Raw genomic sequence first — 56514 nt, forward strand, 5'->3', positions numbered from 1 at the left:
CCGGCGTGATGTTCGACACGCCGGACGAAGTGTCGAAGAACGCGCAACGCATCTACGAACAGGCCGTGCGCCTGAAGGCGATGCCGATCGGCAACGTCACGCACATGACCGACGACGAGCGCGTGAAGCTCGCCGCCTGGTTCGAGGGCGGCGCGGCCAAGTAAGCCGCCGTGCGCCGGCCGTCGGTTGCCGGCGCAATCCTCTCCGTTCGCGGGCCCGGCAACGGGCCCGTTTTTTTGCGTGCGCGGAATGCGAGTCGTACGCTAGCCGCGCATCGCGTCGCGCTGCAGCGCGACGAGCGCGCGCGGGCCGTCGTCGAACGGCACGAAGATGTGATCGTGATACGCGGCGGCCATCACGTTGCAGCTGATGCCGGCCTCACCCAATGCCCGCGCGAACGCGGCCGTCAGGCCGACCGCGGCGAGATCCGAATGCACGGTCAGCGTGATCCATGCGGCGCGGAACAGCACGGGCCAGCCGCGACGCGCGGCCGTCGCCTCGTCGACCACGACCGTCACGCCTTCCGCTTCGCGAAAGGTCGCGATCGTTTCGGATAACGATATTTCCGTGGCGGCCGGCAGTGCGACGAATGCGAACGCACCGCGATGCAGTTCGGGCTGCAGCGTGCGCAGCAGTATCGTGAGGTCGTTTTCAGGTTGGCTCATCGGGGGAACGCGTCCGGAACCGGACGTCGGGCGGTGGCGATGCGGGCACGATAGCACGCGACCGGCCGCCTCGACGCCCCTGCAACGTCACGTCCGCGTCAGCGCGACGTCGTCCGCGAGCCGGGCCGCGCGACGCGACGATGCACGGCACGGCACGGCTCGGCGACACGCCCCGATGCGACGCCGTTCGTCGCGCTGCCGCATCGTGCGTACGAGCACGCACGGCTCGTCGCGCCATGACGCGCGCGGCGCGCATAAAAAAACCCGCGCAGGTCGCGCGGGTTGCTTCGACAGGCGGGGCCGAACTGCCGCTCAGGCCGTCACTGCGTCCAGCGCGTCCTCGGTGAGCCACAGCGATTCCAGCAGGTCCTGCTCGTTCAGGTTCAGCCCGTCGCCGCCGCGATCGACGACGATGAAGTCGCTGACGCCGCCCAGCGCGATCAGCGGGTGATGCCACACGCCCTTCGCATAATTGACGCCCTGCCAGCCGCTCGTCACGAATGCGCGGATCTTCGCCGGATCGAGATCGCCGGCCGGCGCGACGACGACGAGATACGGCTGGTCGTTCAACGGCACGAACGCCTGGCTGCCGAGCGGATGGCGCTCGAGCATCTTCACCTCGAACGGCAGCGTGCGCGGCTGGCCGCGGAACAGGTTGACGAGCGTGCGGCCTTCTTCGTCGCTCACGTCGACCTTCGCAAGATCGTGAAAGCGGATCGTCGTGCCGAGATTGATCGGAATCTGCTTCGCGCCTTCGGTTTCGATCACGTCGCCGAACGCCGCGAAGGCTTCCTTGGTCAGCGGTTCGATTGCGAGCGTCTTCATTTGTCGAGCGTCCCCCACAGACGCAGGCGCGATACGCCGCCGTCCGGAATGATGTTCAGGCGCACGTGGGTCACCGGGCCCAGCGATGCGATCTCGGGTTCGAAATAGTGCTGCTTGTCCATCTGCAGCTTCTGTTCGCCGAGCAGCACCGGCCAGAACATCGACTGCGTGATCAGCGAGCTGTCGGTGCCGCCCGACACGTATGCGGCCTGGATCGAGCAGCGATCCGGATAGTTGCCCTTGAAGAACGCGGTGTCGACTTCGATCTTGCGGATCACGCCCGGCTGCGCGAGCGCGATGATCGCCCAGTCGTTGCCCGGCTCGCGGCGACGGCGGGTTTCCCAGCCGTCGCCCATGTTCACGCCGCGGCCCGGCAGCAGCAGGTTCGACGCGACGCCGAAGTGCTGGTTGTTCGCCGCCACCACGTAGCCGCCGTTCTCCATCGCCGCGAGGTCGAACTGCTCGGTCGCGCTGGCGCCGGCCCAGTCGAGCTGCGGCTGGCCGTACACGCGCAGGCGCGCGATGCCGCCGTCCGGATAGATGTTCACGCGCAGGTGCGTGAACGCGCGCGCGTCGCTCGCCGCGACGTAGTGGTGGCTGTTGCCTTGCAGCGTCGTCGACGGCACGATCTCGACCCATTCGGTCGCGTGCGTCGGCGCGCCGTCGGCCACGTACGCGGCCTCGATCGACGCGGCCGGCGGGAAGTTGCCGGTGAAGTGGCTCGTGTCGATGTCGAAGCCCTTGATCACGCCCGGACGCGCGAGCTTGACGATGCACCAGTCGTAGCCCGTCGTGCGCTTGCGGCGCGTCTCCCAGCCGTCCATCCACTTGCCGTGGTCGTCGTACTGGCCGGGAATGAACACGGCCGGCTCGGGGTTCAGCATCCGCTCCTTCGGCGCGAAGAAGTCGTCGCTGGCCTCGAGCGCCTGCGCACCGAGACGCGGGTCGGCGAGGTTCACGTAGCGCCGCGTGAAGTCGGGTGCGTCGGGATCGAGAAGCGGAACAGCCATGATGTTTCCTTGTTTCAGTGATGCGATCAGGCCGCTGCGACGCAGCAGGCCGTCGTGAGGTGTCAGGCGTCGATCAGGTCGTCGAGGCGGAAGCGCGCGATCCGGTAGATCTGGTCGAGGCTCGCGCGCAGTTCCTCGGTGCGCGAATGATTCACGCGCGACTCGAAGTTCGCGATGATGCCGTGCCGGTCATAGCCGCGCACCGCGAGGATGAACGGGAAACCGAACTTCTCGCGATACGTGCGGTTCAGCGTCAGCAGCTTGTCGAACTCTTCCTGCGTGCACTGGTCGAGACCCGCGCCGCTCTGCTCGCGCGTCGACTCGGCCGTCAGCTCGCCGCGCACGGCAGCCTTGCCGGCCAGCTCCGGGTGGGCATTGATCAGTGCGAGCTGGCGGACTTCGCCGCCCGTCTCCACCGCGTTCGACATCGTCTCGTGCAGCGCGTCGATGCTCGCGAACGGCCGCTTGCCCGCCGCGAGCTCGGCCACCCACGGCGAATGTTCGAAGATCCCCGACAGCGCCGCGACGAATGCGCTCGGCGCCATCGTGTTCAGTTGCTCCAACGTGTAACGCATCGCCTTCATGCTTTCCCTTCGTTTCGATGACTGGGCTGGTACGGATGATGTTCGCGCCAATGACGCGCGATATCGACACGCCGCGTCACCCATACGCGATCGTGCTTCTCGATGTGATCGAGGAAACGCTGCAGCCCGCGGAAACGCCCCGGCCGGCCGAGCAGCCGGCAGTGCATGCCGATCGACAGCATCTTCGGCGCGTCGTCGCCCTCCGCGTACAGCACGTCGAACGCGTCACGCAGGTACTCGAAGAAGTGGTCGCCGGTGTTGAAGCCCTGCGGCGTCGCGAAGCGCATGTCGTTCGTATCGAGCGTGTACGGAACGATCAGCTGCGGCGACGTGCTGCCGCCCGACACCTCGACATCCATCCAGAACGGCAGGTCGTCGCCGTAGTTGTCGGAGTCGTACAGGAAGCCACCGTATTCCGCGACGAGGCGGTGCGTGTTCGGGCTGTCGCGGCCGGTGTACCAGCCGAGCGGACGCTCGCCCGTCACGCGCTCGATCGCTTCCATCCCGAGGCGCATGTGCTCGGCCTCGAGCTCGGGCGTCATGCTCTGGTAGTGGATCCAGCGCCAACCGTGGCACGCGATCTCATGGCCGAGCTCGACGAAGGCACGCGCGAGTTCCGGATGACGCTCGATCGCCATGCCGACGCCGAACACCGTCAGCGGCAGCCCGCGCTTCTCGAATTCGCGCAGAATGCGCCACACGCCCGCACGCGAACCGTACTCGTAGATCGACTCCATGCTCATGTGGCGGTCCGGATAGGCGGCCGCGCCGACGATTTCGGACAGGAACTGCTCGGAGCCCGGATCGCCGTGCAGCACGCAATTCTCGCCGCCCTCCTCGTAGTTCAGGACGAATTGCACGGCGACGCGGGCGCGCCCGGGCCAGTTCGCCTGCACGGGATGGCGGCCGTAGCCGATCAGGTCGCGAGGATAGTTGGGATCGAGTGACATGGGTTCGAAGTGCCGCGAAAGCGTGCTGAAATAATGGGTTCGCATCGACCCGCGCGGGTGCCGGAGGCCGGCCGCACGGGCCGATGCGATGACGGCCCAGTGTAGCGAAAAGGTTCATACGCGCCCATACAGCGGCGCAGATAGTGCAGGTCAGACGGCGTGTATGTGCGGTTGCGGCAAAGTCGGGACCGGTTCCGGTGCGGCGCTTCCGCTGCGCGCCCCGGCGGCGGCCGGCGTGGCCGACGAGGCGCCCTCCGGCGGGCTGAAATGCGCGAATTCGCCGTCGTAGCGCTTCGGCAGCGGCCGCGCATAGTCGCCGCGCTTCGCGGTCGCGAGGCGCAGCGCGACGAGCGCCTCGGCCCACTTGACGGCTGCCGTGACACCTTCCACGACCGGCGCGCCGATCTGCTGCTCGATCTCGTGCGCGAATTCGGCCATCCCGGCACAGCCGAGGACGATCGCGTCGGCACCGTCCTCGTCGAGCGCGCGCCGGCATTCGTCGACGATGATCCGCCGCGCGGCCGAACCGGGCCGGTCGAGCTCGAGCACCGCGACGTCGGTCGCCCGCACGTTGCGGCAGAACCGCTTCATCCCGTAGCGCTCGGCGAGATGCCATGCCATCCCGCAAGTGCGCGCGAGCGTCGTGACGACCGAGAAGCCCGGCGCGAGCACGCTCGCCGCGTGCATCGCCGCCTCGGCGATCCCGATCACCGGCCCGCGCGCGAGTTCGCGCGCCGCATACAGGCCCGGATCGCCGAAACACGCGATCACGTACGCATCGCAGCCGTCACGCTCGCCCTGCGCGATCTCGGCGAGCAGCCCGGGCGTCGCGAGCGCTTCGTCGTAATAGCCTTCGATCGACGGCGGCCCCATCGGCGGGCTCACCGCGACGATCTCGGTGCCTGCCGCCGCGACTTCGCGCGCGCAGCGGCCCATCGCGTCGGTCATCCGCTGCGTCGTGTTCGGATTGATCAGCTTGATCTTCATCGCGCGCTCCTCAGGCCTTCGTGCTCGCGAGCAGCCGGTAGAACACGAAGCCGAGCCCCGCGCCGATGAACCACGAGAAGTTCGCGGCGGCCTGCCAGCCCGGCACCATCACGCAGACGACGGCGATCACCGCGGCCGGCAGCAGCGCGGCGAGCGCGCGGCGGTTCACGCCGCCGGTGTACCAGTAGGTGCCGCGCTCCGACATCGTGTACAGGTCGTCGCGCACGAGCCGGCCGCGCTTGACGAGGTAGAAGTCGGCGATCAGCACGCCGTACAGCGGGCCGATGAACGCGCCGAGCACGTCGAGCGTGTAGTGGATCACGGCCGGGTTGTTGAACAGGTTCCACGGCGTGATGAAGATCGACGCGACGGCCGCGAGCATCCCGCCCGCGCGCCAGCTGATCAGCCGCGGCGCGACGTTCGAGAAGTCGAACGCGGGCGACACGAAGTTCGCGACGATGTTGATGCCGATCGTCGCGATCGTGAAGGTCAGCGCGCCGAGGATCACCGCGGTCGGATGGTCGATGCGGCCGACCGTCTCGACGGGATCGGTGATCAGTTCGCCGAACACCGGCAGCGTCGCGGCGGTGGTGATCACCGTGACGAGCGAGAACGCGAGGAAGTTGACCGGCAGCCCCCAGAAGTTGCCGCGCTTCACGTCGCCGAACGAGCGGCAATAGCGCGAGAAGTCGCCGAAATTGAGCATCGGCCCGGAGAAGTACGACACGACGAGCGACACGGCCGTGATCATCACCGGAATCACTTCCGCGCCGTGATACTTGACGCCGCCGAGGTTGAGGCCGATGTTGCGCCAGCCCGCGCGCCACACCATGTAGCCGGCCAGAATGAACATCACGACGTAGACGGCCGGGCCCGCGAAGTCGATGAACTTCTTGATCGTCTCCATCCCGTTCCAGAACACGAGCGCCTGCAGCACCCACAGCAGCATGAAGCCGGCCCAGCCGACCGCCGACAGCCCGAGGAAGCCGTAGCGATGGACGTCCGCGTACGGCAGCCATTGCGGAAAGAACTTCAGCACGACGATCACCAGTGCGCTGGACGCGAGATAGGTCTGGATGCCGTACCACGCGATCGCGATCAGCCCGCGGATCACGGCCGGCACGTTCGCGCCGAGCACGCCGAAGGTCGCGCGGCACGCGACCGGATACGGCACGCCGATCTGCTGGCTCGGCCGCGCGATCAGGTTGCACAGCCGGTTCACGATCGTGATGCCGACGATCAGCGCGATCAGCACCTGCCAGCTCGTCAGCCCGAGCGCGAACAGGCTGCCCGCGAACACGTAGCCGCCGACGCTGTGCACGTCCGACATCCAGAACGCGAAGATGTTGTACGAGCCCCACGTCTGATTCTTTAGTGGTGCCAAATCTTCGTTGTACAAACGTTCGCTGTAACCGTCCGGCAACACGGGGCCGCCGCCCTCGCCGCCTTCTTCCGCCGGATACGCACTGTCGTGCGCCACACTGAACTGAGCCATGACTTCTCCTTGACGCGGCCTGGCAGCCGCTCCACCGTCATCGATATCGCTCCGGATCGTCGTCCGGAGTCGGACTGGCGGCCGGCGGCACGAACCGCCGGCCTGCATTGCTCTCGTCGTGTGGCGCGCGGCCGGGTTCGCGTCGCCGCTCAGGCGCCGCCGAACACTTCGCGCAAATCGACCTGCCCTTGCGCGGGCCGGTCCAGCATCTTCAGTTCGACATGCTGCAGGTGGTGCGCCATCAGCGTCACCGCCCGCTTCGAATCGCCCGCTTCCAGCGCGGTCAGGATCTCGTCATGGTCGTCGCACGAACACGGGCTGCGCCCGTGCGATTCGTACAGCGCCGACATCAGCGTCGAGCGTGCGACGAGCCCGTCGAGGCACTCGCAGAGCGTCGCGTTGCCCGTCAGCGCCGCGAGCGCCGTATGGAATTCGCCCGACAGGCGGATCCACGCCGCGAAGTCGTGCCGCTCGAACGCCTTGCGTTCCTTGTCGATCAGCGCGGCGACGCCCTTCAACCGCTTCGCGCCCGGCCCCGTCGCGAGCCGCTCGACGACGGCCAGCTCGATGATCCGGCGCATCTCGAACACCTCGTGCACATCCTGCAGCGTCGGGCTCGCGACGAACGCACCGCGGTTCGGCTCGAGATCGACCAGCTTGTCGGCGGCGAGCTGCGAAAGTGCCTGGCGGATCGTCCCACGCTTCACGCCGAACACGTCGCAGAGCTGCGCCTCCGTCAGCTTCGCGCCGGGCGCGAGCCGATGCTCGAGGATCGCGGTGCGGATCCGCTCGGCGATCGCTTCGGGACCGGCGGCGCCGGACGGATGGGTAGCGGAGTCGTTCATGTTCTGCATCGTGTGATGGTCCTCATCCTAGGACGGACATAAAGATTGTCAACAATTCTTTTCGGAGAATGCGCACAATCGGTGTGCATCGGCCTGTGCCAGAGCGGTGCGCTGTGCCCGATATCCAGGCACGACAAGCCTCTCGCGTTTGCCCATGGCGGCTCACGGTGTATACCCTCCCGGCCATTTTGTTGACAAAAATGGTGCGCGCCACGACACCAACCCGATCGGCGGCGATGAAAATTTCCGACCGTTAGTTGCACATTTACTTAAAGAAAAAGGCGGGAAACCCCGCCTTTCGATGGTCCCTGCCGGCCTCAGCCGAGATGCGGATAGTCCGACAGCGTGAGCCGGAAACCGTGCGCATTCGCGACGAGCTGCGCCTGCGCGCCGAACGGCAGCGTCAGCAGGTCGGGCACGTGACCGAACTGCAGCCCAGTGACGACCGGAATGCCGATCACCGCGCGCACCTGGTCGATCATCGCCTGCATGTCGTAGCCGTTGTCGTACTCGAACGGCCGCGCGCCCGTGAACTGGCCGAGCACGAGCGCCTGCTGGCGCGCGAGCAGCCCCGACAGGTGCAGCTGGTAGATCATCCGTTCGATCCGGAACGGCTGCTCGTTCACGTCCTCGATGAACAGGATGCCGCCCTCGATGTCGGGCATGTACGGCGTGCCGACGAGCGACGTGAGGATCGCGAGATTGCCGCCCCACAGCGTGCCCGTAACGTTCACGGTCTGCACTTGCGGCGCCTCGGTGACGATCGTCGTGGTCGGCTGCGACAGCGTCCGCCAGAAGTGCTGCATCGTGAAATCGCTCGGCGTTTCCGCGCCGAAGTCGGCCGACAGCATCGGGCCGCCGAAGGTCTTGATGCGCGCCTTCGCGTACAGCGCGAGCTGGATCGCGGTGAAGTCGCTGTGGCCGACGAGCGCGATCGGCTGGTCGCGCAGCCGACGCTCGAGCCCGCGATAGTCGAGCCCGTGCAGGATGCGCGCGGCGCCGTAGCCGCCGCGCACCGCGAGCGCGATATCCGGCAGCGCGCGCTCCGGATCCGCGAGACGGTTCAGGTCGCCGGCCCGCTCGCCGTCGGTGCCGCCGAAGCGCTGAAAGCGACGCTGCGTCGCCTCGATGTTCTCGATGCGCTGCTGCGCGCCGCTCAAGCGCTCGAGCGCGCGGTTGATCGCATCGGGGTCGTGCGGATAACCGGACGGCGCCAGCAGGCGGATGGTGTAGGACGCGGCGGGCTGGAAGGACATGGCGAAAGATATCGGGATCGTCAAACCTGCTTAGAGGGTCCGAACCGTCTCCGGTTCACGGAACTGCGCGGCCCGCCCGCTCCGGGCGACGGGCACGGCGGGCGCGCTATGACGCGCCGGATGCGGCGTCGCGGGCGAGTCGTGCCTCCCGCAGCGCGCGACGGCGCTCCGCGAAGAACGATTTCAGCGCGGCGCCGCACTCGTCGGCGAGCACGCCGCCGGTCACGTCGGTATGGTGATTGAGCTGCGGATTCGCGAACGCGTCGATCACGCTGCCGCACGCGCCCGTCTTCGGGTCGGCGGCGCCGTAGACGACCCGCGCGATGCGCGCGTGCATGATCGCGCCCGCGCACATCAGGCACGGCTCGAGCGTCACGTACAGCTCGCAGCCGGGCATTCGGTAATTCTGCAGATGCTGCGCGGCCATGCGCAGCGCGGCCATTTCCGCGTGGGCCGACGGGTCGTGCCCGCCGATCGGATGGTTGAAGCCGCGTGCGATCACTTCGTCGCCGCGCACGAGCACCGCGCCGACCGGCACTTCGCCGGCCGCGCGCGCCTCTTCGGCGGCAGCCTGCGCGAGCCGCATGAAATGCAGGTCGCGCGCCGACACCGGCGCGGCTTCGGGAACGGGAGCATCGGGAACGACAGCCGGTCCGGCTGCCGCGTCGGGCAGCGCGTCGGCGCTCACATCGGCCCCGCTTCGGCGGGCGCGTCGTCGAGCCCGCGCTCGCACAGACGTTCCGCGATGCGCCGGCAATAGTCGCGCGGCATCACCATCGGGCCGCCGCGCAGCGATTCGAGCGCCATGTCGAGGGCGAGGATCTTCGCCTGCAGCCGGCAGCGCGCGGCGCGGTCGCTGACCGCCTGCAGTTCGTCCTGCAGGTTGCGCAGCGCGCGCAGTTGCTCGACGGCCGGCGGCACGAAGCCCGCATTCTTCAGGATACGGTTGGCCACCCGCACCTCCTCGGGTACGAGCAGGTCGTCATCCAGCGCCTGCGGCGCGCCGGTACCCGGCAAATCGTCGAACTCGCCCCGCGCGGCGGCGGCGGCAATGCGTTGTTCGACCAGTGCGTCAAGCAATCTCATCAGTCAATCGGAACAAATGCGGCAGCCGAATTCTAGCAGGGTGACGTGCGTATGACAGGCCCTTCGAACGCATGCTCGATATTGTGTTTTTTAGGGGCCGAATCGGCGCGCATGCGTGCCGATCGCCGCGACTTGCCGCTGTGCTGCGCCGCAGCAGGCTCCGCGCGGATTCGGCGCCGTTTGCTCGGGCCGTGTCGCGCCCTATTTTTTTATTTTCGCGCGGGTCGCCGCCGCCCCGCTTTTCCGGAATCGGAAAGTCGAAATCAGAAATAGTTGGTTGGGACGCGCGAGCGCGCTCACTACACTCGAGCCATCTTGTCATAACAAGTTGACCGATGACCCCACCCAACGTCGTGCCGCTGTCGGCGGCGCCGCTCTACGTGCAGATCAAGGACACGCTGCGCACGCGCATCCTCGACGGCACCTATGCACCACACAGCCGGATGCCGTCCGAGCACGAACTCTGCGCGATGTTCGACGTGAGTCGCATCACGGTGCGCCAGGCACTCGGCGACCTGCAGAAGGAAGGCCTGCTGTTCAAGCTGCACGGCAAGGGCACGTTCGTGTCGAAGCCGAAGGCGTTCCAGAACGTGACGTCGCTGCAGGGCTTCGCCGAGGCGATGTCGTCGATGGGCTACGAGATCGTCAACCAGCTGCGCAGCTTTCGCACCGTGAAGGCCGATCGGCACCTCGCGACGAAGCTGAACGTGCCCGAAGGCGCGCCGCTCATCGAGATCCACCGCGTGCGGCTGCTGAACCGCGAGCCGGTGTCGCTCGAGCAGACGTGGGTGCCCGAGGCGCTCGGCAAGCGGCTCGCCGGCGCCGATCTCGCGACCCGCGACATCTTCCTGATCCTCGAGAACGACTGCGGCGTGCCGCTCGGCCACGCCGACGTGTCGATCGACGCGATCCTCGCCGACGATGAAATCGTCGACGCGCTGCGCGTCGAGGAAAGCAGCCCCGTGCTGCGGATCGAGCGCCTGACGCACGACGCGTCGGGCACGCCGATCGACTACGAACACCTGTACTTCCGCGGCGACGCCTTCCAGTACCGGCTGCGCATCGACCGGCAGAAGACCCGCCAACCTGCAAGGAATCCTCAATGAATACCCATGTACTCGAATACGACATCGTCGTGGTCGGCGGCGGCACGGCCGGCCCGATGGCGGCGATCAAGGCGAAGGAGCGCGACCCGTCGCTGCGCGTGCTGCTGCTGGAGAAGGCCAATGTGAAGCGCAGCGGCGCGATCTCGATGGGGATGGACGGGCTGAACAACGCGGTGATCCCGGGCCACGCGACACCCGAGCAGTACACGCGCGAGATCACGATCGCCAACGACGGGATCGTCGATCAGGAAGCCGTGTACGCGTATGCGACGCACAGCTTTGCGACGATCGAGCAGCTCGACCGCTGGGGCGTGAAGTTCGAGAAGGACGGCACCGGTGACTACGCGGTGAAGAAGGTCCACCACATGGGTTCGTACGTGCTGCCGATGCCGGAAGGCCACGACATCAAGAAGGTGCTGTACCGGCAGCTGAAGCGCGCGCGCATCGCGATCACGAACCGGACCGTCGCGACGCGCGTGCTGACCGACGCGCAGGGCCGCGCGAGCGGCGTGCTCGGCTTCGACTGCCGCACGGCCGAGTTCCACGTGATCCGCGCGAAGGCCGTGATCCTGTGCTGCGGCGCGGCCGGCCGGCTCGGCCTGCCGGCGTCCGGCTACCTGATGGGCACCTACGAGAACCCGACCAATGCGGGCGACGGCTACGCGATGGCGTACCACGCGGGCGCGGCGCTCGCGAACCTCGAGTGCTTCCAGATCAATCCGCTGATCAAGGACTACAACGGCCCGGCCTGCGCATACGTGACGGGCCCGCTCGGCGGCTTCACCGCGAACGGCAAGGGCGAGCGCTTCATCGAGTGCGACTACTGGAGCGGCCAGATGATGTGGGAGTTCTACCAGGAACTGCAAAGCGGCAACGGCCCGGTGTTCCTGAAGCTCGACCATCTCGCGGAAGAAACGATCCAGACCATCGAGCAGATCCTGCACACCAACGAGCGGCCGAGCCGCGGCCGCTTTCACGCGGGGCGCGGCACCGACTACCGGCGCCAGATGGTCGAGATGCACATCTCCGAGATCGGCTTCTGCAGCGGCCACAGCGCATCCGGCGTCTACGTGAACGCCCGCGCGGAAACGACCGTGCCGGGGCTCTACGCGGCCGGCGACATGGCGGCGGTCCCGCACAACTACATGCTCGGCGCATTCACCTACGGCTGGTTCGCCGGACAGAACGCGGCCGACTACGTGGCCGGCCGCGCTCACGCGCCGGTGGACGACGAACAGGTCGCCGCCGAACGCGCCCGCGTGCTTGCGCCGCTCACGCGCGAGCGCGGCCTCGCGCCGGCGCAGGTCGAATACAAGCTGCGCCGCATGGTGAACGATTACCTGCAACCGCCGAAGGTGACGCGCAAGATGGAGATCGGGCTGCAACGTTTTGACGGCATTACTGAGGATATCGAAGAAATCAAGGCGAGCCACCCGCATGAACTGATGCGCGCGGCCGAAGTGCGCGCGATCCGCGACTGCGCCGAAATGGCCGCGCGCGCGTCGCTGTTCCGCACCGAGAGCCGCTGGGGGCTGTACCACCATCGCGTCGACTTTCCGCATCGCAACGATGCCGAGTGGTTCTGCCACACGTGGCTGCGCAAGGGTGCCGACGGCACGATGCGCAGCGAGAAACGACCGGTCGAACCCTACGTCGTGCCGCTCGCCGACGACGAACGCAGCGCCTACGCGCACCTGCGCATCCGCGAACCGGCCGCACACGCGGCCGCCCTCTGACTCCGAGGAGCCTTACCGTGCCCCATACCCCGCACGACATCTTCCTGCGCAGCAGCGCGCCCGTGACGATCGACGAGGACCGCTGCATCGCCGACAAGGGCTGCACCGTCTGCGTCGACGTGTGCCCGCTCGACCTGCTCGCAATCGACGTGACCAAGGGCAAGGCCTACATGCAGTTCGACGAATGCTGGTACTGCATGCCGTGCGAACGCGACTGCCCGACCGGCGCGGTCAAGGTCGACATTCCGTACCTGTTGCGCTGACCTGGCGCGCCGCTTCCCCACTACCGGACTCACGACACATGAAACCTGCTTCCGACCATGCCGCGCTCGTCGCGCGCGTTGCCGCACCCGATGCATCGGTGCGCCGGATCGCGCTGCTCGAACTCGCCGATCTCGAGGATCCCGATCTCGTGCCGATCTTCGTAGCCGCGCTGCGCGACGATCCGTCCGCCGACGTGCGCGGCGAAGCCGCGCGTGTGCTCGCCGCCTGGGAGCAGCCCGACGTCGTCGACGCGCTGTGCCGCGCGCTGCTCGATCCGGACGACGACGTGCGCGCGACCGCCGCACACAGCCTGTCCGAACTGAAGGACGTCGCATCCGGCGCCGCGCTGTGCCGCTGGGTCGAGCACGCCGAACCGTTCGTGCGCGGCGCCGTGCTGCGCGCGCTGCGTGAACTGCGCGACCCCGACGCGTTCGCGCCGGCGCTGCGCGCACTCGACGCGCCGGCGTCGGCCGTGCGCGCCGAGGCCGTCGCCGTGCTCGGCTGGCTCAAGGACGCCCGCGCGCTGGCGCCGCTCGCACGCATCGCCACGACCGACACGCATGCGGACGTACGGCGTATCGCGGTCGGCGCGGTCGGATTCGCGGCGTCCGCCGACACGGCCGTCGTCACCGCCTTGCTGGCGGCGCTGCGCGACGCCGAATGGCAGGTCCGCGAGGAAGCGGCCGCGACGCTCGGCAAGCTGCGTGTCGCGGCCGCGCGCGCACCGCTCGTCGCCTCGCTCGACGACGATTACTGGCAAGTGCGCTTGCGTGCGGTGCGCGCACTCGGGCAATTGCGCGACGCCGCCGCGGCGCAGGCCGTCGCCGCGCTGCTGTCGCACGCGATCAGCAACCTGCGCAAGGAGGCCGCGCTCGCGCTCGGCGAACTGCGCGATCCCGCGACGCTGCCCGCGCTGCACGACGCGCTCGACGATCGCGATCCCGAAGTACGCAAGGCCGTGCGGATCGCGATCGCTCAGATCGGGGAAGATGCACGATGACGCCGCCGACCGAGATCCTGCTCGATCATGCGGCCCGCGCATTGACGCTGTGCTGGCCGGACGCCGACACGCAGCGCATCGGCTATGCGCGCTTGCGCAGCGCTTGCCCATGCGCCGCATGCCGGAAGATCCGACTCGATGGCGGGCAGGTCGACGCGCCACCCGACCTGACGCTGGACGGCGTGGAAGCGGCCGGTTACGGCATCCGCCTGCTGTTCGGCGACGGTCACGCGCGCGGCATCTATCCGTGGCCGTTTCTGGCGGAACTCGGCGCAGACGAGACGGATGCGGGCGTCGCAGCGCCCGACGTGCCCGCATCCGGCCATCCCGCGAACTGACCGTCGGCGAAGCTCGATCTGGCCGTCGACGAGCACGATCGTCCGGTCGGCTTCATGCTGCTCGACGGCAGTCACATGGAAGCGCTGTTCGTCGATCCCGCGCACCACGGCGCGGGTGTCGGGCGGCGGCTGGTCGAAGCGGCCCTCGGACGCCATCCCGACCTGTCGACAGACGTCAACGAGCAGAACGAAGCGGCGGCGGGATTCTACGAACGGCTCGGATTCGAGCGCTGCGGACGATCGGCGCGCGATGGACAAGGGCGCCCTTATCCGCTGATTCACCTTCGTTATCGTAGTGGCGGGCAAGACTGAGCAGGATCGGGACAGCGCGTGACATCGCCTTTGCGCTGCATCGAAAGCCGCGCTTTCCACCGACGCTACAACGGAGCACCCGCCCGCCTTCTACTCTGCGATACGCGAGCCATCCGTGCAGCACGGGCATCGCACCGCTACGCGCGTCGGCGTGGCAGGATGCGCTCGGCGACCGCGAACGCACGCTGCATGAAGTGGTTGAACCGCTCCGCATCGCGCCGCAGTCCGGCCTGCTGGCCGCCGATCAGACACAGGTGCGCGATCTGCCCGACGATCTCGGCTTCGCCCGGCATGCGAACCCACCGACGGGACATCTCGAGCGCGAATGCGAGACGCGTGGCATCGACGCGCTGCTGGAATTCCGCGACCAGCGCGTCCTGCAATGCCCAGGCGCGGATCGCCACTTCGCGCCCCGGTCGCTTCTCCGCCGCGATGCGCAGGTAACGCATCAGCGTGTCGCCCGCGCCGTGGCCGTCCGCCGCGTAGGCGAGCATGCGTGCCGTGTAGTCGTCCTCCCACGCGGTCAGCAACGTCCTGACGAAATCCTCCCGATTCCGGAAGTGGTGATAGAACGAGCCGCGGGTCACGTTCAGCCGTCGTGCGAGACGCTCGGCCGAAATCCCCGCATACCCTTCCCCGTCGAGGACATCGAAGCCCGCGGCGATCCAGTCGTTTCGAGTCAGTGTGCGCATCGGTATCGCCATACAGGCTGTGTATGGCGCGGCATGGGCAGATAGGCTGCGAACTCTATCACGGCCGCCACCGCTTCCGGCAAGGCGCCACGACTCACGGAGTTCACGTTGAAAGACATCGCTCTCGTCGCATTCGACCAGTTCACCGACATCGACCTGTTCCTGATGTGGGACATCCTCGGCCGCAACACCGCGGACTGGCGTGTCCGGATTCTCGGCGCGCAGCCGCTGCTGCGTTCCGCGCATGGTCTGGCCATCCCCGTGCACGGCCCGCTCGAGGAAGTCAATCGCGCCGACGCCGTGCTGTTCTCGAGCGGCAGGCTGGGCATCCCGGCCGCGCTCGCGAGCCCGGATTTCCTGCCGTCGTTCGATCTCGATCCGGCGCGCCAATACATCGGATCGATCTGCGCGGGCGCCTTCGTCCTGGAGCGGCTCGGGCTTTTGCCGGACCGTCGCGCAACGACGCACCCCGACGCGCGACACGGGCTGACGGATCGCGGGCTGCATGTGCCGGACCAGCCGCTCGTGTGCCACGGCAATGTTGCGACGGCGGGCGGCTGCGTGGCGGCGCTCTATCTGACGGGATGGCTCGTGGAATCGATGTTCGATGCGGACAAGCGGCGCGAGACGTTGCTGCCGGTCCTGCCCGCCGGACAACGGGAACTCTACGAGGACATCATCGAATTCAGCATTCGACAAGGACAGGGGCAGACTTCGGGCTCGATCAGGATGATCGATGCCGGCGGTCGTCGGCTGCTCTAGCGCGCGACATGCAGACGCGTCGCTTGTAGTGGCCGGGCTGTCCCGCACCTCGGTGCCCGGACCTGGCATGCAGCCAAGGAAAACACTGCGCGCCGGCGACCATCGAATCACGGCCGCCAACCGCACAAACGACAACGCCCGGCAGGTTCCCCTGCCGGGCGTTGCGCATCATCCGATGCCGCTATCGGTCATCGAGGCACGCCTCGACGCCGACGCTCACTCCCACTCGATCGTCGCCGGCGGCTTGCCCGAGATGTCGTACACCACGCGGTTGATCCCGCGCACCTCGTTGATGATCCGGTTCGACGCACGGCCGAGCAGCGCGTACGGCAGGTGCGCCCAGTGCGCGGTCATGAAGTCGGTGGTCTGCACCGCGCGCAGCGACGTCACGTAGTCGTACGTGCGGCCATCGCCCATCACGCCGACCGACTTCACCGGCAGGAACACCGCGAACGCCTGGCTCGTCAGGTCGTACCAGGTCTTGCCGACGTCGGCCTCGCCACACAGGCCCGCTGCCGCGTCCTGCGCGGTGGCGGTCGTGCCGCGCAACTCCTCGATGAAGATCGCATCCGCGCGACGCAGCAGGTCCGCGTATTCGCGCTTCACTTCGCCGAGAATCCGCACGCCGAGGCCCGGGCCCGGGAACGGATGGCGGTACACCATCTCCGGCGGCAGGCCAAGCGCGACGCCGAGTTCGCGCACTTCGTCCTTGAACAGGTCGCGCAGCGGCTCGAGCAGCTTCAGGCCGAGCGTTTCCGGCAGGCCGCCGACGTTGTGGTGGCTCTTGATCGTCGTCGCCTTCTTGGTCTTCGTGCCGCCCGATTCGACCACGTCCGGATAGATCGTGCCCTGTGCGAGCCACTTCGCCTTCGACAGCTTCTTCGCCTCGGCCTGGAACACCTCGACGAACTCGCGGCCGATGATCTTGCGCTTCGCTTCCGGATCGGTCACGCCGGCCAGGTGGCCGAGGAACTGCTCGGATGCGTCGACGTGCACGACCTTCGCATGCAGGCGGCCCTCGAACATGTCGAGCACCATCTTGCCTTCGTTCAGGCGCAGCAGGCCGTGGTCGACGAACACGCAGGTCAGCTGGTCGCCGATCGCGCGGTGGATCAGCGCGGCCGCGACGCTCGAATCGACGCCGCCCGACAGGCCGAGAATCACTTCCTCGTCACCGACCTGCTCGCGAATCTTCGCGACGGCTTCCTCGATGTGGTTCTTCATGATCCAGTCGGGCTTCGCGCCGGCGATCTGCAGCACGAAGCGTTCGATGATCTGGCGGCCCTTCACCGTGTGCGTGACTTCCGGGTGGAACTGCACCGCGTAGTAGCCTCGCGCCTCGTCGGCCATGCCGGCGATCGGGCAGCTCGGCGTCGACGCCATCAGCGCGAAGCCCGGCGGCAGCTCGGCAACCTTGTCGCCGTGGCTCATCCAGACCTTCAGCATCCCGTGGCCTTCGTCCGTCTTGAAATCCTCGATGCCGTCGAGCAGGCGCGTATGGCCGTGCGCGCGCATTTCCGCATAGCCGAATTCGCGATGGTCGCTCCACTCGACCTTGCCGCCGAGCTGCACGGCCATCGTCTGCATGCCGTAGCAAATGCCGAGCACCGGCACGCCGAGATCCCACACGGCCTGCGGCGCGCGCAGCTGGTGGTCTTCGTACGTGCTCGCGTGGCTGCCCGACAGGATCACCGCCTTCGGCGCGAACTCGCGGACGAAGTCGTCGGACACGTCGTTCGGGTGGATTTCGCAGTAGACGTGCGCTTCGCGCACGCGGCGCGCGATCAGTTGGGTGACTTGCGAACCGAAGTCGAGAATCAGGATTTTGTCGTGCATGGCTGCGGACGGGATGAAGAGAATAAGAAAAGCAGCGCACGAAGCGCTGCGTCAAAAGCATGGACAGCGGCGTCGGGCGGCAGGCGGCTCGCGCGACGCATCGCCGGTCAATCCTGCAACGGCGGGCGGGCGTCGAATGCGACGCTGCCTGACGCGCGGTCGGATGCGGCCGACGTGGTGGCCGCGGCCGGCGCCGAGGGCGCCGCCGGACGGCTGACGACCGGTTCGACCCGCTGCCGCGGCGCGGAGGCCACCGCTGATTCGGCCGGGCGCTTCGCGTCCCGGGTGTCGGGCGCCTGCGCCCGTTCCACCCTTTCCGCCTTCTCGCGCCGCCGCACGGTCGATGCCAGCCGCACGCCACCGAGGCCCAGCAAGATCAGCGCGACCCCGGCCATCGCCGACAACACGCGGCCAGCGGCCGCGAGTGCGGGACCGTTGCCGGTGCCGAACGACCACACGACCGCCAGCACGCCGATCAGCCAGTTCACATGGCCGACCGCACGTGCGACGGGCGCCGTGAGATCACCGTTGAGCGCCGCATGAAACGCGAGCCACGCGAGGCCGAGCAGCGCGATGCCGAACGCCTGGCCGAGCATCGCCGGCTGGATGTTCGCCAGCTGCAGCGCGTTGAACAGCGCCTGCCAGGGCGTCAGCACGAACAGCACGCCGAACGCCAGCAGCAGCACGGCATCGACGATCAGCACGGCTCGCAGCAGCGGTTTCATCGGCGATCAGTCCACGTGGTAGTTCGGTGCTTCCTTCGTGATCTGCACGTCGTGCACGTGCGACTCGCGCATGCCCGCCGCGGTGATCTGGACGAATTCGGCCTTGTCGTGCAGTTCGTCGATCGTGCGGCAACCGCAGTAGCCCATGCTCGCGCGCACGCCGCCGACCAGCTGGAACAGGATCGCGTTGACCGAACCCTTGTACGCGACGCGGCCCTCGATGCCTTCCGGCACGAGCTTGTCGATGTTCGCCGAGTTGTCCTGGAAGTAGCGGTCCGCCGCGCCGTCCTTCATCGCGCCGACCGAACCCATGCCGCGGTACGACTTGTACTGGCGGCCCTGGTACAGGAACACGTCACCCGGCGCCTCTTCGGTACCCGCGAACATGCTGCCCATCATCACCGCGTTCGCGCCGGCCGCGAGGGCCTTCGACACGTCGCCCGAGAAACGCACGCCGCCGTCGGCGATGCACGGCACGCCGGTGCCCTTCAGCGCTTCCGCGACGTTCGCGATCGCGCTGATCTGCGGCACGCCGACGCCCGCGACGATCCGCGTCGTGCAGATCGAGCCCGGGCCGATACCGACCTTGACCGCGTCCGCGCCGTATTCGACGAGCGCCTTCGCGGCGGCGGCCGTCGCGATGTTGCCGCCGATCACCTCGACGTGCGGGAAGTTCTGCTTGACCCAGCGCACGCGCTCGAGCACGCCCTTGCTGTGGCCGTGCGCGGTATCGACGACGATCACGTCGACGCCGGCCTGCACCAGCAGCTCGACGCGCTCTTCGTTGTCCGGGCCGACGCCGACCGCCGCGCCTGCGCGCAGCTTGCCGTGTTCGTCCTTGCACGCATCCGGGTGTTCGGTCTGCTTCGTGATGTCCTTCACGGTCATCAGGCCGCGCAGTTCGAACGCGTCGTTGACGACCAGCACGCGCTCGAGGCGGTGGCTGTGCATCAGCGCCTTCGCTTCGGCGAGCGGCGTGCCTTCCTTGACGGTGACGAGACGCTCGCGCGGCGTCATGATCGACTTGACCGGTTCGTCGAGGCGCGATTCGAAACGCAGGTCGCGGTTCGTGACGATGCCGACGAGCTGCGGGCCTTCGACGACCGGGAAGCCCGAGATGCCATGCTGACGCGACAGCGCGATCACGTCGCGCACCTTCATCTGCGGCGGAACCGTGATCGGGTCGCGCACGACGCCCGATTCGAAACGCTTGACCTTCGCGACTTCGCGAGCCTGCTCGGCCGGCGTGAGGTTCTTGTGGACGATGCCCACACCACCCTGCTGCGCCATCGCGATCGCGAGGCGACCTTCGGTGACCGTGTCCATCGCGGCGGACACGAGCGGCATGTTCAGGGAGATGTTGCGGGTCAGCTTGGTCTTCAGGCTGGTGTCGCGCGGGAGAACGTCGGAAAAGGCGGGAACGAGGAGCACATCATCGAAAGTGAGTGCTTTTTGGATCAGACGCATGGCAAATCCTATGGGCGCAAAAGCGAATTATACGCGAAGCGCTGCGAATTTTCACAACACGAACAACGGGTTAGCCGCCTTCAGGCGCCCGGGGGCCGAATCGTTCGGATCGCCGTTCGGTTCGTTTTCGATCGCCTTTCGTTTCACCCCCGCATCGGCCCATTCGCGCAGCCGGCCGGAATCGGGCCGATCGCCCGCCGTTGCCGCACGACGCCGGACCTGCCGACGGCGCCTGCGCCGGCCCCGTTCGACGCGCGCCGGCAGCCCCGGGCGCCGCTAGGCCAGCCCGGCCGCGGCCCACGCGATCATCGCCGCGCCGGCGCCGATCGCGACCCCGCCGACGATCCGCGCGACGCGAACGCCGGCCGGCGCCAGCCGCTCGGCGGCGACCGCCACGGTCACGACGGCCATCACGCGCAGGTCCATCATGCCGGCCGCCAGTGCGACGGCCATCAGGTTCCCGCAGCAGGCACCGCACCGTAGCGCGGTACGCACGCCGTACCGCCACGCGACCGCAGCCCGGGCTGCCGCCCGCGGCGCGCATGCGTCGTCCGGCGCATGCCGGCAGCAAGCGAGCCGGCGCGCCTTCCAGCCGGAAAACTGCAGCACGCCCGCGCCGAGCACGATCGCGCCAGCCGCGAACGGCACCGTGGCGGCGAGCGCGGGCAGCCGCGCGGCGGCCGCCGCCCATGCAGTGCCGACCGGAAACACCAGCGCGCCGAGCGCCATCCACACGGAGAAATACGCGGTGCCCGCGACCGCGACGAACCATGCCGCACGCGCGTCGTCCGCCGCGCCGAGACGTTGCCGACATCGCCAGAGCACCGGCGCCAGCACCGGCAGCATCATCGTCACCGTCATCGCGCCCCACATCCCGGCGAATGCGGCGAACGCGCGCCCAGCCTGCCATCCGCACGGCCTGAGCCACCCGGCCGACAGCGTCCAGCCGCCGGCCATCGGCATGCCGCCCATCGCGTCCATCGATGCGTGCTGCGCGAGCGTCGCCCAGATCGCGGCGGCCCATACCGCGACGAGCGCGGCGCCGAACACCCGCCGGCCGCCGCCCGCGGCAGCAGCAACAGCCCGTTTCGTCGCCGTGCTCATCGCCCGCTCCCGCGGCTCGCCGGGCCGCGCTCAACCGCGTGCGTACTCGTCATGACGGCGCCACCACACGCCCGTCTCGTTGCGCCCGAGCGGCGCGCGATCGAGCCACTGGTACATCCCCCACAGCCCGTCGAGCCCGCGCGCGTACGTCGAATACGTGTGATAGACGATGCCGTCCTCGCGTACGAACGCGCTCATCCCCGGCCGGTCGCGCGCGTACGTCGCGGCGTCGGTGCCGCACGTCGCCGCGAACTGGGCGAGCGCGGCGGGCGGCGGGTCCATGTCCATCGCGTGGGCGGCGCGCGCATAGTTGTATTCGACGTCGCCGGCGCGCTGCTGCGCTTCGGTGAACGACACGTTGAAGTCAAAGTTGAACTCGCCGCCGTCCGACGACGCCCACGGAAAGTGCCAGCCCATCCGCTGCCGGTATGCCAGCAGCTTCGCAAGCGGCGCGCGCGACACCGCCGCGAGCGTCACGTCGTGGTTCGCGAGGTGGACCGCGAAACCGTCGAAGCCGTCGGCGAGCGCCGAGCACGACGGGCAGCCGGCCTTGTAGTCGGGGCCGAACATGAAGTGATAGACGAGCAGTTGCGAGCGGCCGCCGAACAGATCGTCGAGCGTCGCCGGGCCGCGTTCGGTGTCGAACCGGTAGGCCTTGTCGACGCGCACCCACGGCAGCGCCTGGCGCCGCCGCGCGAGTTCGTCGCCCTGCCGGGTCAGCGCCTTTTCCGCATCGAGCAGCGCGCGGCGCGCAGCCAGCCATTCGTCGCGCGTTCCGGTGAGATGGTTCGTCATTACGGGTTCCTCCTTTCGATGGATATCCGGGCACGGCGCATCTGCCGTGTGCGTGGTGCTAGATTAGGACCGGGCGTCGAACCGGAGGGAGTGACAACTGTGTCGGGATTCGGATGGATTCGCTGATCACGGCCGCCGCGCGGGCGCTCGCGGCGGGCGACCCGCTCGGCGCGCTGAACCGCGTCGCGTTGCGCGACGACGCACCGGCGCTCGCGTTGCGCGGAATCGCGATGGCCCAGCTCGGCGATTTCGAGCGCGCACGCGCGCTCGTGCGCAGCGCGGCTCGCGCGTTCGGCGCGAAGGAAGCCGTCGCGCGGGCGCGCTGCGTCGTCGCGGAGGCCGAGATCGCGCTGGCGTCACGCGACCTCGGCTGGCCGTCGCGCGCCCTCGACGCCGCCTGCGCGACGCTCGACGCACACGGCGACCGCACGAACGCCGCGCATGCGCGCTATCTCGGCGTGCGCCGGCTGCTGCTGATCGGGCACGTCGGGGATGCCGAACAGCGGCTCGCGAGCCTCGATCCCGCACCGCTGCCCGCCGCATCGCGCGCAGCTCATGAACTGATCGCGGCCGGCATCGCGATGCGCCGCATCCGCCCGCACGCGGCGCGCCTGGCGCTCGCCCGTGCGCGCGCGGCCGCACGGGACGCCGGCATCGCCGCGCTGACGGCCGAAGTCGACACGGCCGCCCGCATGCTCGATACGCCGGCCGCGCGACTCATCGCGCGCGGTGCGTCGCGGCTCGTGCTGCTCGACGAGGTCGAGGCGCTGCTGGCATCGAACGCGCTGGTCGTCGATGCATGCCGCCACGCGGTGCGCGACGCGCGCACGACCGTGTCGCTCGCACGCCGCCCGGTGCTGTTCGTGCTCGCCCGCGCACTGGGCGAGGCGTGGCCCGGCGACGTGTCGAGAAACACGCTCGTCGCCGCGGCGTTTCGCGCGAGACATGCGGACGAATCGCATCGCGCCCGCCTGCGCGTCGAGATCGGCCGCTTGCGCGCGGTGCTGCGGCCGCTCGCGAACATCACTGCGACGCCGAGCGGCTTCGCGCTCGAACCGCTCGGCCCGCACGAGGCCGTCGTGCTCGCGCGTCCGGTCGACGACCGCCACGCGGCCGTGCTCGCGCTGCTCGCGGACGGCGAGGCGTGGTCGAGCTCCGCGCTGGCGCTCGCACTCGGCGTGAACCCGCGCACCGTGCAGCGCGCGCTCGATGCGCTCGCCGAAGCGGACAAGGTGCAGGCGGTCGGCCGCGGTCGCGCGCGCCGCTGGATGACGCCGCCGCTGCCCGGATTCGCGACGACCTTGTTACTCCCCGCGCCGCTGCCGGGCGACTAGGATGGGGATACCAACGACGAGGTGACAAACATGAAACGCTCCACCGCAGACATCCTCCGCGAATACGGCCCGTTTCCGGGCGTCGACGGCGTACACGGCGTCACGTTCGACGGGCGGCACGTGTGGTTCGCGTCCGGCGACAAGCTGAACGCGCTCGACCCGGAACGCGGCACGACCGTGCGCGCACTCGACGTCGCCGCGCACGCAGGCACCGCGTTCGACGGGCGCCACCTGTTCCAGATCGTCGAGGACCGTATCGAGAAGATCGATCCCGACTCCGGCCGCGTGCTCGCGACGATCCCCGCGCCCGGCGGCGGCGCCGATTCGGGGCTGGCCTGGGCGGAAGGCACGCTGTGGGTCGGCCAGTACCGCGAACGCAAGATTCATCAGGTGGATCCGCAATCGGGCGCCGTGCTGCGCACGATCGAATCGAACCGCTTCGTCACCGGCGTGACGTGGGTCGACGGCGAGCTGTGGCACGGCACCTGGGAAGCGGACGAGAGCGCGTTGCGGCGGATCGACCCGCGCACCGGGCAAGTGCTCGAACAGGTCGACATGCCGCCCGGCGTCGGCGTGTCGGGGCTGGAGTCCGACGGCCGCGACCTCTTCTACTGCGGCGGCGGCAACAGCGGCAAGCTGCGCACCGTGCGCCGCCCCGCGCGTGCAGCCGCGGCGGGCGACAGTGCTGCGGCGGCCGAGCCGGTCGAGCGCTGATCGGTTGATCGTCGAAGGGCAACGCGACCCACCGCAGCCCCCGGTCAAACAGGACCGGGTCGCGGCGGCGCTTGCAGCCGATCCTTCCCACGTCCCGCTCCCGAGTGCAGGAATGAACAAGACGCGGTCGCGCCGCCGTCGTTAAGATGCGCGCTCGTCAGTCTTTCGTTCGGAGCAGTCGATGCAGCGCGGTGTGGTGTATGGCGTCCTCGCGGGCGCGTTGTGGGGCATGGTCTTTCTCGTGCCGCGGCTGATGACCGACTTCTCGCCGCTGCTGCTGAGCGCGGGCCGCTATGCGATGTACGGCCTCGTGTCGCTGGCGGCGGCCCTGCCGGCCGCCCGCTCGCTGCTCGCCCGGCTGACCCGCGAGGACCTCGTCGCGCTCGCGAAGCTCGCGCTGATCGGCAACGTTGCGTACTACATGCTGCTGTCCGGTGCCGTGCACCTGATCGGCATCGCACCCAGCTCGCTGATCGTCGGCGTGCTGCCCGTGACCGTCACGCTCGCGGGCGTCGGCGACCACGGCGCGATGCCGCTGCGGCGCCTCGCCGCCCCGCTCGCGCTGGTGATCGCCGGCATCGTCTGCATCAACGTCGACCTCTTCACGTCGGAAGCCGCGCAGGCGACGACGCTCGGCCAGAAGCTCGCGGGCATCGCGTGCGCAAGCGGCGCGCTCGCGAGCTGGACCTGGTACGCGGTCGCGAACACGCGCTACCTGCAGCGCCACCCTCATTTCGGCGGCAACGAGTGGTCGGTGCTGTGGGGTGTCGTGACGGGGCTGATCGGCGGCCTCTGCTGGCTCGCGATCCTCGCGCTGCCGGCCGGCACGGTGCAGGCCGCCGTTCCGGCATCGCGCTGGCACCTGTTCTGGCTGCTGAACCTCGTGCTTGCGATCGGCGCGTCGTGGCTCGGCAACGGACTGTGGAACGCGGCGTCGAAGCGGCTGCCGCTCACGCTGTCCGGCCAGCTGATCGTGTTCGAAACCGTGTTCGCGATGCTCTATGCGTTCGTCTACGATCAGCGGATGCCGCGCGTACTCGAGATCGTGGCGCTCGCCCTGCTGCTGGCGGGCGTCTACGGGTCGGTGCGCCGGCACAACGACACGCATGCGGGCGGCAACATGCCCGGCAGCGCGGCCGTGAACGCGAACGTCACGGCGCACTGAGCGCCGCCGCGCCTGGTCTGACGAATCGGAACGGAGAAGATGCAGCAACGCCGACGCGACGCGTCAGCGCGCGTCCTTGTGCATCCACTTGCGGCCCTCGACGGAGCCCTCGCGGCGGGTCTTGTCGACGCGCCGCTGACGCGCGAGCTTCGGATCGACGATCAACGGGCGGTAGATCTCGACGCGGTCGTGGTCGGCGAGCGGCGCGTCGAGCGGCGCGAGCTTGCCGAATATGCCGGTTTTCGTGTGCGCGAGGTCGATTTCCGGGTGCAGCGCGAGCACGCCGCTCGCGTCGATCGCCGCGCGCACGGTCGCGCCTTCGGGCAGCGACACCGGAATCAGCGTCTGGCGATCCGGCAGCGCGTAGCAGACTTCGATCGACAGCATCGCGTCACCCCTTCCCGTAGCGCTGGTCGGCGCGCTTGACGAACGAATCGACGAACGTGTTCGCGATATGGCTGAACACCGGCCCGATGATCTTCTCGAGCAGGATGCTCGAGAACTCGTAGTGCAGCGCGAATTCGATCTTGCATGCATCGGCGCGCAGCGGGATGAAGCGCCACGAGCCCGTGAACTTCCGGAACGGGCCGTCCGCGAACTCCATGTCGATCCGCGTCGGGCGCTGCTGCGTGTTGCGCGTCGCGAAATGCTGCTTGATGCCCTTGAAGTTGATGTCGATGCGCGCTTCCATCCCGCTGTCGTCCTGACGGCGAATCTCGACGCCACCGCACCAGGGCAGGAAATTGGGGTAATCGGCCACGTCGGTGACGAGGTCGAACATCTGTTCCGCCGAATGACGGATCAATACGGTTTTCTGGACATCTGCCATAAATCGCGCGGCATCGCTCGAGGTGAGAACGCAAGCCGGGCGATTCCCGCCCTGCTTTGCTAAAATCGTGATTTTAAACGAGTTGGCCCGATCCTTTCATGAGCATCATCGACAACAGGAAAGCGCACTTCGATTATCACATCGAGGAACGCTACGAGGCGGGGCTCGTGCTCGAGGGCTGGGAAGTCAAGGCGCTGCGCGCCGGGCGCGGCCAGATCAAGGAAGGCTACGTCGTGGTGAAGAACGCCGAGATCTTCCTGATCGGCACCCACATCAGCCCGCTGCCCGAAGCCTCGACGCACATCAAGCCCGATCCGGTCCGCACGCGCAAGCTGCTGCTGCACCGTGACGAAATCAAGAAACTGATCGGCAAGGTCGAGCAGCGTGGCTACACGCTCGTGCCGCTGAACTTCCACTACAAGGGCGGTCGCGTGAAATGCGACATCGCGCTCGCGAAGGGCAAGAAGCTGCACGACAAGCGCGAAACCGAGAAGAAGCGCGACTGGGAACGCGAAAAGGCGCGCATCATGCGCGCCGGCACCTGACGCTCGGGAAAGCCAGCCTCGCAAACGACACGGCCCGCTCGAAGCGGGCCGTGTCGTTTGCGATGCGAAGCGCATGAGCGGCTGCCGGACCGCCGCTCGCGTTCCGGGACGAACCGCTGCGCAGCCTGCGCTGCTGACATGCGGGCGCGATCGCGCCCGAGGTCGCGCGACGATTCGCCGCATGCCGGGCACATAACGAGCACATGACCGGCACATACCGGGCACACGACGGGCACACGAGCGGCGCACACCCGGCGACGCTCGCGGCGATCGCCGGCACGCGTAACCCGCGCGTGCCGCTCAGCCCCGCCCGCTCGCCGCCGGTGCCGCGTTCTTGACGATCGTCAGCGCCGACGCGATCGCGGTGCCGAGATCCGACAAGTTCGCCGGCACGATCAGCGTATTGCCCTGTTTCGCGAGGTTCGAGAACGCGCCGACGTACTGCTCGGCGACCTTCAGGTTCACGGCATCCATCCCGCCCTGCGACTGGATCGCGTTCGCGATCTTCTGGATCGCCTGCGCGTTCGCCTCGGCCACCGCGAGAATCGCGGCCGCCTCGCCCTGCGCCTGGTTGATCGCGGCCTGCCGCTCGCCTTCCGACTTCTGGATCGCCGCTTCGCGCGCGCCCGACGCGAGGTTGATCTGCTCCTGCTTGCGGCCTTCGGAAGCAGCGATCAGCGCGCGCTTTTCCCGCTCCGCGGTGATCTGCGCCTGCATCGCATGGAGGATCTCCTTCGGCGGCGTCAGGTCCTTGATCTCGTAGCGCAGCACCTTCACCCCCCAGTTCGCGGCGGCCTGGTCGAGCGCCGACACGATGTTGTGGTTGATGAAGTCGCGCTCCTCGAAGGTCTTGTCGAGTTCGAGCTTGCCGACCACCGAGCGCAGCGTCGTCTGCGCGAGCTGCGTGATCGCGAGCACGAAGTTGCTCGACCCGTACGACGCCTTCATCGGATCGGTCACCTGGAAGTACAGCACGCCGTCGACCTGCAGCTGCGTGTTGTCGCGCGTGATGCAGACCTGGCTCGGCACGTCGAGCGGGATTTCCTTCAGCACGTGCCTGTAGGCGATCCGGTCGACGAACGGCAGCACGATATTGAGACCGGGCGACAGCGTCGCGTGATAGCGCCCGAAGCGTTCGAGCACCCACGCATGCTGCTGCGGCACGATCTTCACCGTCTTCGACACGATCACGATGGCGATGACGAGCAGGACGACCCAGATGATCAGCGAATCCATGAAATATTCCCTCCTTGTTGTATCAGTGGACGATCAGCCCGCGGGTTTCGCGATGACGACGAGACTGTTGCCGCGCACGGCACGCACCTGATACACGCGTGCATCGTCGCGCTCGCCGGCCGCGAGTTCGACGTCCCAGTCGGCGCCGCGATACTGCACGCGCGCGCGGCGGTCGTGCCACGCGTCGACCGTGACGGTCGCGCCGATATCGAGATTGACGTCCGGATTCGTCGACGTGTCGCGCTTCTGCTTGCGCCCGAGCCCCGAGCGGCGCAGCACGATCATCGCGACGATCGCGACCACGGCGGCCGCACCGAACTGCACGTGCGGCGCGAAACCGGCGAGCTGCAGCAGCGCGCCCGCGAGAAAGCCGAGCGCGATCATCAGCAGATAGAACGTGCCGGTCAGCAATTCGGCGACGACCAGCACGCCGACTCCGACCCACCAGAACAGATGTCCCGACATCATTGTGGTCTCCCGAAAAACGTCCCCGCTGCTCACTATATTCGCTGCGCGCCCGCCCGTGGGTCGCGGTCGACACGCATGACGCAACGCGGCGCGTACCGACGAAAAAAAACACCCCGGCGCTTACCGGGGTGTTTATAACACGAACCTTGCATTTTGCCTTCAACGCAAGCGCGGCGTACCGCGCTTGCGCCGAATAAGCGTTACCGACCGTTACTTCCGGTTGGCGAGCGCCTGCCACGTATCGATGATCGTGTCCGGGTTCAGCGAGATCGACACGATGCCTTCGTCGGTCAGCCATTGCGCGAAGTCCGGGTGATCGGACGGGCCCTGGCCGCAGATACCGACGTACTTGCCCATCTTGCGGCAGGTATCGATCGCACGCTTGAGCAGGAACTTGACGGCCGGGTCGCGTTCGTCGAAGTCGACGGCCAGCAGTTCCATGCCCGAGTCACGGTCGAGGCCGAGCGTGAGCTGCGTGAGGTCGTTCGAACCGATCGAGAAACCGTCGAAGTGCTCGAGGAACTCTTCTGCGAGGATCGCGTTGGTCGGGACTTCACACATCATCACGAGGCGCAGGCCGTTTTCACCGCGCTTCAGGCCGAACTTCTCGAGCAGGCCGACGACACGCTCCGCCTGCTTCACGGTACGCACGAACGGCACCATGATCTCGACGTTGGTCAGGCCCATCTCGTCGCGCACGCGCTTCAGTGCACGGCATTCCATCTCGAACGCCTGCGCGAAGTCTTCGGCGATGTAACGCGACGCGCCGCGGAAGCCCAGCATCGGGTTTTCCTCGTCCGGCTCGTAGCGCGAACCGCCGATCAGCTTCTTGTACTCGTTCGACTTGAAGTCGGACAGACGCACGATCACGGGCTTCGGATAGAACGCCGCGGCGATCGTCGCGACGCCTTCCGTCAGCTTGTCGACGTAGAACTGGCGCGGCGACGCGTGACCGCGCGCGACGCTCTCGACCGCCTTCTTCAGGTCCTGGTCGATGTTCGGGTACTCGAGGATCGCCTTCGGGTGCACGCCGATGTTGTTGTTGATGATGAACTCGAGACGTGCGAGGCCAACACCACCGTTCGGCAGTTGCGAGAAGTCGAACGCGAGCTGCGGGTTGCCGACGTTCATCATGATCTTGACCGGGATTTCCGGCAGTTCGCCGCGCTGCACTTCCGTGACTTCCGTCTCGAGCAGCCCGTCGTAGATCTTGCCTTCGTCGCCTTCCGCGCACGACACCGTGACGAGCGCGCCGTCCTTCAGCACGTCGGTCGCGTCGCCGCAGCCGACGACTGCCGGCACGCCGAGCTCACGCGCGATGATCGCCGCGTGGCAGGTGCGGCCGCCACGGTTCGTGACGATCGCCGCCGCACGCTTCATCACCGGCTCCCAGTTCGGGTCGGTCATGTCCGCCACCAGCACGTCGCCCGGCTGCACGCGTTCCATTTCCGACGGGTCCTGGATCACGCGCACGGGGCCCGCGCCGATCTTCTGGCCGATCGCGCGGCCCGTTGCCAGCACCTGCGACTGGCCCTTCAGCTTGAAGCGCTGCTCGGCCTTGCCGCTCGCCTGGCTCTTCACCGTTTCCGGACGCGCCTGCAGGATGAAGATCTTGCCGTCGCGGCCGTCCTTGCCCCACTCGATGTCCATCGGACGCTGGTAGTGCTTCTCGATGATGACCGCGTACTTCGCGAGTTCGATCACGTCTTCGTCGGTGATCGAGTAGCGGTTGCGCTGCTCGTGCGGCACGTCGACCGTCTTCACGCGGCCCGGCTCGCCCGGCTGCGTGAATTCCATCTTGATCAGCTTCGAGCCGATCGAGCGGCGGATGATCGGGTACTTGTCCTGTGCGAGCGTCGTCTTGAACACGTAGAACTCGTCCGGGTTCACGGCGCCCTGCACGACGGTTTCGCCCAGGCCGTAGCTCGACGTGATGAACACGGCGTCCTTGAAGCCCGATTCGGTGTCGATCGTGAACATCACGCCGGCCGCGCCGACGTCCGAGCGGACCATGCGCTGCACACCGGCCGACAGCGCGACTTCAGCGTGCGTGAAACCCTTGTGCACGCGATACGAGATCGCGCGGTCGTTGTACAGCGACGCGAACACGTGCTTCATGCGGTCGAGCACGTCGTCGATGCCGACGACGTTGAGGTACGACTCCTGCTGGCCGGCGAACGACGCGTCGGGCAGGTCTTCCGCGGTCGCGGACGAACGCACGGCGAACGACAGCTCGCCCGGCGAGCCGTTCTTCAGGATTTCGAACTGTGCGCGGATTTCCTCCTCGAGACGTGCCTGCAGCGGCGCGTCGACGATCCACTTGCGGATTTCGGCACCGGCTTCGGCGAGCGCCTTCACGTCGTCGATGTCGAGCGACTCGAGACGCTTGGCGATGCGATCGGTCAGATCGTTGTGCTTGAGGAAATCGCGGAATGCGAGCGCGGTCGTGGCGAAACCGGTGGGTACGCGAACGCCTGCTTCGGAAAGCTGGCTGATCATCTCGCCGAGCGACGCATTCTTGCCGCCCACGATCTCCACATCGGTCATCCGCAACTGCTCGAACGGGATTACATACGCCTGGTCCTTTGCGACGTTTGCTGCGTTAGTCATACAAGCCCCTAAGTGTGAAAAAAATGCTCGATTGCGCAAGTGGGCTCGGACGCGGGCGCTTGCAAAAAGGCGCGGCGCGTCTTGCGCAACCTGTTGGAGAAACAATCGCAGGCGGGAAATCTTCCGACCCGATTTGCAAAAATCCCGGCAGAAGGGCGATATATTCAGACGAATCGCCGAACTTGCCGGGAGTTCTGGAACGTTCGCGGCAAGTCTGGCGTGCCGTTCGCACCCCGCCCCCGCAATTGCTTATCCAACAGGTTGCCGCTATTCTACCGTGCCGGCTGCCGGATGTGGCGCGACCTTGTCACTGTGCCTGGAGGCGGACCTCCAGCCGCCCGCGCAACCGCCCTTCACGCTCGACGCCCAGATTCATGCTGCCTACCGTTTTCATCGTCTCCGACGGCACCGGGATCACTGCCGAAACCTTCGCGCACTCGATCCTCTCCCAGTTCGACCAGAAATTCCGGCTCGTGCGCGTGCCGTTCGTCGACTCGCTCGACAAGGCCTTTTCGACCGTCGAGAAGATCAACGAAGCCGCAGTGCACGACGGCCGCCGCGCGATCGTGTTCACGACGCTCGTCGACAGCGAGTCGAACGACATCGTCAAGCGCTCGAACGCGCTCGTGCTGGACATGTTCCAGCGCTTCGTCGAGCCGCTCGAGCAGGAACTGGAGCTGAAGTCGAGCCACGCGATGGGCCGCGGCCACCAGAACGCCGACACCGAGGAATACAAGACGCGGATCGAGGCGATCAACTTCTCGCTCGCGCACGACGACGGCCAGTCGAACCGCAACCTGTCGGAAGCCGACGTGATCCTGGTCGGCGTGTCGCGCAGCGGCAAGACGCCGACGAGCCTGTATCTCGCGATGCAGTACGGCGTGAAGGCCGCCAACTATCCGCTGATTCCGGAAGACTTCGAGCGCGGCAAGCTGCCGTCGGCGCTGTCGCCGCATCGCGACAAGCTGTTCGGGCTGTCGATCGATCCGCAGCGCCTGTCGGAGATCCGCAACGAGCGCCGCCCCGGCAGCAAGTACGCGGCGCCCGAGAATTGCCGCTACGAGATCAACGAGGCCGAGGCGATGATGCGCCGCGAAGGGATCAAGTGGCTGTCGTCGACGCACAAGTCGATCGAGGAGATCGCGACGACGATCCTGCAGGAAATCCGCCTCGACCGGCAGTCGTACTGACGACCGGCGCGCGGGCGGCCGCCGGGCCGCCGTCGCCAGAAGCAACAAGGCCGCGTCGAACGCGGCCTTGTTTCGTGGTGCGGGATACCGCGCGGCCAACGCCGCGCGTCACGTCATCAAGTCATGCGCGACGCTGCTGCCGCACCTGCTCGAACAGGCACACCGCCGCCGCAGCCGCCACATTCAGCGACTCCATGCCGCCCGGCTGCGGGATCGTCACGCGATGCGTGGCCACGTCGCGCCAGAACGCCGACACGCCGGCGCCCTCGTTGCCGAACACCCATGCGACGGGACCGGCCAGGTCGCAGTCGTAGATCGCCTGCGCGCCGTGCGAATCGGTCAGCGCGACCGGCACGTCGAGGCGTTCGGCGAGCGCGCCGGCCTCGACATCCTCGTGGATCGACAGCAGGAAGTGCGCGCCCATTCCCGAGCGCAGCACCTTCGACGACCACGCATAGGCGGTGCCCGGCGCGCAGAACACGTGCCGCACACCGGCCGCGGCCGCGCTGCGCAGGATCGAGCCGACGTTGCCGGCGTCCTGCACGCCGTCGAGCACGACCGACGTGTGCGTGACACGCTCCGGCAGCGGCTGCGCGGGACGATCGACGAGCAGCAGGAAACCGACGCCGCTCACCACGTTCGACAGTTGTCCGAACAGCGCATCGGGCAGCGTGACGACCCGCTGCACGTCGACGCGCGCGATGATCGCCTGCGCTTCGTCGTGCGCGAGCGCGCCTTCGGTGGCGACGCACAGCTCGGGTATCGCGCCCGTATCGAGATACGCGCTGGCGAGGTGAAAACCTTCGAGCAGCGCCTGGCCGCCGCGGCGCTGCTGGGACGTCGAACCCGCAAGCGCCTTCAGGCGCTTGTACAGCGGGTTGTCGCGGGAAGTAATGCTTTTCATCGAATCAGGTCGAGTGCCGCGCGCACGGGTGCGAACGAGCGCCGATGCGCTTCGCACGGGCCGTGCTCGCGCAGCGCGGCGAGATGTTTCTCGGTGCCGTAGCCCGCATGCACGTTGAACCCGTACACCGGGAAGCGTTCGTGCAGCTCGACGAGCATGCGGTCACGCGCGACCTTCGCGAGGATCGACGCGGCCGAGATGCTCGGCACGAGCGCGTCTCCGCTGACGATCGCCTCGGCACGCACCATCAGCGTCGGGCAGCGGTTGCCGTCGATCTGCGCGAGCGTCGGCAGCACCGACAGGCCTTCGACGGCCCGCTTCATCGCGAGCATCGTCGCGTGCAGGATGTTGAGCGTGTCGATCTCGTCGACGCTGGCCGACGCGACGCAATACGCACGCGAGCGCGCGACGATCAGGTCGTACAGCGCGTCGCGCTTTTTCGCGGACAGCGCCTTCGAATCGTCGAGCCCGTCGATCGGCTGCGCGGGATCGAGGATCACCGCGGCGGCGACCACCGGCCCCGCGAGCGGGCCGCGGCCCGCTTCGTCGACGCCGCAGACGATCTCGTCGGGCCGGCTGAAGTCGAAGCCGCCCTGCACGTCGGTCGACGCGCGGCGGCGTGGTGCACGAGCTGCCGTCATGCGCGCCCCTTGCGTTGCTCGAGTACGCGCACGACCGCTTCGGCCGCCTTCGCGGCCGTGTTCTGCCGCAGCGAGAGATGCATTTCGGTAAACACTTCGGTCAGCGTGCGGCGGTTCGCGTCGTCGCGCAGCTGCGTGAGCGTCGCATCGGCGAGCGCCTCGGGCGTCGCGAAATGCTGCAGCAGCTCGGGCACGACGAAGCGCCCCGCCAGGATGTTCGGCAAGCCGACGTACGGCAGATAGCCCTGCCGGCGCATGATCTGTCCGGTCAGCCAGGGCACCTTGTACGAGATCACCATCGGCTTTTTCAGCAGCGCGGCTTCCAGCGTGACGGTGCCGCTCTTCACGAGGATCGCGTCGGCGGCCGTCATCGCAACCTGCGAGCGGCCGTCGGTGATCGTCAGCGCGAGTTGCGGATGGGCGTCGACGAGCGGCTGCAGCAGTTCGCGCAGCGCGGGCGTCGCCGCCGGCATCACGAACCGCACGCCGGGCTCGCGCTGCTGCATCAGCGCCATCGCGGCGAAGAACGTCGGGCCGATCAGCCCGATCTCCGAGCGCCGGCTGCCCGGCAGCACCGCGATCACGGGGCCCTCGGCCGGCAGGCCGAGCGCGATGCGCGCGCCGTGCGTGTCGGGCTCGAGCGGAATCTCGTCGGCCAGCGGGTGGCCGACATACGTCGACGCGACGCCTGCCTTGTCGAGGATCGCCGGTTCGAACGGGAACAGGCACAGCATGTGGTCGACGGACTTCGCGATCTTCTTGATCCGGCCGCCGCGCCACGCCCAGATCGACGGGCACACGAAGTGGATCGACGGGATGCCCGCGTCGCGCGCGGCCTGCTCCACGCTGAAGTTGAAATCGGGCGCGTCGACGCCGATGAAGGCGTCGGGCCGCTCCGCGAGCAGCTGGCGCTTCAGCTCGCCGCGAATCCGCAGGATCTCGGGAATCTGGCCCAGCGCCTCGACGTAGCCGCGCACCGTCAGCTTGTCCATCTGCCAGTGCGAGTCGAAGCCGTGCGCGAGCATCCGCTGCCCGCCGATCCCGTAGTAGCGGGTCGATGCGGGCAGCCGCGCCTGAAGCCCGCCGAGCAGCGACGCCGCGAGCAGGTCGCCCGACGGCTCGCCGGCCACCATCGCGAGCCGGAGCTGATTGGTCGGGAGCGACATCGCTTAGCGGATGATGCCGCGTTGGGACGCGTCGATGAACTCGACGAGCGCGGTGACCGCTGCGTCGCCTTCGCCGCCCGCGGCCGCCAGCTCGCGCAACTGCACCTTCGCTTCCTCGAGCGACAGGCCGTTCTTGTACAGCAGGCGGTACGCGCTGCGCAGCGCCGAGATCGCGTCGGGCGAGAAACCGCGCCGGCGCAGGCCTTCGACGTTGATGCCGTGCGGCTCGGCCTTGTTGCCGGCCGCGATCACGAACGGCGGCACGTCCTGCACGAGCGCCGAGGCGCCGCCCAGCATCGAGTGCGCGCCGATGCGCACGAACTGGTGCACACCGGACATCCCGCCGACGATCGCAAAGTCGCCGATCTCGACGTGACCGGCCATCTGCGCGTTGCTCGACAGGATCACGTTGTTGCCGACGCGGCAGTCATGGCCGATGTGCACATAGGCCATGATCCAGTTGTCGTCGCCGAGCGTCGTCACGCCGACGTCCTGCACGGTGCCGGTGTGGATCGTCGTGAATTCGCGGATCGTGTTGCGGTTGCCGATCACGAGCTTCGTCGGCTCGTCCTTGTACTTCATGTCCTGCGGACGGCCGCCCACCGACGCGTAATGGCCGATGCGGTTGTCCTCGCCGAGCGTCGTGTGACCTTCGATCACGCTGTGCGAGCCGATCGTCGTGCGCGCGCCGATCGTGACGTGCGGCCCGACGATCGCGTACGGCCCGATCTCGACGGACTCGTCGATCTGTGCGCCCGGTTCGACGATCGCGGTAGGATGAATCCTGGTCATGCGCCGTTGCCTCTCGATGTGATGTGTCGCGTTGCCCGCGTTACGTTACCCATGCGTGCCGCGTCGCTCAGGGCGCCGCGTCGGCCGTCTTGACCGTGCACATCAGTTCGGCTTCCGCCGCCACCTTGCCGTCCACTTCCGCCACTGCCTTGAACTTCCAGATGCCGCGGATGTAACGTTCGAACGTCACGTTCAGAATCAGCTGGTCGCCCGGTTCGACCACGCGCTTGAAGCGCGCGCCGTCGATCCCGACGAAGTAGTACAGCGTGTTTTCCGGATCCTTCGGCTGCTCTTCCGAGAACGTCAGCAGCGCGGCCGCCTGAGCGAGCGCCTCGAGGATCAGCACTCCCGGCATCACCGGCCGCTTCGGGAAGTGCCCCTGGAAGAACGGCTCGTTGATCGACACGTTCTTCAGCGCTTTGATCCCCTTGTGCGGCTCGAGTTCGAGCACGCGATCGACGAGCAGAATCGGATAGCGATGCGGCAGCAGCGTGAGGATCTTGTGGATGTCGAGATTGATTTTTTCAGTGCTCATGATGGTTCGTCTCACGCAGAGGCTGCGCGGTGGTGATGCAAAGGCTGAAGCGGGCCGCCGTGCGGCCCAGTCTGGCAAACCGGGCCGGATGCGCTGGCCGTGCCCGGTTCGTGGTCTCGCATGGTGTCGGTCAGGCGTGCGTGCCGCCCTGGGCGGCCAGCGCGGTTTCGAGCGCCTTGATGCGGTCGCGCAGCTTGTCGAGGTTGCGCACGAGCGCGGCGCTCCGGTTCCATTCGCCGTGGTCGACGGCCGGGAACGCGCTCGTGTAGATGCCGGCCTTCGGCAGCGACTTCGACACGCCCGAATTCGCCGTGATGATGACATAGTCGCCGAGCGTCACGTGGCCGGCGATCCCCGCCGCGCCGCCGATCATGCAGTGGCGGCCGATCGTCGTGCTGCCCGCGATGCCCGCCTTGCCGGCGATCACCGTGTAGGCGCCGATCCGGCAGTTGTGGGCGATCTGCACCTGGTTGTCGATCTTCACGCATTCTTCGATGACGGTGTCCGCCATCGCGCCGCGGTCGATCGTCGTGTTCGCGCCGATCTCGACGTCCGGGCCGATCGACACGCCGCCGACCTGCGGGATCTTGACCCAGCTGCCGGTGCGCGCGTCGCCGTCGCCGACGAAATCCGGCGCGAAACCGAAGCCGTCGGAACCGATCACGGCACCCGCGTGGATGATCGCGCGCGGGCCGATCTTGCAGCCGTGGTACACCGACGCGTTCGGATACAGGTGCGAGCCGGCGCCGATCGTCGTGCCGCGGCCGACGAACACGTTCGCGTCGAGTTGCACGTCGTCTTCGATCACCGCGCCGGCCTCGACCGTCACGTGCGGGCCGATCACCGCGGTCGCGGCGACCTGCGCGGCCGGATCGATCGTCGCGCTCGGATGCACGCCGGCCGCGCGCGGCGGCGTGGCGAGATCGATGAACATCTGCGCGACGCGCGCGAAGTACGCGTACGGATTCGGCGTCACGATGAAGTTGCGGCCGCTCGCGGCCGCGCCCAGCTTTTCGAGATCCTTCGGCGCGATCAGCACCGCGCCGGCGCGGGTCGTCTCGACCTGCGACAGGTACTTCGGGTTCGCGAGAAACGCGAGTTGCTGAGGGCCTGCCTGGTCGAGCGGCGCGAGGCCGCCCACCTTGCACCGGGCGTCGCCGGCGATCTCGCCGCCGAACCGCGTTACGAGTGCCTCAAGCGTCAATGCCATTCGTCGTCTGCTCCGTTCAGTTCGTCGAGCCGGACGCGAGCGCCTTGAGCACCTTGTCGGTGATGTCGATGCGCGGGCTGACGTACACGGCTTCCTGCACGATCAGGTCGTAATTCTGCTGCTCGGCGATCTGCTTGATGACCTTGTTCGCACGCTCCAGCACGGCCGCGAGCTCCTCGTTGCGGCGCTGGTTCAGGTCTTCGCGAAACTCGCGCTGCTTGCGCTGGAAGTCGGTGTCGAGCTGCGCGAGATCGCGCTGCTTCTGCGCGCGATCGGCCGCCGACAGCGACGCACCGTTCTTGTCCAGCGAATCGGACATCGACTTCAGGCGCGCCGCGAGGTCCTGCAGATCCTTGTCGCGCTTCGCGAACTCGGCTTCGAGCTTCGTCTGCGCCGCCTTGGCGGGCGCCGACTCGCGCAGGATCCGATCCGAATTGACCGCCGCGATGCGGGCGACGTCCTGAGCATGCGCCGTCGCCGCGCCCAAGGCCAGCGCAACGGTCAGCGCACACATCACTCGTTTCGAAAACTTACCGGTTAGCAAAATTACCCTCTCGTTACTGTTGTCATGCGTTCGATCAGAACGCCGTCCCGATCTGGAACTGGAATTTCTGGTACTGGTCGCCTTCGTGCTTCTGCAGCGGGAAGCCGAGGCTCAGCTTCAGCGGGCCGATCGGCGAGATCCACGCGAGACCCACACCGTAGCCGTAACGCAGGCCGTTCGCGCCGGTACTCGTGCCGCCCGGCGCGTTGCCCCACACGTTACCGCCGTCGAGGAACGTGAACACGCGCAGCGTGCGGTCGTAGCCGGTGCCCGGCAGCGGGAACGTCAGCTCGATGTTGCCGACCACCATCTTCGAACCGCCGATCGGGTCGTTCGTCTTCGTGTCGCGCGGGCCCAGCGAGCTCGGCTCGTAGCCACGCACGGAGCCGATACCGCCCGCGTAGTAGTTCTTGAAGATCGGGTACGGGTTGCCGATGCCGTTACCGTAGCCGCCTTGCAGGTTCAGGCCCAGGATGAAGCCGCGCGAGAACGAATAGTAGTACTGCGCCTGCAGGTCGGCCTTGTAGTACTGGATCTTGCCGACCGGCACGCCGTATTCGACGTTCGCCTGCGTGAAGTAGCCGCGGCTCGGGATCAGCGCGCTGTCACGCGCGTCGCGCGACCATGCCACCGTCAGCGGCACCGTGTTCGACACGCGGCCGAACTCGTTCACGTAATCCTGGTAGCTCTGCGGCGTGTTCGAGTCGACGTCGAGACGGTTCTGCTCGAAGCCCGCGCCGAAGTAGACGGTGTCGACTTCCGAGAACGGAATGCCGAACTTCAGGTTGCCGCCCGCGCTGATGATCCGGAAGCTCGAGCTCGTCGAGTAGTAAAGCGGCTGGTACGTGCGGTAGTAGACGTCGGTGATCCGCTTGATGCCGTCGACCGTGAAGTACGGGTCGACCTGCGTGACGGTCAGCGTGCGGTAGCTCTTCGCGGTGTTGACGTTCACCGACAGGCTCGTGCCCGAGCCGAACACGTTGTCCTGCGACACGCCGGCCGACAGCACCACCTTGTCCGTCGACGAGAAGCCCGCGCCCAGCGTGATCGCGCCGGTCGGCTTTTCGTCGACCTTCACGTTCACGTCGACCTGGTCGTTCGTGCCTTCGACCGGCACCGTCGTCACGTCGACGTTGGTGAAATAGCCGAGACGGTTCACGCGGTCCTTCGACAGCGCGAGGCGGTTCGAATCGAACCACGAGCTTTCGAGCTGGCGCATTTCGCGGCGCACGACTTCGTCGCGCGTGCGCGTGTTGCCGACCACGTTGATGCGGCGCACGTACACGCGGCGGCTCGGATCGACGACGAGGTTCAGGTTCACCTTGTGGTTCGCCTGGTCGATGTCCGGCTGCGCGTTGACGGTCGCGAATGCGTAGCCGTATTCACCGAGCTTGTCGACGATCGACTTCGTCGTTTGCTGCAGCTTTTCGGCCGAGAAGCGATCGCCCGGCTTGATCTTGATCAGCTTGTTCAGTTCGGCTTCGCGATCGAGCAGGTTGCCCGACAGCTTGATGCCCGACACCGTGTACGGCTCGCCTTCGTGCAGCGTGACCGTCAGGTACATGTCCTTCTTGTCGGGCGAGATCGACACCTGCGTCGATTCGATGTTGAACTCGAGGTAGCCGCGGTTCAGGTAGTACGAGCGCACGGCCTCGAGGTCGCCCGTGAGCTTTTCCTTCGAGTACAGGTCGTTCTTCGTGTACCAGGAGAACCAGTTCGGCGTCGACAGCTGCATTTCGTCGCGCAGCGTGCTGGTGCTGAACGCCTTGTTGCCGATGAAGTTGATCTGGCGGATCTTCGCGCTCGGGCCTTCGGCGACCGCGAACAGGATCGACACGCGGTTCGCGTCGACCGGCGTGATCGTCGTCTTGACCTCGGCCGCATAGAAGCCGCGCGTCAGGTACTGACGCTTGAGCTCCTGCTCCGCCTTGTCGACGAGCGCCTTGTCGTAGTAGCGGCCGTCGGCCAGACCCACCGCGCGCAGAGCCTTCGTCAGGTTGTCCTTGTCGAATTCCTTCGTGCCGGTGAAGTCGATCGACGCGATGGCCGGACGCTCCTGCACCTGCACGATCACGACGTTGCCCTGGGTGGCGATGCGCACGTCGTTGAAGAAGCCCGTCGCGTACAGCGCGCGGATTGCTTCGGATGCCTTGTCGTCGGTGAAGGTATCGCCCTGCTTGATCGGCAGGTAGGCGAACACCGAACCGGCTTCGACGCGCTGCAACCCCTCGATCTTGATGTCTTGCACCACGAACGGTGCCGCTGCATGCGCCGCGAGGCCGTGCGCGGCGAGCGCGGCCGCTGCAACTGTCTTAGGTACAAAGCGATGAGGTTTGAACAACGTGCATCCCCAATATTTAGCTGCATCAAATCAGGCGGCGGCCGACTGGCCGCCGCCTGACGCTTCAGAAATGGATTAACCGAGCCAGGTCGTTGAACAGCGCGATCGCCGACAACGCGACGATGCAGATCAACCCGGCTCTTTGCAGAATCAGCTGCCAGCGCTCCGATACGGCTTTCCCGGTCGCGGCTTCAACCAGATAATATAACAGATGCCCCCCGTCCAAAACGGGAATCGGCAGCAAGTTCAGCACCCCGAGGCTAATGCTGACAAGGGCGAGGAACGACAGGAAGGCCGACGGACCGAGCCGCGCGCTCTTGCCCGCGTAGTCCGCAATCGTCACCGGGCCGGACAGGTTCTTCAGCGAAGCATCGCCCGTGATCATCCGCCCGAACATCCTCAGCGAGTAAACGGCGATGTCCCACGTGCGGTGCGCGCCGAGGCGCAGACTCTCGATCGGCCCGTAGCGGACGTCGACCGACGGCGTGTGCATCGACAGCGCCGCGCCGATGCGGCCGACCTGCTGCCCCGTTTCGTCGTCGCGCTGCGCCTGCGGCACGATCGACACCGTCCGGGAGGCACCGCCGCGCTCGATCTGCAGTTCGACCGCCTGGCCCGCATGGTGCTTCACCGCGTCGATGAAGCGCGTGGCGCCGCCGATGGGCTTGCCGTCGAGCGCGAGCAGCTTGTCGCCGGCCTTCAGGCCCGCCTGCTCGGCCGCGCTGCCGGGCTGCACCGACGCCACCGACAGCGCGCCGCCGCCGGTCTCGAAGCCCAGGTGCAGCATGAAATCGTCGTCGAGCGCGCTTTCGGGAACATTGCGCAGGTCGACGCGGAAGTCGAACGTCGCCGCGCCGCCGTCGCGCGCGCCGAGCACGACCTCGCGATGATCGAACGCGGCCGCCAGCAGCTTCCAGCGCAGGTCCGACCACGAGCGCACCGGCACGGCGTCGCCGCCCTGCGCGTCGCCTACGCGCACGTCGCGGATCGATACGATCGTCTCGCTGCCGTCGAAGCCCGCGCGGGCGGCCGCCGTGCCGGCGGCCGGCGGCGCGAGCACCGCGGCCGGCTCGGTCACGCCGGTTGCGAATACGGCGGAAAACAGGACGATTGCCAACAGGAAGTTCGCGATCGGGCCGGCGGCGACGATCGCGATGCGCTTGAACACCGATTGCCGGTTGAACGCCTGGCCGAGCTCCTCGGGTTTGACGCCCGCCCCCGGCTCGCGCTCGTCGAGCATCTTCACGTAGCCGCCGAGCGGCAGCGCGGAGAGCGTCCATTCGGTGCCCGTCTTGCGGCTGACCCAGCGCGCGACGGGCTGGCCGAAGCCGATCGAGAAACGCAGCACCTTCACGCCGCACCAGCGCGCGACGCGATAATGTCCGTACTCATGCACGACGACCAGCACCCCGATCGCCACCGCAAACGCGATCAGTTCGACCAGCACGTTCATGAGCACCTCATTCAGACAGTGCGCTCCACGCGTGGCGCAGGCGCTTTCGCAATGATCTCGGCAGCGAGGCGGCGTGCCTCGGCATCCGCCGCAAGGACGTCGTCGAGCCCGTTCGGGTTGCGGTTCGGCAGTGCGTTGAGCACCGCGTCGACCGTCGCCGCGATCGCCATGAAGCCGATCCGGCGCTCGAGAAACGCTTCGACCGCGATTTCGTTCGCCGCGTTCAACGCGGCGCTCGCGATGCCGCCCTCCTCGAGCGCCTTCAGCGCGAGCGCGAGGCACGGGAAGCGCGTGTAGTCGGGCTTCTCGAACGACAGCTGGGCGATCTGCGCGAGGTCGAGCTGCTCGACACCGGCGTCGACGCGCTCCGGGAACGCCAGCGCGTGCGCGATCGGCGTACGCATGTCGGGGTTGCCGAGCTGCGCGAGCACCGAGCCGTCGCGGTACGACACGAGCGAATGGATCACGCTCTGCGGGTGGATCAGCACGTCGATCCGGTCGCCCGGCAGGCCGAAGATCCAGTGCGCCTCGATCACTTCGAGGCCCTTGTTCATCATCGTCGCGGAATCGACGGAAATCTTGCGGCCCATCACCCAGTTCGGATGCTTGCAGGCCTCGTCCGGCGTCACGTCGACGAGCGTGGCCGGCTCGCGCGTGCGGAACGGGCCGCCCGACGCGGTCAGGATGATCTTCGAGATCCCGCCGTGCTCGTTCGCGTCGCGCGGCATGCACTGGAAGATCGCGTTGTGTTCGCTGTCGACCGGCAGCAGGATCGCGCCATGGTCGCGCACGGCGTCCATGAAGATCGCGCCCGACATCACGAGCGATTCCTTGTTCGCGAGCAGGATGCGCTTGCCGGCGCGCGCGGCCGCCAGGCTCGGCGCGAGGCCGGCCGCGCCGACGATCGCCGCGACGACCGTGTCGCAGCCGTCGCTGTTCGACACGTCGACGAGCGCCTGCGGCCCGTACAGCACCGTGGTCTTGTTGCCCGCCGCGCGCAGCTTCGCCTCGACGTGCGCTGCCGTGTTCGCATCGCCGACCACCGCGACTTCGGGTGCGAAGCGCAGGCACTGCTCGACGAGCTTGTCGCCATTGCGGTGCGCGGTCAACGCATAGACCGAGAAACGCTCGGGATGGCGGGCGACCACGTCAAGCGTGCTGTCTCCGATCGAGCCCGTGGAACCGAGCAGTGTCAGACGTTTTTGCATAACAGAAATAGTGGTTTAACCAAGCAGCAGCATTGCGAGCGGCAGCACCGGCAGCAGCGCGTCGACGCGGTCGAGCACGCCGCCGTGACCGGGCAGCAGACCGCTCGAATCCTTCACGCCCGCCTGACGCTTGAGCAGCGACTCGAACAGGTCGCCGATCACGCTGTACGCAACCAGCAGCGTCAGCGCGGCCCACGCGCCGGGCATCCCGTAGCGCGTCGCGAATGCGGAAAACAGGGTCGGCTCGAACCAGTGCGCGGCCATCGCGGCTCCCGCGACGACCATCACGGCGAGCCAGCCGCCGATCGCGCCTTCCCAAGTCTTCCCGGGACTGATCGTAACGGCCAGTTTACGCTTTCCGAAGGCCTTGCCCGCGAAATATGCACCAATATCGGCCAGCCACACGACCAGCAGCAGCGAGAGCACGAACGGAACGCCCTGCGCACGCGCCGCGACGACCGCGTGCCAGCAGGCCGCGAACACCACGAGCCCGGCCGCGAGCAGGAACGGCCGCCACACGCCGCCCGCGAGTTCCGGCTTGCGCCGCAGCGAGAACGGGCCGACCAGCAGCCAGAACACGCCGGCCGCCATGAAAAGGGGACGGGACGAAGCGGCCTCGACGCCGAGCGGCGCGGTCGCCGCGAGCGCCAGCGCGGCGACGATCGCATAAACGACCGAACCGGCCGCGCCGAGCTTCAGCAGGCGCGCCCATTCCCACGCGGCGAACACGAGCACGACGCCGATCAGCGCGCCGAAGGCCGCGAGCGGCGCGAACAGCGTCACCGGCAGCAACACGGCCAGCATCACGACCGCCGTGATCACACGGGTCTTCAGCATGAAAGGGAATCGGCGTTCTGCGATTGCGGTTCGAGCTGCGCGCTGGTGCGCCCGAAACGGCGCTCGCGCTCGGTATACGACGCGATCGCGTCGGCCAGCGCCGCGCCGTCGAAATCCGGCCAGTATTTGTCGGTGAAATAGAATTCGGCGTACGCGAGCTGCCACAGCAGGAAATTGCTGACGCGCTGCTCGCCGCCGGTGCGGATGAAGAGATCGGGCTCCGGCGCATAGGCCATCGCCAGGTGCGGCGCGAACGCGTCTTCGGTCACCTCGACCTCTCGGCCCTCGCGCACGGCCTGCTCGACGAGTTTCTTCGTCGCCTGCAGGATGTCCCAGCGGCCGCCGTAGTTCGCGGCGATCGTCAAGGTCAGGCGGGTGTTGCGCGCCGTCTTGGTTTCGGCGCGGCGGATCAGTTCGCGGATGCGCGGCTCGAAACGCTCGAGATCGCCCACGACGCGCAGGCGGATCCCGTTCGCATGCAGCTTGCCGATCTCGCGCTCGAGCGCGGTGATGAACAGCCGCATCAGGAACGACACTTCGTCGTTCGGCCGGCGCCAGTTCTCCGAACTGAACGCGAACAGCGTCAGGTATTCGACGCCGGCGCGCGCGCAGCCTTCGACCACCGACCGCACGGCGTCGACGCCGCGGGTGTGCCCCGCGACGCGCGGCAAGCGGCGTTCGGTCGCCCAACGGCCGTTGCCGTCCATGATGATCGCGATATGACGCGGCACGGCGCCGACGTCAGGCACGCGAACGGTAGAGCTGGTATAGGTCATGGCCGTTGAGACAGTTGCGGGAAGAAGGCGGCGCGCGAGGACGGTCGTCAGACCGTCATGATCTCGGCTTCCTTGCTCTGCACGAGCTTGTCGACTTCGGCGACGTGCTTGTCGGTCAGCTTCTGCACGTCGTCGCTCGCACGGCGCTCGTCGTCTTCCGAGATTTCCTTGTCCTTCACGAGCTTCTTGAGCGCTTCGTTCGCGTCGCGGCGCAGGTTGCGGATCGCGACCTTGGCCGTTTCGCCTTCGCTCTTGACCACCTTGGTCAGCTCGCGGCGGCGCTCTTCCGTCAGCGCGGGCATCGGCACGCGGATCAGGTCGCCGGCCGTGGCCGGGTTCAGGCCCAGATCGGCTTCGCGGATGGCCTTCTCGACCTTCGCGACCATGTTCTTTTCCCACGGCTGCACGCCGATCGTGCGTGCGTCGACGAGCGTCAGGTTCGCAACCTGCGAGATCGGCACCATCGAACCGTAGTAGTCGACCTGCACGTGATCGAGCAGACCGGTATGCGCACGGCCCGTACGGATCTTCGCCAGATCGTTCTTGAACGCTTCGATCGAGCGCTGCATCTTCTGCTCTACGCCCTTCTTGACATCAGCGACACTCATTTCAACCTCCGAACCTTCCAACCTTCAATGAACGCGGGCCGCGCCCGGTGCGCCACGCACCACGGCCGGCGACCCGCGCCGCTTGCCCGCATCCGCGGGAGTTTACACGTGGACGAGCGTACCTTCGTCCTCGCCCAGCACGATGCGCTTGAGCGCGCCCGGCTTGTTGATCGAAAACACGCGGATCGGCAGCTTCTGGTCGCGGCACAGCGCGAAGGCCGTCGCGTCCATCACCTGCAGATTGCGGCTGATCGCCTCGTCGAAGCTGATCGTCGTGTAGCGCGTGGCCGACGGATCCTTCTTCGGATCGGCAGAATATACGCCATCGACCTTGGTCGCCTTCAAAACGACCTCGGCGCCCACTTCCGAACCGCGCAGCGCAGCGGCCGTGTCCGTCGTGAAGAACGGGTTGCCCGTGCCAGCCGCGAAGATCACGACCTTGCCTTCCTCGAGCTGGCGGATCGCGCGCGGCCGGATGTACGGCTCGACCACCTGATCCATGCGCAGCGCGGACTGCACGCGCGCGACGATGCCGGCGTGGCGCATCGCGTCCTGCAGCGCCAGCGCGTTCATCATCGTCGCCAGCATCCCCATGTAGTCGGCCGTCGCGCGGTCCATGCCGGCCGCACCGCCCGCGACACCGCGGAAAATGTTACCGCCGCCGATCACGACCGCGAGTTGCGTACCGAGACCCACGACTTCGGCGATATCCGCCACCATCCGTTCGATCGTCGCGCGATTGATGCCGAAGGCATCGTCGCCCATCAGCGCTTCGCCGGAGAGTTTGAGGAGGACGCGTTTATAGGCATTGGACATAGGGGCTTCCGAGCGACGAGAGGATGACAACCACGAACTGTAGGGGCGAAATACTGATTCGGGCAAGCGCCGGCGACCGGACCGGGTTTCCCGGCCGGCCGGCGGCGCCGCCGGCCGCGGCGGAGCGGACGCCCGCCGCGGATACTGCCTGACTGCTTACTGCTGCTTTGCTGCTGCGACTTGCGCGGCCACTTCGGCGGCGAAGTCGTCCTGGCGCTTCTCGATGCCTTCGCCGACGACGAACAGCGCGAACTTCTGCACGGTCGCGTTCGCTGCCTTCAGCATCTGCTCGATCGTCTGCTTGTCGTTCTTCACGAACGTCTGGTTCAGCAGCGACACTTCCTTCAGGTACTTCTGGACGCTGCCGTCGACCATCTTCGCGACGATTTCAGCCGGCTTGCCCGATTCGGCAGCCTTCTGCTCGGCGACGCGGCGTTCCGTCTCGATCAGTTCCGCCGGCACGTCGGCCGACGACAGGGCGACCGGCTTCATCGCGGCGATGTGCATCGCGACGTCCTTGCCGACCTGCTCTTCCGCACCCGTGTACTCGACGATCACGCCGATACGCGCGCCGTGCAGGTACGTTGCGATCTTGTTCGCGGTTTCGAAACGGACGAAACGGCGGATCGAGACGTTCTCGCCGATCTTGCCGATCAGGGCCAGGCGGACTGCGTCGACCGTCGAACCGTCGAGCGGCAGTGCCGACAGCGCTGCCACGTCGGCCGGGTTTTGCGTCGCGACGAGTTCTGCAACCGTCTTCGAGAATGCGAGGAAGTCGTCGTTCTTCGCGACGAAGTCGGTTTCGCAGTTCAGCTCGACCAGCGCGCCCGCGTTGCCGCCGACGAACGATGCGACGACGCCTTCTGCCGTCACGCGCGATGCCGCCTTGCTCGCCTTGTTGCCGAGCTTGACGCGCAGCAGCTCTTCAGCCTTGGCCAGGTCGCCGTCGGCTTCCGTCAGCGCCTTCTTGCACTCCATCATCGGTGCGTCGGTCTTTGCGCGCAGTTCTGCCACCATGCTTGCGGTAATTGCCGCCATCATTCGCTCCTTGAGTCTGTATTCACAACGCCGCCCGCTTGGACGCGAACGGCCGAAAATCGTTTCCGGACCCGCGCCGATTCGGCGCGATCAGGTCCGGCGCACAAGCTTAAAAAAAGGGGGCCTGTTGAGAGCCCCCTTTTTGCGCCGGCTCGGGGCCAGTTACGCGTTTTCCTCGACGTACTCGTCGTCGCCACGCGCTGCCTGGACCACTTCGTTGACCGCGTTCGCACGGCCTTCCAGGATCGCGTCGGCCACGCCTTCAGCGTACAGCGCGACTGCCTTGCTCGAGTCGTCGTTGCCCGGGATCACGTAGTCCACACCTTCCGGCGAGTGGTTCGTGTCGACCACGGCGATGACCGGCACGCCCAGCTTGTTCGCTTCCGTGACGGCGATCTTGTGGTAGCCGACGTCGACGACGAAGATTGCGTCCGGAATGCCGCCCATGTCCTTCACGCCGCCGATCGACTTCTGCAGCTTGGCGATTTCGCGTTCGAACAGCAGCGCTTCCTTCTTGCTCATCTTCTCGAGCTCGCCTGCCTCGACTGCCGCTTCCATGTCCTTCAGGCGCTTGATCGATACCTTCAGCGTCTTGAAGTTGGTCATCATGCCGCCGAGCCAGCGTGCGTTGACGTACGGCATGCCCGCACGTTGCGCTTCCTGGGCGATCGTGTCACGCGACTGGCGCTTCGTGCCGACGAACAGGATCGTGCCGCGGTTCGCTGCCAGCTGGCGCACGTACTTCTGTGCGTCCGTGAACATCGGCAGCGTCTTTTCGAGGTTGATGATGTGAATCTTGTTGCGGTGACCGAAAATGAACGGGGCCATCTTCGGGTTCCAGAAGCGCGTCTGGTGACCGAAGTGGACACCCGCTTCCAGCATTTGGCGCATCGTGACTGCCATGTAAATTCTCCACGAGGGTTGGGTCTTAAGCCGGCTGCCGTACCGCCGCGCGTTCCGCGCGGCCGGCACCCTGGTTGCGCCGGCTTGCGATTCGGCACGTGCGAAACTGCCCGTGCCGCAAGCCTTTCATCCTGATGCCGTCGCGATACCACCCCACACCGGGGCATGTTCGGCATTTGGATGTCGACTTAGCCAAAGAGTATAGCACGCCGATTTGTCGGCTCTCAAGTCGCCCGCCACTTTCGCCTGCCGCGGGGCAGCCGGCCGGACAATCCGCGAAAACCCGCACCGGCACCGCCGGCAGGGGCTGCGAGGCCCGCCATAAGGTGCGATAATCCGTCAATTCACCGCATTCCAGGCATACCTCGATGGCTATTACGCTCAAAAACGAACACGACATCGCCGAGATGCGCGTCGCCTGCCGTCTCGCGAGCGAAGTGCTCGACTTCATCACGCCGCACGTCGTCGCGGGCATCACGACCGCCGAACTCGACCGGCTCTGTCACGAATTCATGCTCAACGAGCAGGGCACGATCCCCGCGCCGCTGAACTACCAGCCGCCCGGCTATCCGCCGTACCCGAAGGCCACCTGCATCTCGGTCAACGACGTGATCTGCCACGGCATCCCCGGCGAGAAGGTGATCAAGAACGGCGACGCGCTGAACATCGACATCACCGTGATCAAGAACGGCTACTTCGGCGACACCAGCCGGATGTTCATCGTCGGCGAAGGCTCGATCCTCGCGAAGCGCCTCGTGCAGACCACCTACGAGTGCATGTGGCTCGGCATCGACCAGGTCAAGCCCGGCGCGCACCTCGGCGACATCGGCTACGCGATCCAGAAGCACGCCGAAGCACAGGGCTACAGCGTCGTGCGCGAATACTGCGGCCACGGCATCGGCACGGTGTTCCACGAGGATCCGCAGGTCGTCCACTACGGGCGCCCGGGCACCGGCATCGAGCTGAAGGCCGGGATGATCTTCACGATCGAGCCGATGATCAACGCCGGCAAGCGCGACATCCGCACGATGCCCGACCAGTGGACGGTCAAGACGCGCGATCGCAGCCTGTCCGCGCAATGGGAGCACACGGTGCTCGTCACCGAAACCGGCTACGAGGTGCTGACCGTGTCCGCCGGCACGCCGGCACGCCCGGTGTTCGCGCAACCGGCCGCCGCGGTCTGAGCGCCGTCGCGCCCGCCCCGCCCACCCCTCACCTGCTGACCTGAACGGCCGCCCATGAGCGCTCACGCCGCCCCCTCGCCCGCAGCGCTGTCGCGGCGCGCCGAATTCAAGGCCGCCAAGGCCGACCTGCTCGAGCGCTTTCGCAGCGCGACGAACGTCACATCGCTGATGCACGCGCTGTCGAGACTCACCGACGATGCGCTCAAGCGCGTGTGGGACGACTGCGGGCTGCCCGCGACGCTCGCGCTCGTCGCCGTCGGCGGCTACGGGCGCGGCGAGCTCGCGCCCCACTCCGACGTCGACATCCTGGTGCTGCTGCCCGATGCGCACGACCCGGCGCTCGACGCGCGGATCGAGCGCTTCATCGGGATGGCGTGGGATCTCGGCCTCGAGATCGGCAGCAGCGTGCGCACGGTCGAGCAATGCATCGAGGAGGCGTCTCAGGACGTCACCGTGCAGACCTCGCTGCTCGAGGCGCGCCGCATCGTCGGCAGCACCGCGCTGTTCGAGCGCTTCACCGTGCGGTATCACGAGGCGCTCGACGCGCGCGCCTTCTTCACCGCGAAGGTGCTCGAGATGCGCCAGCGCCACGCGAAGTTCCAGGACACGCCGTACAGCCTCGAGCCGAACGTGAAGGAGAGCCCCGGCGGGCTGCGCGACCTGCAGACGATCCTGTGGATCGCGCGCGCGGCCGGCTTCGGCAGCAGCTGGCGCGAGCTCGACACGCGCGGCCTCATCACCGATCGCGAAGCGCGCGAGCTGCGCCGCAACGAAGGATTCCTGAAGACGCTGCGCGCGCGCCTGCACGTGATCGCCGGACGCCGCCAGGACATGCTCGTGTTCGACCTGCAGACGCAGGCCGCCGAGAGCTTCGGCTACCGGCCGACGCAGGCCAAGCGCGCGAGCGAGCAGCTGATGCGCCGCTACTACTGGGCCGCGAAAGCGGTCACGCAGCTGGCGACGATCCTGATCCAGAACATCGAGGCGCAGCTGTTCCCCGCGACGAGCGGCATCACGCGCGTGCTGTCGCCCGATCGCTTCGTCGAGAAGCAGGGCATGCTCGAGATCGTCGACGACGGCGTGTTCGAACGCCATCCCGACGCGATCCTCGAGGCGTTCCTGCTGTACGAGGCGACCCGCGGCGTGAAGGGCCTGTCCGCCCGCACGCTGCGCGCGCTCTACAACTCGCGCGAGATCATGAACCACACGTGGCGGCGCGATCCGCAGAACCGCCGCACGTTCATGCAGATCCTGCAGCAGCCCGAAGGCATCACGCATGCGTTCCGGCTGATGAACCAGACGAGCGTGCTCGGCCGCTACCTGCTGAATTTCCGCCGCATCGTCGGCCAGATGCAGCACGACCTGTACCACGTGTACACGGTCGACCAGCACATCCTGATGGTGTTGCGCAACATCCGCCGCTTCGCCGTGGCCGAGCATGCGCACGAGTACCCGTTCTGCAGCCAGCTGATCGGCAACTTCGAGCGCCCGTGGGTGCTGTACGTCGCTGCACTGTTCCACGACATCGCGAAAGGCCGCGGCGGCGACCACTCGACGCTCGGGATGGCCGACGCGCGGCGCTTCTGCCGCGAGCACGGGATCACCGGCGACGACGCGTCGCTGATCGTGTGGCTCGTCCAGCATCACCTGACGATGAGCCAGGTCGCGCAGAAGCAGGACACGAGCGACCCAGAAGTCATCAAGCGCTTCGCCGAAGTCGTCGGCAACGAGCGCTACCTCACCGCACTCTACCTGCTGACCGTCGCCGATATCCGCGGCACGAGCCCGAAGGTGTGGAACACTTGGAAGGGCAAGCTGCTCGAGGACCTGTACCGCATCACGCTCGCGGTGCTCGGCGGAGCGAACCCCGACGCGCATTCGGAACTGAAGTCGCGGCAGGAGCAGGCGCTCGCGCTGCTGCGCCTAGAGACCGTGCCCGACGACGCGCACCGCGCGCTGTGGGACCAGCTCGACGTCGGCTTCTTCCTGCGTCACGACGCGGCCGACATCGCATGGCAGACGCGCGTGCTGTACCGGCACGTGAACGCCGAAACCGCGATCGTGCGCGCGCGGCCGTCGCCGATCGGCGACGCGCTGCAGGTGCTCGTGTACGTGAAGGATCGCCCCGACCTGTTCGCGGGCATCTGCGCGTACTTCGACCGCAACGGGCTGTCGGTGCTCGATGCACGTGTCAGCACGACGCGGCACGGCTATGCGCTCGACAACTTCATCGTCACGCAGACCGAACGCGACGTGCGCTACCGCGACATCGCGAATCTCGTCGAACAGCAACTCGCGGCGCGCCTGGCCGAAACCGCGTCGCTGCCGGAGCCGTCCAAGGGCCGCCTGTCGCGGTTGTCGCGGACGTTTCCGATCACGCCGCGCGTCGACCTCCGGGCCGACGAGCGCGGCCAGTACTACATCCTGTCCGTGTCCGCCAACGACCGGCCGGGCCTTCTCTATTCGATCGCGCGCGTCCTGGCCGAGCATCAGGTCGGCGTCCACGCGGCGCGGATCAATACGCTCGGCGAACGCGTCGAGGACATCTTCCTGCTCGACGGTGCCGGCCTGTCCGACAACCGCCTGCAGATCCAGCTCGAAACCGAATTGCTGCGCGCGATCGCAGTCTGAATGAATCCCAGCGTTTATGCGCACCAAATTAACCGTCAAGAATCCGAAGCCGGCGTCGCCGACCCGCGCCCCTGTCCGCTCCGGCAGCCTCGTCGCCCGCAAGGCGGTGCGCCCCGCCGCGCTACCCGCAGGCGACAAGCCGGCGCGCCCGAAGAAGGCCGCCCCGGCCGCCGCCGGCGAACGCTCGTTCAAGCCGCGCAGCGCGGCAGGCGCCGAGCGCCCGGGCGCGGATCGCGCACCGGCCAAGCGTGCGCCGCGTGAGGGCGGTGCCGAACGCGACACGCGCGCGCCGTATCGCGACAACGCATCCGGCGAAGGCGCAAAGCGCAGTTTCGGCGACCGTCGCACGTCGTCCGATCGTCCGCCCCGTCGTGACGACGATGCACGTCCGCGTCGCGCGGGTGGCGAAGGCGGCCCGCGTGCGCCCTATCGCGACAACGCATCCGCCGAAGGCGCAAAGCGCAGTTTCGGCGACCGTCGCACGTCGTCGGATCGTCCGCCGCGCCGTGATGACGATGCACGTCCGCGTCGCGCGGGTGGCGAAGGTGGCCCGCGTGCGCCGTATCGCGACAACGCATCCGGCGAAGGGGCGAAGCGCAGTTTCGGCGACCGTCGCACGTCGTCGGATCGCCCGCCCCGTCGTGACGACGATGCACGTCCGCGTCGCGCGGGTGGCGAAGGCGGCGCACGTGCGCCGTATCGCGACAACGCATCCGGCGAAGGCGCAAAACGCAGTTTCGGCGACCGTCGCACGTCGTCGGATCGCCCGCCGCGTCGCGACGACGATGCACGTCCGCGTCGCGCGGGTGGCGAAGGCGGCGCACGTGCGCCCTATCGCGACAACGCATCCGGCGAAGGCGCAAAACGCAGCTTCGGCGACCGTCGCACGTCGTCCGATCGCCCGCCGCGTCGTGATGACGACGCCCGCCCGCGCCGCGCAGGCGCCGATGAAGGCAAACGCCCGTCCTATCGCGACAAGGCATCCGGCGAAGGCGCGAAGCGCAGCTTCGGCGAACGCCCGACGCGCCCCGCACGCGACGGCGAACGCCGCTCGTTCGGTGCGGTCAAGACCGCGCAACCGGTCAAGCGCGCGGCGGCCGACGTCGACCACGGCGACGAAACCGGCCTGATGCGCCTGTCGAAGCGCATGTCCGAACTCGGCCTGTGCTCGCGCCGCGAAGCCGACGAATGGATCGAAAAGGGCTGGGTGCTCGTCGACGGCGAACGCATCGACACGCTCGGCACCAAGGTCCGCCCGGACCAGAAGATCGAGATCGACGAGCGCGCGAGCGCCGCGCAGGCCGCGCAGGTGACGATCCTGCTGCACAAGCCGGTCGGCTATGTGTCGGGTCAGGCGGAAGACGGCTATGAGCCGGCATCGGTGCTGATCACGCGCGCCAACCAGTGGAGCGGCGACCGCTCGCCGCTGCGCTTCTCGCCGCAGCACCTGCACGCGCTCGCGCCGGCCGGCCGGCTCGACATCGACTCCACCGGCCTGCTCGTACTGACGCAGAATGGCGTGATCGCGAAGCAGCTGATCGGCGAGCAGTCGGACATCGACAAGGAGTATCTGGTGCGCGTGCGCTTCGGCGAACGGCTGATCGACATCGACCAGCACTTCCCCGCGGAATCGCTCGCGAAGCTGCGCCACGGTCTCGAACTCGACGGCGTCCCGCTGAAGCCGGCGATGGTCAGTTGGCAGAACGGCGAACAGCTGCGTTTCGTGCTGCGTGAAGGCAAGAAGCGCCAGATCCGCCGCATGTGCGAACTGGTCGGTCTCGAAGTGATCGGCCTGAAGCGCGTGCGGATGGGCCGCGTGATGCTCGGCGCGCTGCCGCAGGGGCAATGGCGCTACCTGTCGGCCGACGAGTCGTTCTGACAGCGGGCACGCGCTGCGTGCCGCACCATGAAACAAGCCCGCGCAAGCGGGCTTTTTCGTGTCCGGTACGAAACCACGCGCAACACGGCGCGCGCAGCCGCATCAAGGTCAGTCGTCGGCTGCCAGATCGAGCCCCGGGAACAGCACCTCGGTGAAGCCGAAGCGCGTGAAGTCGGTGATCCGCATCGGATACAGCTTGCCGATCAGGTGATCGTATTCGTGCTGGACGACCCGCGCATGGAAGCCTTCCGCGACACGGTCGAGCTTCGCGCCGAACTGGTCGAAGCCGCTGTAACGCACCTTCGCGTAGCGGCTGACGACGCCGCGCATGCCCGGCACCGACAGGCAGCCTTCCCAGCCCTCTTCCATGTCCGGCGGCATGTACTCGAGCTTCGGGTTGATCAGCACGGTCTCGGGCACCGGCGGTGCGTCCGGATAACGGTTGTTGCTGCCGAAGCCGAAGATGATGATCTGCAGCCCGACGCCGATCTGCGGCGCGGCAAGCCCCGCGCCGTTCGCGTGATGCATCGTCTCGAACATGTCCGCGACGATCTCGTGCAGCTCGGGGGTGTCGAACCGCTCGACCGGCTTGGCGACTTCGAGCAGGCGCGGATCGCCCATCTTCAGGATCTCGCGAATCATGGCGTGTTGCCCTCCAGGAGTTGGTGCAGTCCGTCTTCGTCCAGCACGGGGATGCCGAGTTCCTCGGCCTTCGCGAGCTTGCTGCCGGCGTCGGCGCCCGCGACCACATAATCCGTCTTCTTCGATACCGAGCCAGCGACTTTCGCGCCGGCCGCTTCGAGCATCTCCTTCGCCGCGTCGCGCGTGAGGTTCGGCAGCGTGCCCGTGAGCACGACCGTCTTGCCGGCCAGCACGCCCTGCGGCGCCTTCGGCGCGGGCGGGCCTTCGGGCCACGTGACCTTGCCGGGCGCGCGCAATTGCTCGATCACCGTGCGGTTGTGCTCTTCCGCGAAGAACTGGTGAATCGACTCGGCCACGATCGGCCCGACGTCGTTCACTTCGAGCAGTTCCTCGATCGACGCGTCCATGATCGGGGTCAGCGACCCGAAATGCTTCGCGAGATCCTTCGCGGTCGATTCGCCGACATGGCGGATCCCGAGCCCGTAGATGAAGCGCGCGAGCGTCGTGTGCTTCGCCTTCTCGAGCGAGTCGAGCAGATTCTGCGCGGACTTCTCGGCGAACCGGTCGAGTTCCGCAAGCGTCGCGAAACCGAGATTGAACAGGTCGGCCGGCGTGCGCACGAGATTCAGTTCGACGAGCTGATCGATGATCTTCTCGCCGAGCCCGTCGATGTCGAGCGCGCGGCGCTGCGCGAAGTGCCACAGCGCCTGCTTGCGCTGCGCCGGGCAGAACAGCCCGCCCGTGCAGCGCGCGATCGCCTCGTCCGGCAGGCGCTCGATCTTCGAGCCGCACACCGGGCACTCGGTCGGCATCACGAACTCGGCCGCGTCATCCGGCCGGCGCTCGAGCAACGCACCGACGACCTCGGGGATCACGTCGCCCGCACGCCGCACGATCACGGTATCGCCGATCCGGATGTCCTTGCGGCGCACTTCGTCCTCGTTGTGCAGCGTCGCGTTGGTCACCGTCGCGCCGCCGACGAACACGGGCTCGAGCCGCGCGACCGGCGTGATCGCACCCGTGCGGCCGACCTGCACGTCGATCGCGACGAGCTTCGTCAGCGCTTCCTGCGCCGGGAACTTGTGCGCGAGCGCGAAGCGCGGCGCGCGCGACACGAAGCCGAGGCGGTCCTGCTCGTCGCGCCGGTTCACCTTGTAGACGACGCCGTCGATGTCGTACGGCAGCGACTCGCGCTTCTCGCCGACCTTGCGGAAGAAGCCGAGCAGGCCGTCGGCGCCCTGCACGACCGCGCGTTCGCGGTTCACCGGCAGGCCGAGCGTCTCGTACCAGTCGAGCAGCGCGCTGTGCGTGTCCGGCATCGGCATCCCGTCGAGCCTGCCGACCCCGTACGCGAAGAACGACAGCGGACGCTGCGCGGTGATCTTCGGGTCGAGCTGGCGCAGGCTGCCGGCCGCCGCATTGCGCGGGTTCGCGAATTCGCGCTGCTCGGCCGCGCGCTGGCGTTCGTTCAGGCGTGCGAAATCACGCTTGAACATCAGCACCTCGCCGCGCACGTCGAGCACGGCCGGCACGTGCTTGCCCTTCAGCTTCAGCGGGATCGAGCGGATCGTGCGGACGTTCTCGGTCACGTCCTCGCCGGTCGTGCCGTCGCCGCGCGTCGACGCCTGCACGAACACGCCCTGCTCGTAGCGCAGCGAGATCGCGAGCCCGTCGAACTTCAGCTCGCACGCGTATTCGACCGGGTCCGTCACCGAGCCGGCGAGATCGGTCGTCTTGTCGAGCGCATCGGCGACGCGCTTGTCGAATGCGACGATGTCCTCGTCGGCGAAACCGTTGTTCAGCGACAGCATCGGCGCGTCGTGGACGACCGGCGTGAAGCCGCCCGCCACTTCGCCGCCGACGCGCTGCGTCGGCGAATCGGGCGTCACGAGTTCGGGATGATCGGTTTCGAGTTGCTGCAGCTCGCCGAACAGCCGATCGTATTCGGCGTCGGGCAGGTCCGGCTGGTCGAGCACGTAATAGGCGTAATTCGCCCGCTCGAGTTGGTCGCGCAGCCACGCGGCACGCGCGTCGGGCTGGCTGGCTGGCGGTTCGGCTTGGGTTCGGGCCATGCTGGCGGCAGATTCGTTCTGAAAAATCGGATGTCCGATTATCTCAGTTTGACGCCGCGACGGGGGCGCGCGATGCGTGCCGCGCAGGCCCACTGCAGCACACCCAGGCGGGGTGTGTGCACTGCAGCAGCAGCGACCGACGGGCGACGGCACGTCAGGCCGCCACCCGTGCAACGCGTTACTGGCTGAAGAGACGGCGCGTGACCGGCGAACCGGCCGGGATGCCCGCTTCCTCGAGCTTCGCGTACAGCTTCATCAGTTGCTGGTCGATCGCGACGAGCGTCGATTCCGGCAGCGGCCGGCGCGAATCGTCGACGACCCGCGCGCCGATCCGCTCGGACAGCGACTTCGCGTAATCGCACATCAGCCGGAACGGCAGGATGTCCTCTTCGGCGACCGGCAC

Annotated in this window: 56 protein-coding genes and 1 pseudogene (2 of these 57 running past the window's edge); 16 read left to right on the top strand and 41 right to left on the bottom strand. The window is 67.5% G+C overall.

The window, feature by feature from the left end:
• A protein-coding gene (locus DID98_RS03155; protein WP_124570218.1) for a urate hydroxylase PuuD crosses the window boundary here: on the top strand, positions 1-164 show its 3' end. It extends 1030 nt beyond the left edge of the window; 164 of the gene's 1194 nt are visible here — the last part of the coding sequence; the start codon falls outside the window, past its left edge; its stop codon occupies positions 162-164.
• Between the two features lie 99 nt (positions 165-263).
• Here the strand turns inward: DID98_RS03155 and DID98_RS03160 are convergent, their stop codons facing one another.
• From DID98_RS03160 to DID98_RS03210, 11 genes are all read right to left on the bottom strand, one after another.
• Entirely contained in the window at positions 264-665 is a 402-nt protein-coding gene (locus tag DID98_RS03160; RefSeq protein WP_124570219.1) for an ACT domain-containing protein, read from the bottom strand.
• A gap of 312 nt (positions 666-977) precedes the next feature.
• Entirely contained in the window at positions 978-1490 is a 513-nt protein-coding gene (locus DID98_RS03165) for an ureidoglycolate lyase (RefSeq protein WP_124570220.1), read from the bottom strand.
• Positions 1487-2500 carry an allantoicase gene (alc, locus tag DID98_RS03170; protein ID WP_124570221.1) on the bottom strand — a complete coding sequence of 338 codons (1014 nt, stop codon included), beginning with the start codon at positions 2498-2500 and terminating at the stop codon, positions 1487-1489. Before alc ends, DID98_RS03165 begins: the two co-directional genes overlap by 4 nt.
• Before the next feature lie 62 nt (positions 2501-2562).
• Positions 2563-3084 carry a 2-oxo-4-hydroxy-4-carboxy-5-ureidoimidazoline decarboxylase gene (gene uraD / locus DID98_RS03175; protein WP_124570222.1) on the bottom strand — a complete coding sequence of 174 codons (522 nt, stop codon included), beginning with the start codon at positions 3082-3084 and terminating at the stop codon, positions 2563-2565.
• Positions 3081-4034: an allantoinase PuuE gene (gene puuE / locus DID98_RS03180; protein ID WP_124520036.1), complete on the bottom strand. Its 954-nt coding sequence runs from the start codon at positions 4032-4034 to the stop codon at positions 3081-3083. The genes uraD and puuE overlap by 4 nt, the downstream gene beginning before the upstream one ends.
• A gap of 150 nt (positions 4035-4184) precedes the next feature.
• Positions 4185-5021, bottom strand: a complete 837-nt coding sequence (locus tag DID98_RS03185) for an aspartate/glutamate racemase family protein (RefSeq protein ID WP_124486210.1) — start codon at positions 5019-5021, stop codon at positions 4185-4187.
• Between the two features lie 10 nt (positions 5022-5031).
• Complete coding sequence (locus tag DID98_RS03190) at positions 5032-6516, bottom strand: NCS1 family nucleobase:cation symporter-1 (protein WP_124486209.1); 1485 nt, start codon at positions 6514-6516, stop codon at positions 5032-5034.
• Positions 6517-6665: 149 nt separating this feature from the next.
• Positions 6666-7370 carry a GntR family transcriptional regulator gene (locus tag DID98_RS03195; RefSeq protein ID WP_044843742.1) on the bottom strand — a complete coding sequence of 235 codons (705 nt, stop codon included), beginning with the start codon at positions 7368-7370 and terminating at the stop codon, positions 6666-6668.
• 308 nt (positions 7371-7678) lie between these two features.
• Entirely contained in the window at positions 7679-8617 is a 939-nt protein-coding gene (gene ldcA / locus DID98_RS03200) for a muramoyltetrapeptide carboxypeptidase (protein ID WP_124570223.1), read from the bottom strand.
• A gap of 106 nt (positions 8618-8723) precedes the next feature.
• Positions 8724-9305: a tRNA adenosine(34) deaminase TadA gene (gene tadA / locus DID98_RS03205; RefSeq protein WP_052664610.1), complete on the bottom strand. Its 582-nt coding sequence runs from the start codon at positions 9303-9305 to the stop codon at positions 8724-8726.
• Positions 9302-9703 (bottom strand): DnaJ family domain-containing protein, encoded by a 402-nt coding sequence (locus DID98_RS03210; RefSeq protein ID WP_044843744.1) that lies wholly within the window; start codon positions 9701-9703, stop codon positions 9302-9304. Before DID98_RS03210 ends, tadA begins: the two co-directional genes overlap by 4 nt.
• Positions 9704-10038: 335 nt before the next feature.
• Between DID98_RS03210 and DID98_RS03215 the strand changes: the two genes are divergently transcribed.
• The 6 genes and pseudogenes from DID98_RS03215 to DID98_RS03240 all read left to right on the top strand — a co-directional run.
• Positions 10039-10809 carry a GntR family transcriptional regulator gene (locus DID98_RS03215; RefSeq protein ID WP_124486207.1) on the top strand — a complete coding sequence of 257 codons (771 nt, stop codon included), beginning with the start codon at positions 10039-10041 and terminating at the stop codon, positions 10807-10809.
• Positions 10806-12545: a fumarate reductase/succinate dehydrogenase flavoprotein subunit gene (locus DID98_RS03220; RefSeq protein WP_124486206.1), complete on the top strand. Its 1740-nt coding sequence runs from the start codon at positions 10806-10808 to the stop codon at positions 12543-12545. Before DID98_RS03215 ends, DID98_RS03220 begins: the two co-directional genes overlap by 4 nt.
• 17 nt (positions 12546-12562) lie before the next feature.
• Positions 12563-12808, top strand: a complete 246-nt coding sequence (locus tag DID98_RS03225; protein ID WP_006755644.1) for a ferredoxin family protein — start codon at positions 12563-12565, stop codon at positions 12806-12808.
• Between the two features lie 38 nt (positions 12809-12846).
• Positions 12847-13809, top strand: coding sequence for a HEAT repeat domain-containing protein (locus tag DID98_RS03230; RefSeq protein WP_124520032.1), 963 nt, complete (start codon positions 12847-12849; stop codon positions 13807-13809).
• Positions 13806-14147 (top strand): gamma-butyrobetaine hydroxylase-like domain-containing protein, encoded by a 342-nt coding sequence (locus tag DID98_RS03235; protein ID WP_124570224.1) that lies wholly within the window; start codon positions 13806-13808, stop codon positions 14145-14147. Before DID98_RS03230 ends, DID98_RS03235 begins: the two co-directional genes overlap by 4 nt.
• Positions 14148-14459: pseudogene (locus DID98_RS03240) on the top strand (acetyltransferase); the annotation flags it as partial.
• Positions 14460-14596: 137 nt separating this feature from the next.
• Here the strand turns inward: DID98_RS03240 and DID98_RS03245 are convergent.
• Entirely contained in the window at positions 14597-15151 is a 555-nt protein-coding gene (locus tag DID98_RS03245; RefSeq protein ID WP_124570226.1) for a TetR/AcrR family transcriptional regulator, read from the bottom strand.
• A 108-nt stretch (positions 15152-15259) separates the two neighbouring features.
• Between DID98_RS03245 and DID98_RS03250 the strand changes: the two genes are divergently transcribed.
• Positions 15260-15913, top strand: a complete 654-nt coding sequence (locus tag DID98_RS03250) for a DJ-1/PfpI family protein (protein ID WP_124570227.1) — start codon at positions 15260-15262, stop codon at positions 15911-15913.
• Between the two features lie 216 nt (positions 15914-16129).
• Here DID98_RS03250 and guaA read toward each other — a convergent pair whose 3' ends face one another.
• From guaA to DID98_RS03275, 5 genes are all read right to left on the bottom strand, one after another.
• A complete protein-coding gene (gene guaA, locus DID98_RS03255; RefSeq protein ID WP_124520026.1) occupies positions 16130-17749 on the bottom strand; it encodes a glutamine-hydrolyzing GMP synthase in 1620 nt (539 codons plus the stop codon).
• A gap of 107 nt (positions 17750-17856) precedes the next feature.
• A complete protein-coding gene (locus tag DID98_RS03260; RefSeq protein ID WP_124570228.1) occupies positions 17857-18474 on the bottom strand; it encodes a hypothetical protein in 618 nt (205 codons plus the stop codon).
• 6 nt (positions 18475-18480) lie between these two features.
• Positions 18481-19941 carry an IMP dehydrogenase gene (gene guaB, locus DID98_RS03265; protein WP_059464274.1) on the bottom strand — a complete coding sequence of 487 codons (1461 nt, stop codon included), beginning with the start codon at positions 19939-19941 and terminating at the stop codon, positions 18481-18483.
• Positions 19942-20217: 276 nt separating this feature from the next.
• A complete protein-coding gene (locus DID98_RS03270; RefSeq protein WP_124570229.1) occupies positions 20218-21045 on the bottom strand; it encodes a DUF2182 domain-containing protein in 828 nt (275 codons plus the stop codon).
• 30 nt (positions 21046-21075) lie between these two features.
• Positions 21076-21840 (bottom strand): DUF899 domain-containing protein, encoded by a 765-nt coding sequence (locus DID98_RS03275; protein WP_124570230.1) that lies wholly within the window; start codon positions 21838-21840, stop codon positions 21076-21078.
• Positions 21841-21953: 113 nt separating this feature from the next.
• Between DID98_RS03275 and DID98_RS03280 the strand changes: the two genes are divergently transcribed.
• The 3 genes from DID98_RS03280 to DID98_RS03290 all read left to right on the top strand — a co-directional run bounded on the left by DID98_RS03280 (position 21954) and on the right by DID98_RS03290 (position 25053).
• The gene (locus tag DID98_RS03280) at positions 21954-23174 is read left to right on the top strand and encodes a helix-turn-helix domain-containing protein (protein WP_124520213.1); all 1221 of its coding nucleotides are present in this window, start codon (positions 21954-21956) and stop codon (positions 23172-23174) included.
• Positions 23175-23204: 30 nt separating this feature from the next.
• The gene (locus DID98_RS03285; protein ID WP_124570231.1) at positions 23205-23888 is read left to right on the top strand and encodes a glutamine cyclotransferase; all 684 of its coding nucleotides are present in this window, start codon (positions 23205-23207) and stop codon (positions 23886-23888) included.
• A gap of 181 nt (positions 23889-24069) precedes the next feature.
• Entirely contained in the window at positions 24070-25053 is a 984-nt protein-coding gene (locus tag DID98_RS03290) for a DMT family transporter (protein ID WP_124570232.1), read from the top strand.
• 63 nt (positions 25054-25116) lie between these two features.
• Here DID98_RS03290 and DID98_RS03295 read toward each other — a convergent pair whose 3' ends face one another.
• Positions 25117-25440 carry an RnfH family protein gene (locus DID98_RS03295; RefSeq protein WP_124520012.1) on the bottom strand — a complete coding sequence of 108 codons (324 nt, stop codon included), beginning with the start codon at positions 25438-25440 and terminating at the stop codon, positions 25117-25119.
• 4 nt (positions 25441-25444) lie between these two features.
• Positions 25445-25882 carry a type II toxin-antitoxin system RatA family toxin gene (locus DID98_RS03300; RefSeq protein ID WP_044843759.1) on the bottom strand — a complete coding sequence of 146 codons (438 nt, stop codon included), beginning with the start codon at positions 25880-25882 and terminating at the stop codon, positions 25445-25447.
• Between the two features lie 98 nt (positions 25883-25980).
• Here DID98_RS03300 and smpB point away from each other — a divergent pair, with 98 nt between their 5' ends.
• Positions 25981-26427 (top strand): SsrA-binding protein SmpB, encoded by a 447-nt coding sequence (gene smpB, locus DID98_RS03305; RefSeq protein WP_050012888.1) that lies wholly within the window; start codon positions 25981-25983, stop codon positions 26425-26427.
• A 300-nt stretch (positions 26428-26727) separates the two neighbouring features.
• On the opposite strand, the gene DID98_RS03310 is transcribed toward smpB, so the two are convergent.
• The 3 genes from DID98_RS03310 to ppsA all read right to left on the bottom strand — a co-directional run bounded on the left by DID98_RS03310 (position 26728) and on the right by ppsA (position 30741).
• Positions 26728-27663, bottom strand: a complete 936-nt coding sequence (locus DID98_RS03310; protein WP_044843761.1) for an SPFH domain-containing protein — start codon at positions 27661-27663, stop codon at positions 26728-26730.
• A 33-nt stretch (positions 27664-27696) separates the two neighbouring features.
• The gene (locus DID98_RS03315) at positions 27697-28131 is read right to left on the bottom strand and encodes an NfeD family protein (protein ID WP_044843762.1); all 435 of its coding nucleotides are present in this window, start codon (positions 28129-28131) and stop codon (positions 27697-27699) included.
• 210 nt (positions 28132-28341) lie between these two features.
• Positions 28342-30741, bottom strand: coding sequence for a phosphoenolpyruvate synthase (gene ppsA, locus DID98_RS03320; RefSeq protein WP_124486193.1), 2400 nt, complete (start codon positions 30739-30741; stop codon positions 28342-28344).
• 374 nt (positions 30742-31115) lie between these two features.
• Between ppsA and DID98_RS03325 the strand changes: the two genes are divergently transcribed.
• A complete protein-coding gene (locus tag DID98_RS03325) occupies positions 31116-31931 on the top strand; it encodes a pyruvate, water dikinase regulatory protein (RefSeq protein WP_044843764.1) in 816 nt (271 codons plus the stop codon).
• Between the two features lie 121 nt (positions 31932-32052).
• On the opposite strand, the gene DID98_RS03330 is transcribed toward DID98_RS03325, so the two are convergent.
• From DID98_RS03330 to rpsB, 16 genes are all read right to left on the bottom strand, one after another.
• Positions 32053-32835 (bottom strand): RNA methyltransferase, encoded by a 783-nt coding sequence (locus tag DID98_RS03330; RefSeq protein ID WP_124486192.1) that lies wholly within the window; start codon positions 32833-32835, stop codon positions 32053-32055.
• Positions 32832-33476 carry a ribonuclease HII gene (rnhB, locus tag DID98_RS03335; RefSeq protein ID WP_044843766.1) on the bottom strand — a complete coding sequence of 215 codons (645 nt, stop codon included), beginning with the start codon at positions 33474-33476 and terminating at the stop codon, positions 32832-32834. The genes DID98_RS03330 and rnhB overlap by 4 nt, the downstream gene beginning before the upstream one ends.
• Positions 33473-34642 (bottom strand): lipid-A-disaccharide synthase, encoded by a 1170-nt coding sequence (gene lpxB / locus DID98_RS03340; protein ID WP_124486191.1) that lies wholly within the window; start codon positions 34640-34642, stop codon positions 33473-33475. The genes rnhB and lpxB overlap by 4 nt, the downstream gene beginning before the upstream one ends.
• 3 nt (positions 34643-34645) lie before the next feature.
• Positions 34646-35434: an acyl-ACP--UDP-N-acetylglucosamine O-acyltransferase gene (lpxA, locus tag DID98_RS03345; RefSeq protein ID WP_044843768.1), complete on the bottom strand. Its 789-nt coding sequence runs from the start codon at positions 35432-35434 to the stop codon at positions 34646-34648.
• A 67-nt stretch (positions 35435-35501) separates the two neighbouring features.
• Positions 35502-35969 (bottom strand): 3-hydroxyacyl-ACP dehydratase FabZ, encoded by a 468-nt coding sequence (fabZ, locus tag DID98_RS03350; protein WP_006402657.1) that lies wholly within the window; start codon positions 35967-35969, stop codon positions 35502-35504.
• Between the two features lie 130 nt (positions 35970-36099).
• Complete coding sequence (gene lpxD / locus DID98_RS03355) at positions 36100-37179, bottom strand: UDP-3-O-(3-hydroxymyristoyl)glucosamine N-acyltransferase (RefSeq protein WP_124570233.1); 1080 nt, start codon at positions 37177-37179, stop codon at positions 36100-36102.
• 16 nt (positions 37180-37195) lie between these two features.
• Positions 37196-37693 carry an OmpH family outer membrane protein gene (locus tag DID98_RS03360; protein WP_040144479.1) on the bottom strand — a complete coding sequence of 166 codons (498 nt, stop codon included), beginning with the start codon at positions 37691-37693 and terminating at the stop codon, positions 37196-37198.
• Positions 37694-37757: 64 nt separating this feature from the next.
• Complete coding sequence (bamA, locus tag DID98_RS03365) at positions 37758-40064, bottom strand: outer membrane protein assembly factor BamA (protein ID WP_044843770.1); 2307 nt, start codon at positions 40062-40064, stop codon at positions 37758-37760.
• Between the two features lie 64 nt (positions 40065-40128).
• Positions 40129-41517, bottom strand: coding sequence for an RIP metalloprotease RseP (gene rseP, locus DID98_RS03370; RefSeq protein WP_124486188.1), 1389 nt, complete (start codon positions 41515-41517; stop codon positions 40129-40131).
• Positions 41518-41528: 11 nt separating this feature from the next.
• Entirely contained in the window at positions 41529-42725 is a 1197-nt protein-coding gene (locus DID98_RS03375) for a 1-deoxy-D-xylulose-5-phosphate reductoisomerase (protein WP_044843772.1), read from the bottom strand.
• A 15-nt stretch (positions 42726-42740) separates the two neighbouring features.
• On the bottom strand, positions 42741-43562 hold the full coding sequence (locus tag DID98_RS03380) for a phosphatidate cytidylyltransferase (protein WP_124570234.1): 822 nt from the start codon (positions 43560-43562) through the stop codon (positions 42741-42743).
• Positions 43556-44338 (bottom strand): polyprenyl diphosphate synthase, encoded by a 783-nt coding sequence (uppS, locus tag DID98_RS03385; RefSeq protein WP_044843774.1) that lies wholly within the window; start codon positions 44336-44338, stop codon positions 43556-43558. The genes DID98_RS03380 and uppS overlap by 7 nt, the downstream gene beginning before the upstream one ends.
• A 47-nt stretch (positions 44339-44385) precedes the next feature.
• Complete coding sequence (gene frr / locus DID98_RS03390) at positions 44386-44946, bottom strand: ribosome recycling factor (RefSeq protein WP_006752152.1); 561 nt, start codon at positions 44944-44946, stop codon at positions 44386-44388.
• 102 nt (positions 44947-45048) lie between these two features.
• Positions 45049-45762 (bottom strand): UMP kinase, encoded by a 714-nt coding sequence (gene pyrH, locus DID98_RS03395; RefSeq protein ID WP_011885142.1) that lies wholly within the window; start codon positions 45760-45762, stop codon positions 45049-45051.
• Positions 45763-45918: 156 nt separating this feature from the next.
• On the bottom strand, positions 45919-46800 hold the full coding sequence (tsf, locus tag DID98_RS03400) for a translation elongation factor Ts (RefSeq protein ID WP_044843775.1): 882 nt from the start codon (positions 46798-46800) through the stop codon (positions 45919-45921).
• A 162-nt stretch (positions 46801-46962) separates the two neighbouring features.
• Entirely contained in the window at positions 46963-47703 is a 741-nt protein-coding gene (rpsB, locus tag DID98_RS03405) for a 30S ribosomal protein S2 (protein WP_006483818.1), read from the bottom strand.
• 368 nt (positions 47704-48071) lie between these two features.
• Here rpsB and map point away from each other — a divergent pair, with 368 nt between their 5' ends.
• From map to DID98_RS03425, 3 genes are read left to right on the top strand one after another with little or no spacing between them, the layout of a single operon-like run.
• Positions 48072-48887 carry a type I methionyl aminopeptidase gene (gene map, locus DID98_RS03415; RefSeq protein ID WP_021159103.1) on the top strand — a complete coding sequence of 272 codons (816 nt, stop codon included), beginning with the start codon at positions 48072-48074 and terminating at the stop codon, positions 48885-48887.
• A gap of 54 nt (positions 48888-48941) precedes the next feature.
• On the top strand, positions 48942-51518 hold the full coding sequence (locus DID98_RS03420) for a [protein-PII] uridylyltransferase (protein WP_044843776.1): 2577 nt from the start codon (positions 48942-48944) through the stop codon (positions 51516-51518).
• A gap of 16 nt (positions 51519-51534) precedes the next feature.
• A complete protein-coding gene (locus DID98_RS03425; protein WP_124570235.1) occupies positions 51535-53397 on the top strand; it encodes a pseudouridine synthase in 1863 nt (620 codons plus the stop codon).
• Positions 53398-53505: 108 nt separating this feature from the next.
• On the opposite strand, the gene def is transcribed toward DID98_RS03425, so the two are convergent.
• From def to DID98_RS03440, 3 genes are all read right to left on the bottom strand, one after another.
• The gene (def, locus tag DID98_RS03430; protein WP_124570236.1) at positions 53506-54039 is read right to left on the bottom strand and encodes a peptide deformylase; all 534 of its coding nucleotides are present in this window, start codon (positions 54037-54039) and stop codon (positions 53506-53508) included.
• Positions 54036-56111, bottom strand: coding sequence for an NAD-dependent DNA ligase LigA (gene ligA / locus DID98_RS03435; protein WP_124570237.1), 2076 nt, complete (start codon positions 56109-56111; stop codon positions 54036-54038). Before ligA ends, def begins: the two co-directional genes overlap by 4 nt.
• A gap of 178 nt (positions 56112-56289) precedes the next feature.
• Positions 56290-56514: the end of a cell division protein ZipA C-terminal FtsZ-binding domain-containing protein gene (locus DID98_RS03440; protein ID WP_124570238.1), read on the bottom strand. 1068 nt of this gene lie beyond the right edge of the window; 225 of the gene's 1293 nt are visible here — the last part of the coding sequence; the start codon falls outside the window, past its right edge; it ends in the stop codon at positions 56290-56292.

It is taken from the genome of Burkholderia sp. Bp8984 (assembly GCF_003853755.1).
Taxonomy (GTDB): Bacteria; Pseudomonadota; Gammaproteobacteria; order Burkholderiales; family Burkholderiaceae; genus Burkholderia.

Coding starts and splice junctions, on each gene's coding strand:
- DID98_RS03245 (WP_124570226.1), bottom strand. CDS start 15,151: ATGCGCACACTGACTCGAAACGACTGGATCGCCGCGGGCTTCGATGTC.
- DID98_RS03220 (WP_124486206.1), top strand. CDS start 10,806: ATGAATACCCATGTACTCGAATACGACATCGTCGTGGTCGGCGGCGGC.
- DID98_RS03215 (WP_124486207.1), top strand. CDS start 10,039: ATGACCCCACCCAACGTCGTGCCGCTGTCGGCGGCGCCGCTCTACGTG.
- smpB (WP_050012888.1), top strand. CDS start 25,981: ATGAGCATCATCGACAACAGGAAAGCGCACTTCGATTATCACATCGAG.
- DID98_RS03375 (WP_044843772.1), bottom strand. CDS start 42,725: ATGCAAAAACGTCTGACACTGCTCGGTTCCACGGGCTCGATCGGAGAC.
- puuE (WP_124520036.1), bottom strand. CDS start 4,034: ATGTCACTCGATCCCAACTATCCTCGCGACCTGATCGGCTACGGCCGC.
- DID98_RS03310 (WP_044843761.1), bottom strand. CDS start 27,663: ATGGATTCGCTGATCATCTGGGTCGTCCTGCTCGTCATCGCCATCGTG.
- DID98_RS03330 (WP_124486192.1), bottom strand. CDS start 32,835: ATGAAAAGCATTACTTCCCGCGACAACCCGCTGTACAAGCGCCTGAAG.
- DID98_RS03165 (WP_124570220.1), bottom strand. CDS start 1,490: ATGAAGACGCTCGCAATCGAACCGCTGACCAAGGAAGCCTTCGCGGCG.
- DID98_RS03315 (WP_044843762.1), bottom strand. CDS start 28,131: ATGATGTCGGGACATCTGTTCTGGTGGGTCGGAGTCGGCGTGCTGGTC.
- uraD (WP_124570222.1), bottom strand. CDS start 3,084: ATGAAGGCGATGCGTTACACGTTGGAGCAACTGAACACGATGGCGCCG.
- DID98_RS03285 (WP_124570231.1), top strand. CDS start 23,205: ATGAAACGCTCCACCGCAGACATCCTCCGCGAATACGGCCCGTTTCCG.
- DID98_RS03260 (WP_124570228.1), bottom strand. CDS start 18,474: ATGAAACCGCTGCTGCGAGCCGTGCTGATCGTCGATGCCGTGCTGCTG.
- DID98_RS03325 (WP_044843764.1), top strand. CDS start 31,116: ATGCTGCCTACCGTTTTCATCGTCTCCGACGGCACCGGGATCACTGCC.
- def (WP_124570236.1), bottom strand. CDS start 54,039: ATGATTCGCGAGATCCTGAAGATGGGCGATCCGCGCCTGCTCGAAGTC.
- DID98_RS03360 (WP_040144479.1), bottom strand. CDS start 37,693: ATGTGTGCGCTGACCGTTGCGCTGGCCTTGGGCGCGGCGACGGCGCAT.
- DID98_RS03275 (WP_124570230.1), bottom strand. CDS start 21,840: ATGACGAACCATCTCACCGGAACGCGCGACGAATGGCTGGCTGCGCGC.
- DID98_RS03230 (WP_124520032.1), top strand. CDS start 12,847: ATGAAACCTGCTTCCGACCATGCCGCGCTCGTCGCGCGCGTTGCCGCA.
- frr (WP_006752152.1), bottom strand. CDS start 44,946: ATGAGTGTCGCTGATGTCAAGAAGGGCGTAGAGCAGAAGATGCAGCGC.
- DID98_RS03290 (WP_124570232.1), top strand. CDS start 24,070: ATGCAGCGCGGTGTGGTGTATGGCGTCCTCGCGGGCGCGTTGTGGGGC.
- alc (WP_124570221.1), bottom strand. CDS start 2,500: ATGGCTGTTCCGCTTCTCGATCCCGACGCACCCGACTTCACGCGGCGC.
- pyrH (WP_011885142.1), bottom strand. CDS start 45,762: ATGTCCAATGCCTATAAACGCGTCCTCCTCAAACTCTCCGGCGAAGCG.
- DID98_RS03185 (WP_124486210.1), bottom strand. CDS start 5,021: ATGAAGATCAAGCTGATCAATCCGAACACGACGCAGCGGATGACCGAC.
- DID98_RS03235 (WP_124570224.1), top strand. CDS start 13,806: ATGACGCCGCCGACCGAGATCCTGCTCGATCATGCGGCCCGCGCATTG.
- lpxA (WP_044843768.1), bottom strand. CDS start 35,434: ATGACCAGGATTCATCCTACCGCGATCGTCGAACCGGGCGCACAGATC.
- guaB (WP_059464274.1), bottom strand. CDS start 19,941: ATGCGTCTGATCCAAAAAGCACTCACTTTCGATGATGTGCTCCTCGTT.
- fabZ (WP_006402657.1), bottom strand. CDS start 35,969: ATGAGCACTGAAAAAATCAATCTCGACATCCACAAGATCCTCACGCTG.
- map (WP_021159103.1), top strand. CDS start 48,072: ATGGCTATTACGCTCAAAAACGAACACGACATCGCCGAGATGCGCGTC.
- ldcA (WP_124570223.1), bottom strand. CDS start 8,617: ATGTCCTTCCAGCCCGCCGCGTCCTACACCATCCGCCTGCTGGCGCCG.
- ppsA (WP_124486193.1), bottom strand. CDS start 30,741: ATGACTAACGCAGCAAACGTCGCAAAGGACCAGGCGTATGTAATCCCG.
- DID98_RS03210 (WP_044843744.1), bottom strand. CDS start 9,703: ATGAGATTGCTTGACGCACTGGTCGAACAACGCATTGCCGCCGCCGCC.
- DID98_RS03160 (WP_124570219.1), bottom strand. CDS start 665: ATGAGCCAACCTGAAAACGACCTCACGATACTGCTGCGCACGCTGCAG.
- tsf (WP_044843775.1), bottom strand. CDS start 46,800: ATGGCGGCAATTACCGCAAGCATGGTGGCAGAACTGCGCGCAAAGACC.
- rpsB (WP_006483818.1), bottom strand. CDS start 47,703: ATGGCAGTCACGATGCGCCAAATGCTGGAAGCGGGTGTCCACTTCGGT.
- DID98_RS03190 (WP_124486209.1), bottom strand. CDS start 6,516: ATGGCTCAGTTCAGTGTGGCGCACGACAGTGCGTATCCGGCGGAAGAA.
- rseP (WP_124486188.1), bottom strand. CDS start 41,517: ATGAACGTGCTGGTCGAACTGATCGCGTTTGCGGTGGCGATCGGGGTG.
- DID98_RS03195 (WP_044843742.1), bottom strand. CDS start 7,370: ATGCAGAACATGAACGACTCCGCTACCCATCCGTCCGGCGCCGCCGGT.
- DID98_RS03270 (WP_124570229.1), bottom strand. CDS start 21,045: ATGAGCACGGCGACGAAACGGGCTGTTGCTGCTGCCGCGGGCGGCGGC.
- DID98_RS03380 (WP_124570234.1), bottom strand. CDS start 43,562: ATGCTGAAGACCCGTGTGATCACGGCGGTCGTGATGCTGGCCGTGTTG.
- DID98_RS03280 (WP_124520213.1), top strand. CDS start 21,954: ATGGATTCGCTGATCACGGCCGCCGCGCGGGCGCTCGCGGCGGGCGAC.
- DID98_RS03295 (WP_124520012.1), bottom strand. CDS start 25,440: ATGCTGTCGATCGAAGTCTGCTACGCGCTGCCGGATCGCCAGACGCTG.
- guaA (WP_124520026.1), bottom strand. CDS start 17,749: ATGCACGACAAAATCCTGATTCTCGACTTCGGTTCGCAAGTCACCCAA.
- lpxB (WP_124486191.1), bottom strand. CDS start 34,642: ATGTCGCTCCCGACCAATCAGCTCCGGCTCGCGATGGTGGCCGGCGAG.
- DID98_RS03300 (WP_044843759.1), bottom strand. CDS start 25,882: ATGGCAGATGTCCAGAAAACCGTATTGATCCGTCATTCGGCGGAACAG.
- uppS (WP_044843774.1), bottom strand. CDS start 44,338: ATGACCTATACCAGCTCTACCGTTCGCGTGCCTGACGTCGGCGCCGTG.
- rnhB (WP_044843766.1), bottom strand. CDS start 33,476: ATGACGGCAGCTCGTGCACCACGCCGCCGCGCGTCGACCGACGTGCAG.
- DID98_RS03425 (WP_124570235.1), top strand. CDS start 51,535: ATGCGCACCAAATTAACCGTCAAGAATCCGAAGCCGGCGTCGCCGACC.
- DID98_RS03420 (WP_044843776.1), top strand. CDS start 48,942: ATGAGCGCTCACGCCGCCCCCTCGCCCGCAGCGCTGTCGCGGCGCGCC.
- lpxD (WP_124570233.1), bottom strand. CDS start 37,179: ATGGCATTGACGCTTGAGGCACTCGTAACGCGGTTCGGCGGCGAGATC.
- ligA (WP_124570237.1), bottom strand. CDS start 56,111: ATGGCCCGAACCCAAGCCGAACCGCCAGCCAGCCAGCCCGACGCGCGT.